Source organism: Streptomyces sp. NPDC047706 (assembly GCF_043204795.1).
GTDB lineage: Bacteria > Actinomycetota > Actinomycetes > Streptomycetales > Streptomycetaceae > Streptomyces.
The window spans coordinates 55,353-109,649 of record NZ_JBIDCW010000011.1 but is presented as its reverse complement, the minus strand read 5'-3'; the positions used below and the strand labels follow the sequence as shown (position 1 = coordinate 109,649).

Here is a 54,297-nt window from a genome sequence, read left to right as displayed (position 1 = left end):
AACCGGTGGAAGCTGACGGAGAACCCGGTGCTCTGGGCGTACGCCCGCGACCTGTTCCAGACACCGGGCTTCGGCGACACCGTCGACTTCGACCACATCAAGCGGCACTACTACCAGGTGCACACCGGCATCAATCCGACCGGGATCGTCCCGCTCGGCCCGGATCTCGCGGGCTGGCTGACGCAGCATCACCGGGAGGAACTCGGCGGGCGCCCGTTCGGGGACGGCACCCCGCCGGGGCCGGTGCGCCCGGGCGAGGAGGTCCCCGCGGCCGGCAGGCCCTGAACCGGGCGGACGCCGTTGCGCCGGCGCCCGCCCGGTGCGTACGGCGTCGGCAGTCCCTGTCCGTCCGGCATACGGCCCGTACCGGCATACAGCCCGTACCGGCATACAGCCCGTATCTCACGAACGAACCAAGGAGACCCAGGTGGCCAAGAAGACGAAGAAGCAGAAGCTCCCCGCCGCGTACCAGCCCGTCGGATGGGTGCTGGGGTGGGCCGGCGGCTGGCTGGCCGGGCTCGCCTTCCGCAAGACGTGGATGGCGATCCGGCACGAGGAGGACGCGCCGGACGCGCTGGACCCGGACCGCGGCTGGGGCGAGATCGTACTGGCCGCCGCGATCCAGGGCGCCATCTTCGCCGCCGTACGCAGCGCCGTGGACCGCGGGGGCGCCAAGGCCATCGAGCGCTCCACCGGTGTGTGGCCGGCGGCGAAGAAGGGCGGCCGGGACTGACGCGGTTCCCGTTCAGCCCTGCTTGGGCGCCGTCGGCAGAGACCGGCGCAGGGTGAAGGAATGGCCCGCCGGGTCGGAGTAGCAGCGTTCCTCGCACGGCCCGGCGGAGTCCTTCGTGTCCACGGGGCGCCCGCCCAGCGAAACGATCCGGCGCTCGGCCTCGTCCAGGTCCGTCACGACGAACTCCAGGTGTGCCTGCAGGGAGTTCTCGGGGCGCGGCCAGCTCGGCGGCGTGGCGTTGACGTCGCGCCGGAAGGCCAGGCGGGTGCCGCCCGGGCTGCGGATCTCCACACGGTTGGCCGTCGCGTCGGTCTCCTCGGCGTCCATCAGCTCCCTGTAGAACACGGCGAGTTTCTCGGGCTCGGCGCAGTCGAGCACCATCACGCCCGCGGTCACCACAGACATGTCTCCTCCGAAGGGGTCAGGGGCACGGGACGCGGCTGTCCCGCCGCCCTGTCCTTGCGGATATCCCGGCCCGCCCGATTCAGGCAGTCCCCTCGCGCCCGGGCCCGCCTCGCCCGGAGCCCCGAGACGTCCGGTCAGCGCGACGCCTGGAACGTGCGGCGGTACGCCTGCGGCGAGACGCCGATCGCGGCGTGCAGGTGCTGGCGCAGGGACGCGCCCGTGGCGAAGCCGACCTCCCCGGCGATGTTGTCGACGGGGAGGTCGCTGGACTCCAGGAGATGCCGGGCGCGCGCGACGCGCTGCTGGATCAGCCAGCGGCCGGGGCTGACGCCCACCTCGTCGTGGAAGCGGCGGGCGAAGGTGCGCAGGCTCATCCGGGCGTGGCCGGCGAGGTCGGACAGGGCGAGCGGTTCCCCGAGGCGCTCCAGGGCCCAGGCGCGGGTCGCGGCCGTGCTCGCGGCACCGGCGTCGGGCACCGGCTGCTCGATGTACTGGGCCTGCCCGCCGTCCCGGAACGGCGGCACGACACAGCATCGCGCGACGAAGTTGGCGAGCCGGCTGCCGTGGTCCTTGCGCACCAGGTGCAGGCAGACGTCGACGCCGGAGGCGGCGCCGGCGGAGGTCAGGATCGGGTCGTCGTCGACGAAGAGGACGTCCGGGTCGAGTTCGACCTGGGGGAACAACCGCCGGAACCGGTCGGCGAGGTGCCAGTGTGTGGTCGCCCTGCGGCCGTCGAGCAGGCCCGCGGCCGCGAGCACGAAGGCGCCGGTGCAGATCGAGACGATGCGGGTGCCGGGCCGGATCCGGGCGAGCGCGGCCCGCACCTCGTCCGGGACGGCGTCGGTGAGGAACTCCGGTGCGACGGGGGCGATCACCACGGTGTCGGCCGTGGCGAGTGCCTCGGGTCCGTGCTCGACGGTGATCGAGAAGTCGGCGTCGGTCCGCACCGGCCCGCCGTCCGCGCTGCACGTGCGGACCTCGTACCGGCCTTCGGCCGCGCCGAAGATCCGGCTGGGGATGCCCAGTTCGAAGGGGTAGACGCCGTCCAGGGCCAGCACCACGACCCGTTCCACATGCCGCATGGCACGATCCTATCGAAGGTTGGCATTCGCGCCATTTCCCGGGCGCGCGCGGCCGGGCAGGCTGGGTCGCCATGAGCAATGTGAACACCATGCGAGCCATCCGCCAGGACGTCCTCGGCGGCCCCGAGGTACTCAAGGTGACAGAGGTGCCGCGGCCGGTCCCGCGGCCGAACGAGGTGCTGGTCCGGGTGCGGGCCGCCGGCGTCAATCCGACCGACTGGAAGCACCGCGCGACCGGCGGATTCCTCGGCGAACCGCCCTTCACCCTCGGCTGGGACGTCTCCGGCGTCGTCGAGGAGACCGGCGTCGGCGTGGCCCTCCACCAGCCGGGCGACGAGGTCTTCGGCATGCTGCCCTATCCGTTCGGCCACGGCTCGCACGCCGAGTACGTGATCGCCCCGGCCCGGGCCCTGGTCCCGAAGCCCGCGGGCATCGACCACACGCAGGCGGGCGCGCTGCCGCTGGTCTCGCTGACCGCGTGGCAGGCGCTGGTCGAGCGGGCGGATCTGCGGCCGGGCGGGCGGGTGCTGATCCACGCCGCGGCGGGCGGCGTCGGGCACGTGGCCGTGCAGATCGCCAAGGCCCGGGGCGCGTACGTGATCGGCACGGCGAGCGCGGGCAAGCACGACTTCCTGCGCGAGATCGGCGTCGACGAGCCGGTCGACTACCGGACGACGGACTTCGAGGAGGCCGTGCACGACGTCGACATCGTGCTCGACACCATCGGCGGCGACCACTCCGTGCGCTCGCTGCGCGTCCTGCGCCCGGGCGGCGTCGTGGTGTCGATCCTGCCGGTCGGGTCGGACGACTTCTTCAAGGAGGCCGAGAGGCTCGGCGTACGGGCGGTGCGCATGCTGGTCGACGCCGACCAGCACGGCATGCGGGCCGTCGCGGAGCTGGTCGAGGACGGCCGGCTGCGGCCGGCGATCGCGGGGGCCTTCCCGCTGGCCGAGGCCGCGAAAGCGCATGAGATCGGTGACACCGGCAGGACGACGGGGAAGCTCGTGCTGCTGGGCGACTGACCCGGGCGCGCCGGCCGAGGGCCCGCCAGGCCCTCGGGAGGGCCTGGCGGGCCCTTTCATAACACTTCGTTCAAGTCACAAAGAAACTCGGTCGCATTTCGAAGACATATGTCAATCGAACATGCTCAAATGCTTTCCATCGAGGGTAACTTCCAGAGTGAGGCCCACAGTTGGGGCTCACCGGTGCCGGTGGGAGGTGATGTCGGGGTGGAGCGGAACACCGCGCCGCTCACCCGTCATCTGCGGGTCCACCAGGTGCGGGGCCACACGGTCATGGAGTTCCGCGGGGAGATCGACATCGCCGCGGCGGCGGAGATCCTCCCCCACCTGGACCACCTGACCGGGCGGCCCGGCGCCCGGATCGTGATCGACCTCGGCCCGGTCGAGTTCTTCGACTGCTCCGGGCTGCGGCTGCTGTCCCGGGCGCACAACCGGATGCTCGCACACAGGGAACGGCTGTCCTTGGTGTGTGCCGACCCCATGACGCTGCGGGTGCTGCGGGTCACCGGACTGCACCGGCTGCTGCCGCCGCTGCCCACGCTGGACGCTGCTCTGCGGCGGCCCGGGACGCCGACGCTCTGAGGCTCCTGCCGCGGACGGGCTCGCCCGTCTCCCCCACCGCCCCGCATCGGTCGTACATGGGTCAACCAGCCGGACTGGCGTGGAGTTTGGCGGGCATGGGGGAGAGCAGGAAGGAGGACCGCCGCCATGACGACTTCCACCAAGGGCCTCCCCAGGCGCATGCCCGGCTGGGCGAAGGCGCTGAGCGCCGTCGTGCTGGTGCTCGTCGTGCTGTTCGCCGGGCTCCGGCTGAGTGTGCTGCCGGGCCTGAAGGACCTGTTCGGCACGGAGACCCACGACCGCTCGGGGCCGGCTCTGCTCAAGTCGATCCAGGACATCAGCCGTTACGACGCCGCCTCCGGCAACTTCCAGGTCGTCGTGGACCTGGAGAAGGACACCAAGTACCTGCCCGACGCCATCCGCGGCACCCGCACCCTGTACGTCGGCGCGGGCACCGTCGACGCCTACGTCGACCTCGGCAAGGTCGGCGAGGACGACGTGACGGTCGACGAGGACCGTACGTCCGCCACGTTGCGGCTGCCGCACGCGGCGCTCGGGAAGCCGGCACTCGATCCCGACCGCTCCTACGCCGTCTCCAAGCAGCGCGGTCTGTTCGACCGGCTCGGCGACCTGTTCTCGGACAACCCCAACGGTGAACAGGCCGTGCAGCAGCTCGCGGTACGGCACATCCGCGACGCGGCCGAGGAGAGCGAGCTGACCCGGCGTGCCGAGAGCAACACCACCGGCATGCTCAAGGGACTGCTGGGCTCGCTCGGATTCAAGGAGGTCGAGGTCACCTACCGGACCTGATCATGTGCTGAGGACGCCGGGCAGGGCGAGGGCGCCGAACGCCGTGGCGCCCACCGGCAGCCGGGCACGGGGTCCCCGGCGTGCCCGGACTGCGGGCGCCGCAGCGGCCGCAGTCCGGTCCGGGGCGGCGAGCAGCTTCGGCCGGGTCACCGCGACCGCGGCCGGCCCGGCGGCCGGCGCCGTCGTGACCGGCCCCAGTGCGATGCCGGGCGGCGTCCGGCGCACGCGCACGACGGCGCCACCGGAGCCGGCCTCGTTCACCCGTGCGCCACCGCCTCGGGGAAGCCAGGGACCAACCCCGGCCGGCAGCAGCGCAGGAACGGCGGTCATCGTGGTCCGGCACCAAGCCGGGCCACCCCCGGGGCTCGGGTTCCTCGCCGGAGCCGGTCGTCTCGTGCTCCCCCGCCTCCGGCGGCGGGGCCGAGGCCCAGGAAGACCCCGCGCGGCGACCGGCAGGGCCGCGCCCGCCGTCACCGCCGAGACCACGACGTACAGCCCGGCCGGCGGGCCTCCCATGGCCTCCCATGGCCTCCCGGCGACCGACTTGCTCCTGGGGACCGGGGCGCTGCTGGTGGGCGGGAACGTCGTCGCCACCGCGCGCCGACCCGCGGCGTCCGGGGGGTGCGCGGTGGCCGACCCGGTCGTCGTCGTGGTGCCGTGGGTGGTGCCAAGCGGCCCCTGGCGTACTCCGCGTACTCGACGGTCGCCCACACCGGGCTGTTCCTGATCGGCGTCGGCGTCGCGTCCGCACCCATCGGCGCAGGCCGGACGCTGGTGGGCCTGGGACGGCGGAAGCATGCCCGGGCAGGCGACGGCGGTCGCGAAGTTCTGCGCCACCACGAGGTGGCCCAGCGGGCCGGTGGCCACGCACACAGGGTGGGCGTCGGTCCGCCACCTCGGGTGACGGCCGCCGCGAGCAGCCGGCCGTTCACCGTCCGGCCCGGCGCACGCCCCGGGCCGCGAACGCCGCCATGCCCGCGGCGTCCGCGCCGAACAGCGAACTCCAGGGTGCCGACCGCGTCTGACGAGAGCGAGCCACAGCCCGAGGAGCGCCACCCGCCCGGCAACCTGGGACGCCGGGAAGCCGGGCGGCCGCCTTTCGGGGCTCGTTGGGAAACCGCGCGTCATCAGAGCACCGGCCCAGGGGGTGGCGGGGCGGCGCGCGGAGCCTGGGCGCCGTGCCCCGGAGGGACAAAGGGAAACCGGCGCGGCATCTCTGCGGGGTCCGGGGGTAATCGCGTTTTCGACCCAGGGAAGTTCACGTCTGGAGGACCGAGTGGCCCGTGCAGCCTTGCTGTCCCGCGTCCTGACGCGCCCGCGACCCGCCAAGCGGCCTGCCGAGCCTGCCGCCGAACGGGCCGCCACATCATTCACCAACCCGTTCGCCAGGCGGACCGCGAAGCGGACCACCAAGCGGACGACCAAGCGGACCGCCGAACGATCCGCCGCGCCCTTCGCCAACCCGTTCGCCAGGCGGTCCACCAAGCGGTCCACCAAGCGGTCCGCCGAGCCGTCCGCCAGGACGGAGCCGAAGCAGCGGCGCTCGCTGCTCGCCCTGGTCGGCCGGGCACTGGCGGTGACCTGCGCCTTCGCGTTCATGGTCGCCTTCGCCGTGGTGCTGGCCAGGCTGACCCTGCAACCTTCCCCCGCGTCCGAGGCGCTGACGCACAGCAACCTGCGGCCGGGTGAATCCCTGCGGCTCTATCTGGACCAGCCGCAACTGCGTGACGCGGTGAAGCAGATCGGGGGCAACGTGCTGCTCGGGGTGCCCTTCGGGGTGCTGGTGCCGGTGCTGGCACCGCGGGCGCGCGGGGTTCTGCGGGTGTCCCTGCTCACCGCGGTCGTGATGCTGGCGGTGGAGCTGGCACAGGGGTCGATGGTCACGGGCCGCGCGTTCGACATCGACGACGTCATCCTCAACACCACGGGCGCGCTGGCCGGGTACCTGCTGGTGGGGCGCCGGCTCGGGCGGGCGGTGCACGCGCGGAGCTGAGGCCTCCAACTCCTGGTCCGGGCCGAGGCATTGACGCGCCCTTACCTCATCTCTTGAATCAAGGGGAATCCTTCACCCCCCGCCTCAGTCGGCGCCCCCGTACGCGGGGCGCCGCCGGAAGGGAAGGCCGTGGCTTCCCCAGGCCTGCTCCGCAGATGCCTGCTCGGCGCGCTGTCCGCCGTGCTGCTCGCCTCCGCCGCCGTCACCGCGCCCGACGCCCAGGCGGAGCCGGCCGGCGTGCGGGCGGTGACGTTCTTTGACACCTTCGACGGTCCCGCCGGTGCGGGGGTCAACCCCTCCAGGTGGCAGATCGAGACCGGCGACAACGTCAACAACCACGAGCGGCAGTACTACACCTCCGCCACCGACAACGCCGCGCTCGACGGCCAGGGCCACCTGGTGATCACCGCCAGGCGCGAGAACCCGGCGAACCACCAGTGCTGGTACGGCCGTTGCGAGTACACCTCGGCCCGGCTCAACACCGCGGGGAAGTTCACCGCACAGTACGGTCACGTCGAGGCGCGGATGAAGATCCCGCGCGGGCAGGGCATGTGGCCGGCGTTCTGGATGCTCGGCAACGATCTGGGCGACGTCGGCTGGCCGGCCTCGGGCGAGATCGACATCATGGAGAACGTCGGCTCCGAGCCCTCCACGGTGCACGGCACGATCCACGGCCCGGGGTACTCGGGCCCGGGCGGCATCGGCGCGGCCTACTCCCTGCCGAACGGGCAGGCCTTCGCGGACGGCTTCCACACCTTCGCCGTCGACTGGGCGCCCGACTCCCTCACCTGGTCCGTGGACGGCACCGTGTACCAGCGCCGCACCCCCGCCGACCTGGGCGGGCGGTCCTGGGTGTTCAGAAAGCCGTTCTTCCTCGTCCTCAACCTCGCGGTCGGCGGCTACTGGCCGGGTGACCCGGACGGCTCCACCGTCTTCCCGCAGCAGCTCGTGGTGGACCATGTGTCGGTGACTGCCGGCGACTCGCCGGCCGGAGGGGCGATCAGGGGCCTGGCGGGCAAGTGCGTGGACGTGGCCGGGGCGAGTTCCGCCAACGGCACCCCCGTCCAGCTCTACGACTGCAACGGCACCGGCGCCCAGCGGTGGACGGTGGGCGGTGACGGCACGATCCGCGCGCTCGGCAAGTGCCTGGACGCCGCGAGCGGCGGCACCGCGGACGGCACTGCCGTCCAGCTGTGGGACTGCAACGGCTCCGCCGCACAGAGGTGGGTCGTCACCCCGGCACGCGACATCGTCAACCCGCAGGCCGACAAGTGCCTGGACGTCAGCGGGAACAATGCGGCCAACGGCACCCGGCTGCAGATCTGGACCTGCACGGGCGGCGCCGACCAGAAGTGGACTGTCGGCTGAGGCGGGCGTGCCCTAGCGCGGGACCCAGGTGAACTTGTCGCCGCCGACCCAGCGGACCACGTCCGGGTCGTCCAGATCGTGGACCGTGATGCCGAAGGCGGCGGCAGTCTCCAGGACGTCGGTGACGGCCCGCGCCGCACCGACCACTTCACCGTCGATCTCCACGATGCGAAACGGCGGGCTGCCGGGCTGGACGCCGAGCACCATGATCCGCGGATGGGAGATGTAGGGGCTCGCGATTTCGGTCATGACATAGAGCGTAGAGCGGATCCGGCCATCGCGACCCTTCTACGGCGGCCGGGAACGGCGTCAGGGGACTCCCGGCGGCTCATGGGCGCCGCCAGTCGTCCGTGGCCGGATGGGAGCCCGCCTGCGCCCCCGTCCGCAGCATGCCGCCGTCGACGCTCCAGGAGGCGCCGGTGACACAGGAGGCGTCGGGGCCGGCGAGGAAGGCGATCACGGCGGCGACCTCGCGCGCGTCGCCCGGCCGCCCCAGCGGCACTCCCGGCCGCCGCTCGGAGCGGACGTCCGTGTCCTTTTGGCCGGTCATGGGCGTGGCGATCTCGCCGGGCGCGACGGCGTTGACGGTGATGCCGTGCTCGGCCAGTTCCAGAGCCATCACCTGGGTGAGCAGGCCGAGCCCGCCCTTGGCCGCGCAGTAGGGCGCGGCGCCCACCCGGGGCTGGTGTTCGTGCACGGACGTGACGTTGACGATACGGCCGCCGTCGCCCTGCCGGATCATGTGCCGCGCGGCCCGCTGCCCGCACGGGAAGGGGCCGACGAGGTCGACGTCGAGGACCTCGCGCACCGTGGCCGGCTCCAGGTCGAGGAAGGGGGTCGACGTTCCGGTTCCGGCGTTGTTGACCAGCACGTCCAGCCGGCCGAGCGTTTCGCACACTCGTCGACGACGTCCGCGGCCTCGGGCAGCCGGGAGAGATCCATCCGGACGACTGCCGCCCGCCGGCCCTTGGCCCGTACTTCCCCGGCGGTCTCCTCGTCACCGTGCCAGGTGATGCCGACGTCCAGGCCCGCCTCGGCCAGCCGGACGGCGGTGGCGCGCCCGATGCCCGAGTCGGCGCCGGTGATCAGGGCGGCCTTGGGGTGGGGTGCGGTCGGCGCGGTCATGGGGGCCTCCGGCTGGACGGCGCACAGGGCGGGGGATCGCGGTACCCCGCCGCGTACCGGGCGAACCGCCCCTCCGCTCCGCCCCGGTACCGCGCGGTCGGCAGGGCACGTGGTCCGCCGTGCGGCCCCGGTGGGGCTGGGGAACCCTGGAGGGTGACCCGGAGGAGGTGGCGATGGATCCCGTCGAGGCACTGGGCCGGATCGCCTTCCTGCTGGAGCGGTCGCTGGCTCCGGCGTACCGCGTCCGCGCCTTCCGCACCGCTGCCCGGGTGGTGGCCGAGCTGCCCGGGGACGAGCTTCGCGCGCGGGTGGCCGCGGGTTCGCTGGAGGCCCTCAGGGGCATCGGCCCGAAGACCGCGCAGGTGGTACGGGAGGCGCTGGCCGGGCAGGTGCCGGGCTATCTCGCGCAACTGGAGGAGGCGGCCGGGCGCGAGCGGCCGGTGCGCGGCGGCGAGGAGCTGCTCGCGCGGCTGCGCGGGGACTGCCATGTGCACTCCGACTGGTCGGACGGCGGCAGCCCGGTCGACGAGATGGGACGGGCCGCCGCGGCACTCGGCCACGAGTGGGCGGCGCTCACGGACCACTCCCCCAGGCTGACGGTGGCGCGCGGGCTGTCGGCCGGGCGGCTGCGCGAGCAGCTGGACGTGGTGGCCGCCCTCAACGAGACATGGGCGCCGTTCCGTCTGCTCACGGGGATCGAGTGCGACATCCTGGAGGACGGCTCGCTGGACCAGGAACCGGAGCTGCTCGCGCGGCTCGACGTCGTGGTGGTGTCCGTGCACTCCAAGCTGCGGATGGACGCACGGTCCATGACCCGCCGCATGGTGCGGGCCGTGCGCGATCCGCACGCCGACATCCTCGGGCACTGCACCGGGCGCCTGGTGACGGGGCGGGGGCGGCCGGAGTCGGAGTTCGACGCGGACGAGGTCTTCGCCGCGTGCGCCGCGTCGGGCACGGCAGTGGAGATCAACAGCCGCCCAGAGCGGCTCGACCCGCCCCGCCGGCTGCTGCGCCGGGCGCTGGCGGCGGGCGTGCTGTTCGCCGTCGACACCGACGCGCACGCGCCCGGGCAGCTCGACTGGCAGATCAACGGCTGCTCGCGGGCGCAGGAGTGCGGCGTCCCGGCGGAGCGCGTCGTGACCGCCTGGTCGGCCGGCGAACTGCTGGCCTGGACGCGGGAGGGACGGGTGCCGGCCGGGGTGGGCTGAGACCGCGCCGGTGCGTGCCGGGCCGCTGACGTGGTACTCGGGCCGCCGAACGAGGACCGGGTCGTGCCGGGGACGCCGGTGCGGCAGGGAGCGGAAGGACCACCATGGAGCGCGCCGCTGTGTTCGACGTCGACGGAACGCTCGTCGACACCAACCATCTGCATGTCGTGACCTGGTGGGAGGCGTTCCGGCAGGCGGGGCACCGGATCCCCATGCACGCCGTGCACCGGGCGGTGGGCCTGGGCTCCTCGGACCTGATCGCGCATCTGCTGGGTGACGACCGGGACAAGGAGCGCGACGACGAGCTGAGCATCGCGCACAAGGTCCTCTACGGGCAGTACTTCGACCGGCTGCCCGCACTGCGTGACGCCGGCCGGCTGCTGCGCCGGCTGCACCGGGACGGCTGGACGGTGGTGCTCGCGACCTCGGCGGGCGGCGCGGAACTGAGCGCGCTGCGCCGGGCGATCGACGCGGACGAGGCGATCACGGCGACCGCCGGCGCGGAGGACGTGCAGGAGGGCAAGCCCGCGCCCGAGCCGGTCGAGCGCGCGCTGGAACTGGCCGGTGTGCCGGCGGAGCGCGCGGTGTTCGTCGGCGACACCGTGTGGGACATGCGGGCCGGCAGCCGGGCCGGCGTGCGGTGCGTGGGCGTGCTGTGCGGCGGCATTCCGCGTGCCGACCTGGAGGAGGCCGGGGCGGACGCCGTATACGACGACCCCGCTCATCTGCTGGCGTCGCTTCCGGAGCTGAGCGGAGGGATGGCGCAGTGACGGAGGTCACCTGGTCGGGGAGGCCGTGGTGGAACACCGCAGGACGGTTGCCCGTTGAACAACACGTGGGTACGGATGGGACAGTGTCCCCGGGCCTCACCCTCTGCCCACAGGGACGGTCGTTCGGCTGAAGCCCTGTGGAGCCTTTCGCCGAGAGGCGACCGCCATCCGTGCCCACCCCGGTACCGCCCCGATCGGCCCCCCCCGTCCGGTCGGGGCTTTCCCGTGCGCGTGCGGGCGGCCGTCGCCGGGTACTCGGAGCGCTCCATCGCAGGGGTACGCCCGAGAGGAGTCGAACGTGAGCATCGAAGCGGGCAGCAGGATCGTGGTCACGGGCGCCACCGGCAACGTGGGTACCAGCGTCGTGCGTCTCCTGTCGGAGGATCCGCAGGTCGGGTCGGTACGGGGACTGGCGCGCCGGCTACCGGGGTGGTCACCGGCGAAGACGGACTGGGCGGCGCTCGACGTGGCGTCCGAACAGACCGACCTGGTCAAGGAGTTCCTCGGCGCGGACGCCGTGATCCATCTGGCCTGGGCCTTCCAGCCGACTCACGATCCGGCGACCACGTGGCGCACCAATGTGCTGGGCAGCATCCGGGTGTTCGACGCCGTCGCCTCCGCGGACGTGCCCACCCTCGTCCACGCCTCCTCGGTGGGCGCGTACTCGCCGGGACCCAAGGACCACACGGTGGACGAGTCCTGGCCGACGCACGGCTGGCCGGACGCCGCGTACTGCCGGGAGAAGGCCTATCTGGAACGCGCCCTGGACATCTTCGAGCGCGACCACCCCGGGGTACGGGTGGTGCGGATGCGGCCCGCGTTCCTGTTCAAGCGGGAGTCGGCGAGCGAACAGCGGCGGATCTTCGGCGGCAAGTTCCTGCCGGGGCCGCTGGCGCGTCCCGAGCTGCTGCCGTTCCTGCCCGACATCCCGGGTCTTCGGGTGCAGGCGCTGCACACCGACGACGCTGCGCGGGCCTACCGGCTGGCGGTGGGCTCCGACGTGCGGGGCGCCTTCAACCTCGCCGCCGATCCGCCGGTGGACGCCCAGCTGCTGGCCAACCTGCTCGGCAGCCGTCCCGTGCGGCTGCCCAGGACCGCGGCCCGCTCGGCGATCGCCGCCGCGTGGGGGCTGCACCTGCTGCCGGCGTCGCCGCACCTCTTCGACGCCGTGCTGCGGCTGCCGCTGATGGACTGCACGCGCGCGCACACCGAACTGGGCTGGCGGCCGACGCGCACGGCGCCCGAGGTGATCGAGGAGTTCCTCCACGGGCTCCAGCAGGGTGCCGGAGCGCGCACGGAGCCGATGCGCGGGCGCAAGGTGGGCTGAGCGGGCCGAGCCAAGGAGGCCCGGGACCCGTACGGGCCACGGTTCGGCGCGCCGGGCCGTGCTCCGTCAGTCCGGCGACTCCTCCGGCGCCGGGTGCTCGGGGTGGACCGTGGCGGACTGCGGGGCGCCCTGCCTGCCCGAGCCCGCCTCGTCCGGGTCGGGTACGTCGGTGGCGTCGTCCGCGCCGCCGTCCTCGGCGGCCCGCTCCTCGCCCTCGTCGGCGCGGCCCTTCTCGGGCGAGGACACCTCCAGGGGGTCCTCCCCGTCCGTCGTGGCCTGCTGGTCGGGCAGGTCGCGCGGCACGGGGTCGGGGCTGCGGCCCGGCTCCTCATGGCGATGGTCGGTCACGGCGTACTCCCTTCGTGGCGTGCGGGGCACACGCGAGTACCTCCGGGAACGGCGGCGAAACCGCACGCGGGGATCCTCACACCGTCAGTGCGGGGCCCGCTCCCGCAGTACCGCGCGCCAGGCCGGCGGCGGGCCCTCGGGTACGGGCTCGGGGCGTCGTCCGCCACGGGCGAAGAAGTCGGCCAGCGGCAGGATCGCCGCGCCGACGGTGACCGCGTCGGGCCCGAGCCGGCCCAGCTCGATGGTGACCTTCTCGGCCGGATGCCGCAGTGCGTACGCCGCCGCGTGCCGCCGTACGGCCGGCAGGAACCCGGAGCCCAGCTGGAGTCCCGCCCAGCCGCCGATGAGGATCCGCTCCGGCTGGAAGAGGTTGATCAGGTCGGACAGGCCGGCGCCCAGGTACTCGGCGGTCTCCTCCAGCACGGCAAGCGCCGACGGGTCGGCCGCGCCACCCCCGGGTGGGTAGGCGGCGGCCAGCATCGCGGTGAGCGCCGTCTCCTCGTCGGTGCCCTCGGGCGGGCGTCCGCCTTCCTCACGCCAGCGCTCGAGCAGCGACTCCGCGCCCGCGTACGCCTCCAGGCAGCCGAGCGCACCGCACCGGCAGCGGCGCCCCCTGACCCGCACCGTCAGGTGGCCCCACTCGACGGCCCGGCCGTGCTCCACCTCGGCGGTGACGAGGCAGGCGCCGACGCCGGAGCCGAACAGGACGACGACGGCGTTGTGGGCGCCCCGTCCGCCGCCGAACCACATCTCGGCCTGGCCCAGCGTCTTGGCGCCGTTGTCGATGAAGTACGCGGCGCTCTCGGGCAGACGTGAGGTCGAGCGGAGCAGCGCCTCCAGCGGGACGGCTTCCCAGCCGATCGTCTGGCCGTGCACGACGGCGCCCCGGTCCGGGGTGCGTTCGACGATGCCGGGGACGCCGATGCCCACGCCGAGCAACTGCCCGGGGGCCACGTCGGCGGCGGCGAGCACCTCGGTGATGCCGTCGCGGATGTGGCCGACGATCACCTCGACGTCGTAGCGCTGGTGCTCCAGCGGCCGTTCGGCCCGGGCGAGTTCCGTGAGGGTGAGGTCGAACAGCTCGATGCGCACCCGTGTCTCGCCGACATCGACGCCGATCATGTGACCGCTGCCGGGCGCCACCCGCAGCAGCGTGCGCGGGCGGCCGCCGTCGGAGTCGACGCTGCCCGCTTCCTCGACCAGGCCGTCGGCGACCAGGTCGGCGACGACGTTGCTGACCGAGCCCGAGCTCAGGCCGGTCGCCGGGCCCAGCTCGAAGCGGCTGAGGGGTCCGTCGAAGTACAGCCGTTGCAGCACGGCCGTCCGGTTGGCCCGCCTGAGGTCACGCACCGTGCGCCCGTTCCGCCCCGCCATGTGGCTCCTTCCGAACCCTGCCCGACCGGCGACACCAACGGCCGGGCCGCCCAGGGGATATTACTCCACCCCTTAATTCAGGGTATGAGCTAAGCGTCGGGCAGCTCGGTCGCCGAGCACGGCCGGTCGGCCGGCTGCCGGCGTACACATCCTCGACGTGACGCCCGTCCGCGACCAGCGCGTCGAGCCACCGGCAGGCTGCTCCGGCAGTGGCGCCGGGGGTGCGCGCCCGGTACAGCGTACGGAACGCCACGCACACGCCGGGAGCCACAGGCGTGCTCGCGCCGGGCGGGTGGCCACCGGCGCCGGCAAGCCGGCCGCCTGAGGCGGGCGTCGCGCCACTCCCCGGCGCCCGTCGGCCGGGCCCGGCCGGACTCCACGAGCCGCTCCCCCACGAGCCGGTCGATACTGGCGATACGTTCGATGCCGCAGGTGACGGGGAACAGGCCAAGGGATGCGAGTGGAACGAGACCAGTCGGCGTACCGCACGCGCCTGAGGAAGTGGCGACGGGACCCCGTGGTGGTCCAGACCCTGCGGTCGACGTTCGCGGCGACCCTTGCCTACGTGATCGCGCTGCGCCTGAGCCCCGAGGCCGCCCCGCTCACCGCGCCGCTGACGGCCCTGCTGGTCGTTCAGGTCACCCTCTTCGCCACGCTCACCAACGGCATCCGCCGGGTGAACTCCGTGGTGGCCGGCGTCCTCGTCGCGATCGCCTTCAGCCTGCTGGTCGGCCTGACCTGGTGGAGCCTCGCCCTGGTGATCCTGGCCGCGCTGGCCGTCGGGCACCTCGTACGGGTCAACGAATACGTACCCGAGGTGGCGATCAGCGCGATGCTCGTGCTCGGTGTCACCACCGTCGGCGACACCGCCTGGGCGCGGATCGTGGAGACCCTGATCGGCGCGGTCGTCGGCCTCACCTGCAACCTGCTGCTGGCGCCGCCGGTGTGGGTGGGCGAGGCCGGCGCGTCGATCGAGGGGCTGGCCCGCAGGATGCGGCAGTTGATGCTGCGGGTCGGCGAGGAGGCCGGCGGCCGCACCCCCGTCGAGTACGCGGCCGAGCGCCTGCACGAGGCACGCCGGCTCGATCACGACATCGTGCAGGTGGACGCGGCGCTGCGGCAGGCCGAGGACAGTCTGCGGCTCAATCCACGGGTGCGGGAGGGGCTGCTGAACCGGGTGGTGCTGCGCACGGGTCTCGACACGCTGGAGATCTGCACCGTGGTGCTGCGGGTCCTGGCACGCACCCTCACGGACCTGGCGAAGGCGCGTGACCCGGAGCCGCTGTTCGAAGGTGAGACCGGGTCCGTCGTGGAGCAGTTGCTGTCCGAGATCGGCGACGCGGTGGTGAGCTTCGCGGTGCTGGTCACCACCAGCGTCAGCGTGAACGCCGAGTCGGCCGAAGGCCGGCTGGCTGCCGAGCTGCACACGGCCGCGGCGACCCGCGACAAGCTCGCCCAGCTGCTGCTGGAGGAGGTCCGGCGGGACGCGCGCGAGTGGCAGCTGCACGGCGCCGTCCTCACCGAGGTCAACCGCATCCTCGACGAACTCGACACCGAGCACCGCTCGCGCCGGCTCCTGGAGGAGCTGGACCGCCACACCCGTGAGCAGCGCGAGCGCATGCCCCGGCTCACCCGGCTGCGCGAGCGTCTGGGCGTCCAGGAGCAGCTGTGGCAGAGCCGGACGGGGGCGGGCGGGCGCTCCTTGTGAGGCAGCGACGGAAGGGGATGTCACGCAACCGGGGAGTGCAGGGAGGGGCCACTGCCCGCCCGCCGGCATCCGTTGCGCTCCACGCAACGACCGTTGCCGTTCTTGCTCTTGGCGGGTGATCCGCGCCAAGGTGGCTGTCACGCCGGGGACCATCGACGCGTCCCGGGGCGGGCGACGAGCTGAGGTGCAGCAGATGAGTGGTGAGACGCGGGCGGGCGGCGGATGGGGCAGGCGGCGCTTCCTCGGGGCCGTCGCGGGGGCGGCCGTCCCGGCGTCGGCCGCGTGCGGCACCCGGCCGGCCGCGACGGCGCCCGAGGCGCCCGCCAGGCGCGCTGCACCGACCGCCACCGGCGGGCCGTCGGGCCCCCGCCCGCTCTACATCGGCACCTACACCTCCGTCGAGGGCGGCGGCACGGGCATCGGCCTTGCGACCTACGATCCGGCGACCGGCCGCATCGCCGGGACCGGCACGCTCACCGGCGTGGCGGACCCGTCGTATCTGGCGGTGCACCCCGACGGCCGCACGCTGTACGCGGTCAACGAGCGGGCGGAGGGTACCGTGACCGCCGTACGGCTCGCCGACCGCAAGGTCCTCGGCAGCCGGAGCACGGGAGGCGCGGCCCCCTGTCATCTGACCGTGCATCCGGGCGGACGCTGGCTGCTCAGCGCGAACTACACCTCCGGCAGCGTGGCCGTGCACCAGATCGAGGCCTCGGGCGCGCTCGGCGAGCGCACCGACCTGGTCACGCACCCCACTCCGCCGCCGGGGCCCGGACAGGACGGCCCGCACGCCCACCAGTGCGTCACCAGCCCGGACGGCCGCCACGTCCTCGCCGTCGATCTCGGCACGGACACCGTCCGCACCTACCGCCTGGACCAGCGCAAGGGCACGCTCCGCGAGGTCGCGCGGGCGCACACCCGGCCCGGCGCCGGTCCTCGCCACCTGACCTTCCACCCCGGCGGCCGGCACGCCTACCTGGCCAACGAGGTCGACAACACGGTCGCCGTCTGCGCCTACGACCCGGCGACCGGGCGCCTGACCATCGGCGAGCCCCGGTCCACCGGTACGGGCCCCGGCACCCACTACCCGGCACAGATCCTGGTGACCGCCGACGGCGCGTACGCCTACCTCGCCAACCGGGGTCACGACAGCCTGGCGCGCTACGCGGTGGAGGGCGACGGCGCCGAGCTGCGACTGCTGGGCACGGTCGCGGTCGCGGGCGACTTCCCCCGGCAGATCGCCCTCTCACCCGACGGGCGGCTGCTGTTCGCGGCGAACCAGCGGTCCGGCAGCGTCAGCGTCTTCCACGTGGACGGCGCGAGCGGCGAACTGCGCCTCGCCGGCGAGCCGTTCGCCTCACCCGTCGCCGTCTGCGCGCTGCCGCTGTAGCGTGCGGGGGCAGGAGGCGGAGCTCGCCTGCGCGAGCAGCACATGCATGCGTTCGGTGAGCTGCGCGACCCCGTCGGCGGGCATGTGGAAGGGCAGCCGTACGTCGCCGTGGGCGCGGCGGCGTTCGATGCGCAGGGTCAGTCCGTGCCGGTCGACGGCGAGCGGCTGGACGCGCACCACGCCGTGCAGGCTGCCCGGTTCGACGAGGCGGGTGAGCCGCTCGACCGCGTCGGGGTGGGCCTCGGCCAGGTGGGTCAGCAGCCGGGCCTCGGCGCCGGCCAGCGGGTCGGGCGCGGCGGCGGCGAACTCGTCGAGGTCGACCACCACCGCGCCGGACGGCCGGCGCAGCACCACCCGGGTGGCCTCGAAGGCGAGGCGGCCTTCCTCGACGGCGAACCAGCCGGCCAGCCAGAGCCGGGCGCGGATGCGGTTGCGCATCGGGACGGGTGCGACGTCGGCGAACTCCAGGACGGCGGACGGCTCACCCCGGGGGGCGCAGATGGTGGCCGCGAGCAGGGCGCTGTCCTCCGGCACGCGCAGGACGACCCGGCCGTCCTCCTCCACGGTGTGCGCGCCGACGAGCTCCTCGCGCACGCCCTCCGCGGTCACCGCGCACGACCACGAGCCGGCGAGCACCGACCGGGCCCGTTCCGCCGCGGCGGGCGCGGCCGTCCAGGCTTGGCTGTCACCCATCCCAGTTCCTCCTTATTAGGTAAGGCTCACCTAACTTACCTAAGATCGAGGCGCACGCCAACCTCGGGGTGCCCACGGGATTTCCTGTGCGTCAGTGAAGCTGCGTCCAGTGCGCCGGCCGAGGCACGGACCGGCGACCGGGGCAGCCTGGTGCCGGCCGTGCCCCGGGCCGCGTCGACCTGAGGCTGGGTCAGGAAGAACGCCCCGGTCAGATCGGCGTCCCCGAGACCGGCGTCGCGCACGTCCGCGCCGATCATGTCGGCGCCGCGCAGATCCGCGCCGGTCAGGTCGGCGGCGATGAGACAGGCGCCGCGCAGGTTCGCGCCGCGCAGATCGGCGCCTTGGAGCCGGGCTCCCATCAGGTCGGCGCCCCGGCGGTCCTTGCCGCGCCCCCGCGTGCCGGCCCGGGCCGGCTCGCTGGTCCTCAGGAGCAGGACGTCGACCTGCCGGCGGTGGGCGCCGACGTCCAGCGCGGCGAGCTCCGGCGCGGTCAGCCCCGCCAGCCGGTCGGTCTCCTCCAGGGCGCTGCGCAGCTCGGCGCGGATCGGACGGGTGGCGGGCAGGGCGAGCGCCTCGGTGAGGTACCGCAGCAGCTCGTGCAGGTGCCGGACGACGCCAAACGCGTCGAACATCAGGCGGGCGCGCTCCCGGGAGGCGGCGCGCCAGTCCTGCCCGGCGAAGGTGACCTGCGAGACCCGTTGGCCGGCGCCGAAGCAGTCGTAGACCGTGCAGCCCGCCGAAGCCCTTCTGCCGCAACGCGGAGTGGATGCCACAGCGGTGGTCCCCCCGCAGGTTGGGGCAGGGCTTTCCGGCGTCCTTGTCGAGCGCGAAGTCGGCCGACGCGGCGAAGGGCAGCGCCACACAGCAGAGGCCGAGGCAGTTGGCGCAGTCTCCGCGCAGGTCGGCGAGGTCGCCGGGGTGATCGTGCATACCATCAGCCCAATGACCGGTTCCGCAGGTGTTTTCCTGCCGAACCGGGCAGGGCCGCAGGTGCCGGGGCCCGGGCGTGGACACCTGCCGGCGAACGCGCCCCCACCCGGCTACCGTGTGAACAACTCGAACGCCACTGCCGGCCGCCCCCCGAACCGCTCCCCCGTCCTCTCGGCGTACCCGGTCAGGAAGTCCCGGACGTACGCCTCCGGCTCCTCGTCCGTCAACGCCTCGATGTACGTGCGGTGTTCGAGCAGGGACCGGACCGCGCGCTCCATGCCGCGGGTGGCCTCCACGGCGTGGGTCGGGGTGCTGGAGCCGGCCACCGCGACCCAGCGGACGCCGTTCCACGGCTGCAGGCCCTGTGCGACGAGCAGTTCCGGGAAGATCCAGCGGTTGCCCGCGTCGCCCGCCGCGTCCAGCGTGGCCCGGCCCACGGCCACGTGGTCCGGGGTGTTCCAGGCGACGCCGCCCCAGGTGTCCCGGTGGTTCAGCGTGATCACCAGCTCGGGCCGGTGCCGGCGGACGGCGGCGGCGATGTCCCGGCGCAGGGCGGTGCCGTACTCGATGACTCCGTCCCGGTGGTCGAGGAACTCCACCTCGGTCACCCCGACGACCGCCGCGCTCGCCCGCTGCTCCCGTTCCCGCAGCGGGCCGCACTCTTCGGGCTCCAGTGTGTCGATGCCCGCCTCGCCACGGGTGGCCAGGACGTACGTCACCTCGCGGCCGGCGTCGGTCCAGGCGGCGATCGCCGCCGAACAGCCGTACTCGAGGTCGTCCGGGTGGGCCACGACGGCGAGGGCGCGCTGCCAGTCGTCGGGCATGGGCTGGAGCTGAGGGAGCGTCGGCTCGGTCATGCCCGCAGACTAGTTGGTGGTCGGATCCGCCCGGGATCAGACCTCGTCCCGTGCCAGCGCCAGCAGCCGGTCCAGGACCCGGGGTCCGCCGGCCCGCACGCCGTCGTGCTCGAACTCGTCGGTGACCCAGGTGCGCAGGCCACGGACGGCGCGTGCGGTCTCCAGCGCGTGGGCCGTGTCGACGTACATGTCGTCGTGGTAGACGGCGGCCGCGACCGGCACCTCGTTGACGGCTAGGCGCGCGGGGTCGTACAGGGGCCGCCAGCCGGTGTGGGCGGCGAGGAGCTCGGCGGTCTCGCGCAGCGGGCGCAGCGCCGGGTCGCACTCGAACATCCAGGGGTGGATCGTTTCTCCGGTGAACAGCAGCGGGCCGTCACCCGCGAGCGCCTTGGCGGCGTCGAACTGCGGGAACTCCGCGCGGATCCGTTCGGCCGACCAGGAGGTGGGGCGGTGGTCCTGGCCGTAGCAGGCCTCGTGGACGAGCGCGTACAGCGGGTGCCCGGCGTACGACAGCAGGCCCTGGACCTCCTCCTGGAACGCGTCGGACAGAGCCGTGCCCCGCGGGGTGCGCACGAAGGCGTGCTCCAGGAGGTAGTGCAGCCGGTGGCTGCCCTCGCTGCCGCCGAGGAGGATGCCGAGGGACTGGAATGCCTCGACGGTGAACCGGTAGCCGCCGGGCAGGACCACGTCGTGGGTGAGCAGGTGGTCGGCGATCCGGCGGGCCCGCTCGACGTCCTGCGGGTAGCGGGCGTAGTGGGCGGCGACCTTGCGCTCGACGCGCGGGTAGGCGGCCCGGTAGACGTCGTCGGCGTGCGCGTCCAGGGAGGGCAGGCCGCCGGTGACGAGGGCGGTGGCGAGTCCTTCGGGGGCGGCCGACAGGTAGTGCACGGTGCAGAAGCCGCCGAAGCTCTGGCCGAGCACCGTCCAGGGCGCGCCGCCGGTGACCTCGCGCCGGACGGCCTCGCAGTCGCGGACGATCGCGTCGGCACGGAAGTGCGTGAGGTACGCGGCCTGTTCGGCGGGACCGCCGCGCAGCGGGAGCGTCTGCCGGCCGGCCGGCGTGGAGTGGCCCGTGCCGCGCTGGTCGAGGAGGAGGACGCGGTACTCCTTCAGGGCCCGGCCGAGCCAGGCCTGCCTCCCGACGAAACGATTCGCCCCGAAGCCGGGGCCGCCCTGGAGGTACAGCAGCCACGGCAGGTCCTGCCCCGCCTTGTCGCTCGCGACGACCTCACGGGCGTAGAGCTCGATGGTCTCCCCGGCCGGGTCCTCGTGGTCGAGGGGCACGGTGAAGTGGCGGTCGGTGAGGACGACGCCGGGCTGGCGGTAGCTGACGCTCAACGGGGCTCCCGGGGCTGACGACGGTGCGGGCCGCGTCCCAGTTCAGCACATCACCGGATCGCCGCCACCTCCGGGGATCATGAACGTCCACTGAACGACGGTTCAGTGGCCGGATACCGTCCGGCGCCGCACGCCGGGTCAGTGCGGCCGTTCAGCGGCCCGTGAGGCTGGAGCGGCGGACCACCAGCTACGGCTGGAGCACGACCCGGCGCCTGACCGGAGGTGCCGGCGGCTGCCGGACCGTACGCCGCCGCTCGCCCGCCACGCACCGCGCGGCGGCACGGAGCCCTGGCGGGTGGCCGGGACCCGGCTCGCCGGAGGGTGAGCGGGGTCTGGGCCGGGCCGGGCCGCCGCACTACCCTGCACTCGTCGGATGATCGACCCAAGGAGCCGCGATGCGTGTCGCCCTGTTCCTGACCTGCGTCAACGACACTCTGTATCCGGACACCGGGCGCGCCGTCGTGGAACTGCTGACCAGACTGGGCGTCGAGGTCGACTTCCCGATGGCACAGACCTGCTGCGGGCAGGCCCACTACAACACGGGCTACCGGCGCGACGCGGAGCCGCTCGCACGGCACTTCTCCGATGTCTTCGGCGAGTACGAGGCGATCGTGACGCCGTCCGGGTCGTGCGCGGCGATGGTGCGGGAGCTGTATCCGCGGCTGGGCGCGCGGGCACGGGCCGAGGGCCGCGGCGGCACGCTGGCGACCGCGCTGGCGCCGGTGGTGCCGAAGACGTACGAACTCACCGAGTTCCTGGTGGACGTGCTGGGGGTGACGGACGTGGGCGCCTCCTACCCGCACCGGGTGACCTATCACCCCACCTGCCACGGGCTGCGCGGACTGCGCCTCGGGGACCGTCCTCGCAGGCTGCTTCAGGCGGTGAAGGGGCTGGAGCTGGTCGAACTGCCGGGTGCGGACGAGTGCTGCGGGTTCGGCGGCACGTTCGCACTGAAGAACGCCGACGTGTCGGCCGCGATGGGTGCCGACAAGGTGCGCAACGCCGAGTCGACGGGCGCCGAGGTGCTGTGCGCGGCGGACAACTCGTGCCTGATGCACATCGGCGGCACCATGACCCGGCTGCGCAGCGGGATGCGGCCGGTCCACATCGCGGAGATCCTGGCGAGCACCGAGGAGGAGCCGGCGCCCTGAGCGGAACGTTCGTCGGAATGCCGGCGTTTCCGGCTGCCGCGCACGAGGCGGTGCGCGATCCCACCCTGCGCGGCAATCTGCGGCACGCCACGCACACCATCCGCGCCAAGCGGGAGAAGGCGGTCGCCGAGGTCGAGGACTGGGCGCGACTGCGGGAGGCGGGGCGGCGCATCAAGGATCACACGCTCCGCCATCTCGACCGCTACCTCGTGCAGTTGGAGGAGTCGGTGACGGCGGCGGGCGGCACCGTCCACTGGGCTGCCGACGCCGAGGAGGCCAACCGGATCGTCGCCGGCCTGGTCAGGGAGACCGGCGAGTTGGAGGTCGTCAAGGTCAAGTCGATGGCCACGCAGGAGATCGAGCTGAACGAGGCCCTACTCGAACAGGGCATCCGGGCTTACGAGACCGATCTCGCCGAGCTGATCGTGCAGTTGGGCAAGGACCGGCCCTCGCACATCCTGGTCCCGGCGATCCACCGCAACCGCGGTGAGATCCGGGAGATCTTCACCCGCGAGATGGGCGAGTGGGGCCGCCCGGCCCCCGTCGGCCTCACCGACACGCCCGCCGAACTGGCCGAGGCCGCACGGCTGCACCTGCGCGAGAAGTTCCTGCGCGCCAAGGTCGCCGTCTCCGGCGCCAACTTCATGGTCGCCGAGACGGGCACGCTGGTGGTCGTGGAGTCCGAGGGCAACGGGCGGATGTGCCTCACCCTCCCCGAGACGCTGATCTCGGTCGTCGGCATCGAGAAGCTCGTGCCGACCTGGCGGGACCTGGAGGTGTTCCTGCAGACACTCCCCCGCTCCTCGACCGCCGAGCGCATGAACCCGTACACGTCGATGTGGACAGGCACCACCGACGGAGACGGTCCGCGCACCTTCCACCTGGTGCTGCTCGACAACGGCCGTAGCGACACGCTCGCCGACGAGGTCGGCCGGCAGGCCCTGCGCTGCATCCGCTGCTCGGCGTGTCTCAACGTGTGCCCCGTGTACGAGCGCGCGGGTGGTCACGCGTACGGCTCGGTCTACCCGGGCCCGATCGGCGCCATCCTCAGCCCCCAGCTGCGGGGCACCGCGAGCGAGATCGACGCCTCCCTGCCGTACGCCTCGTCGCTGTGCGGGGCCTGCTACGACGTGTGCCCGGTGGCCATCGACATCCCCGAGGTGCTGGTGCATCTGCGGGAGCGGGTCGTGCAGGGCGGCCCGGCGGTCCGCGGCGGCAACAAGGTCGTGCTGAGGCCGGCCAAGGGACATGCCGCCGAGCGGACGGCGATGCGGGCGGCCCGCTGGGCGTTCGCCCACCCCGGTGCCCTGCGGGCCGGTCAGCGGCTCGCCTCGCGCAGCCGGCGCTTCCATCCGCGCACCCTTCCGGGTCCCGGCCGGGCGTGGAGCGGCAGCCGGGATCTGCCGCCGGTGCCTTCCGAGCCGTTCCGGGACTGGTGGCAGCGCACGCACGGCGGCAGCGGGAAGGACGGGACGAAGTGAGCAGCCGGGAGCGGATCCTCGGCCGGGTGCGGCGCGCGCTGGCGGACGTGCCCAGGGACGACACGCCGTACGAGCAGGCGGTGGTCCGGGACTATCTGCGCGAGCACGGGGAGCGGAGCGCCGCGGAGACGGTGGCGCTGCTCGCCGAGAACCTGGCGGACTACCGGGCGATCGTGCACCGCTGCACGGCCGGCGACCTGGCGGCGGCACTCGCCGCGATACTGGCCGCGCGAGGCGCCGGGAGGGTGCTCGTGCCGCCGGGGCTGGAGCCGTCGTGGCTAGCGGCCGCCGGCGTCCAACAGGTCCCGGACCGAGGGGAGGACACCCCGGCCGAGCTGGACCGGATCGACAGCGTGGTCACCGGCTGCGCCCTCGCCGTCGCCGAGACCGGCACCATCGTCCTGGACGGCGGTCCGGACCAGGGCCGCCGCCGTATCACGCTCGTCCCGGACCATCACATCTGTGTCGTACGGGTGCCGGACCAGGTCGTCTCCTCCGTGCCCCGGGCCCTGGAACTCCTCGACCCGGCCCGCCCGCTGACGTGGATCTCCGGCCCGTCGGCGACCAGCGACATCGAGCTGGACCGGGTCGAGGGGGTGCACGGCCCGCGCACCCTGGAGGTGGTGCTGGTGGAGGATCAGGCAAGGGCCGAGGCCGGCTCGTAGCGCCCGGCGGGCGCGACAGAGCCGCCCGGTACAGGCGTTGACGCAGGCCTGGATCGAAACAGAGGCCTGGATCGAAACCGTGCAGCAACGGAGTCAACCGTTCGGCAGGTGCCGGGGCCGCACGAAGGGGCACGCTGCCGGTGCCCCGGCTAGCGTGAGGTCATGATCCGGTTCGAGCAGGTCACCAAGCGGTATCCCGACGGTACGACCGCGGTGGACGGGCTCACCTTCGAGGTGGCCGAGGGCGAACTCGTCACGCTCGTGGGACCGTCGGGCTGCGGCAAGACGACGACCATGATGATGGTCAACCGGCTGATCGAGCCGAGCTCGGGCCGGATCCTGGTGGACGGCGAGGACATCGCCTCGGTCGATCCGGTGCGGCTGCGGCGGCGTATCGGTTACGTCATCCAGCAGGTCGGCCTCTTCCCGCACCGCACGATCCTCGACAACACGGCGACCGTGCCGTCACTGGTCGGCTGGAAGCGGACGAAGGCCCGGGCGCGGGCTGCGGAGCTGCTCGAAATGGTGGGGCTGGACCCGGCGACGTACGGACCGCGCTATCCGCACCAGCTGTCCGGCGGACAGCGGCAGCGGGTCGGGGTGGCGCGTGCGCTCGCGGCGGACCCGCCGGTGCTGCTGATGGACGAGCCGTTCGGGGCCGTCGACCCGGTGGTGCGGGAGCAGTTGCAGGACGAGTTCCTGCGGATGCAGGACACGGTGCGCAAGACGGTCCTGATGATCACGCACGACATCGAGGAGGCGGTACGGCTCGGCGACCGGATCGCCGTGTACGGCCAGGGACGGATCGAGCAGTTCGACACGCCCGGGGCGGTGCTGGGCACGCCGGCGACGCCGTACGTCGCCGAGTTCGTCGGTGCCGACCGGGGGCTGAAGCGGCTGTCGGTGACCACGATCGAGCCCGGTGATCTGGAACAGCCGCCGATCGCCCGCCTGGAGGAGCCGTCCGGCCTGGCGGCACAGCGGCTGCGCGCCCAGGGCGCCCGGTGGGCGGTGGTCCTGGACGGGCACGGCGACCTGCACGGCTGGGTCGGCATCGACGAACTCGGCCCGAGCGCCTCCGTCGGCGACCTCACGCACCGCATGAACGCGTGGGTACCGGTGGGCGCGCCACTCAAACAGGCTTTCGGCGTCATGCTCCAGCACGACGCCGGCTGGGTCGCGGTCCTTCAGGGCTCCCGCTTCCTCGGCGTGCTGACCCCCGCCAAACTCCACGAGGCCCTGCGCCGCTCGGTGGACGCGGACGCCCAGGGCGTGCCCCGGAGAGAGGTGGACTTCGACTCGGTGGCGGACGCGTGAGGCCGGTGGCGGACGCGTGAGGCCGGTGGCGGACGCGTGAGGCCGGTGGCGGGGCGTGTGAGGCCGGTGGCGGGGGTGCGTCATTGTCACGAGGAGACGATCGGGCGCCCATATCTCAGCGCGTGTTCCGCGGCGCGTAGGTACAGCGCGACGTAGAACGTGCTGTCCAGGTCCGCGCTCCAGGGTCCCGGCCCGGCGGCGGCTGCCCGCCGCGCGGGGCCGTCGAGGAACCACGCCGTCAGTTCGAGGTTGCGGCCGGTCGCCGGTATCCCGTCGGGCAGTCCGACCGCCGCCGCCAGCCGCCGCGCCAGGGCGAGCACCTGGGGCGCGCCCGCGACGGTCGTCTCGACGTCGTGCGCGGAGGCGACGGGCAGCACGATCTCCCTGTCGAGGGAGACCGGCAGCAGCACCGACCAGCCGCAGAGGGTCCAGGTCCGCGCCTGAGGCAGATGCGCCCGGCACAGCGCCAGGAAGCCGTCCATGGGAGGAACGAGCTTCTCCTCGAACGCCGGACCGGCGCCGGCAGCCGGGCCCGTCCCGAAGGCCGGGGGCTCGAAGGGCGGCAGGCCGCGTCTGCTCAGTTCCGCGTTCAGGGCCGTGGCGACAGCGCCCAACCGCCCGTCGTCCGGGTCCCCGTCCTCGTACCTCTCCTGACCGAACCACTCCCGCGCACCGACGTCGACCAGATAGACACCCATGACCGGAACGTACCGGTCGCCACCGACAACCTCACGTGAGCAGCCCTTCGTCCCGCAGATACGTCCGCGCGACGTCCGAGGCCAGGCGGCGCCAGCTGTCCACCTGCTGGTTCATGGAGGCGAGGTCGGCGGTGGTGAGGACGGCGTTCAGCCTGTCGAGGGCCTTGGTCACGCCAGGGGCGCCGGCGCGGGCCCGGTTGACGACCGGGACGACGTGGTCGGCGTTCTGGAGGTGCTTGTCGTCGGCGAGGATCACCAGGCCGAACTCACCGAGCGTGGCGTCGGTCGTGGTGGTGAGGACCATCTGGTCGTGACCGCTCTGCACCGCCCGTTTGGCCTGGGTGGTGCCGACCCCCTTGGGATCGACGGCGACGATGTCGATGCCGTACACCTTGCGCAGTCCGGGGGCGCAGTAGGGGCGCTGCACACATTCGTCGCCCGCCGCGAGCCGTACCTTCAGGCCGGACCTGCCGAGGTCGCTGAGGGTCCTGAGGCCGTGCCGGCGCGCGTACGAGGCGCTCACCGCGAAGGCGTTCTGGTCGACGGCCCGGCCGGGTTCGAGGACGGTCAGGCCGCGGGGCGTCGCGAGGCGGCGCAGGGCCCGCATGGTGGTGTCCAGGTCGGGCGAGCCGGCGGGCGGTGCGCCGGGGCCGTCGGTCTTGGCGTTCAGCCAGTCGGCGAAGGTGGCCGCGTACTCCGGGACCACGTCGATCTGGCCGGATTCCAGGGCGGGTTCGTACAGTTCGCGGTTGGCGACGGTGATGACGGACGTCTGGTAGCCCGCCTGGTCCAGCAGCAGCGCGTACATCTGGGCGAGCAGGTCGCTCTCGGTGAACCCCGCGGAGCCGACGGTCAGATGGCGGCTGTCACCGGGCGGGGCGGTGACCTCGCCCTGGCTCTCCAGGGAGGGCCCGGTGGAGCAGGCCGCCGTCAGGAGCGTCAGGAGCAGAAGGACTGCCGCCGCAGGCGTACGGCGGTTCATGGCGTGCCCCTCGCCCACGCCGGTGCCAGGCGCTCGGCGATCTCGAAGAGGCACTCGACGATCAGGGCGAACACGGCGACCAGCACCGCGCCGGCCACCACCGTCGGCGTGCTGGCCAGGTTGAAGCCGGCCGTGATGATCCGGCCCAGCCCTCCCCCGCCCGCGAGGGCGGCGATGGTGGCGGTCGCGACGAGCTGGACGGCGGCGATCCGCATCCCGTTCAGGATCATCGGGGCGGCGAGGGGCAGTTCCACCCGCGACATCACCTGGCGGCCCGTCATCCCCATCCCCCGCGCCGCCCGCACCGTGCTGCGGTCGACCTCGCGCATGCCGACGTACGCGTTCGTCAGCAGGGGCGGTACGGCGAACAGCACCAGGGCGACCACGGTGGGCCCCTCGCCCCACGCGCCGACGGGGGTCAGCAGCAGCAGGACCAGCACCGCGAACGTGGGGACCGCGCGGCCGGCGTTGGAGATGTTGACCGCGAGCGCACCCCCCTTGCCCAGGTGCCCGAGCACCACCGCGACCGGCAGGGCGATCAGGCAGCTGACGATCAGGCAGACCACCGTGAGCACGAGATGCTGGAGCAGCCGCTGCCAGATGCCGTCGGCTCCCGACCAGTTCGCGGGGTCGGTGAGCCAGTCCCAGGTGCCAAAGAGCGTGTTCATGTACGGGCCCTCGTCCAGGGCGTGATCAGCCGCTGGACGCCCAGCAGGAGCAGATCGGCCGCCACCGCGATCACCACGCACAGCACGGACGCCGTCAGCACCTGCGCCTTGAAGAACGTGTTCATGCCCGCGTAGATCAGGTTGCCGAGGCCGCCGAAGCCGACGATCGCGCCGACCGTCACCAGCGAGACCGCGGACACCGTGGCGATCCGCAGCCCGGCCATCGCGGCCGGCAGCGCGAGTGGCAGCTCGACGGTGAGCAGCAGGCGGACCGGTCCGTAGCCCATGCCGCGGGCCGCCTGCCGGGTCTCCTCGGGGACGGCCCGCAGCCCGGCGAGGATGTTGCGCACCAGCAGGGTCAGCGAGTACAGGACCAGCCCGGCGACCACGAGCGTCGCCGACAGCCCGTACACGGGGAGCAGCAGCGAGAACATCGCCAGCGAAGGGATCGTGTAGAGGATGGTCGTCACGCCGAGGACGGGACCGGCCGCCCAGCCCCAGCGGCGGGCCGGCACCGCGAGCGGCAGGGCGAGGGCGAGGGCGACGAGCACCGAGACGGACGTCAGCTGGAGGTGCTGGCCCACGGCGTCGAGGAGGATCTCGCGGCGGGTGTTCAGATAGTCGCCGCAGATCCATTCGTTGCGCGCGAGGCAGTCGTCCGGGGGCGCGGTCACCTGTCCATTGCATCGGGCCGGCCGGTGGGCCGGCTCGTTGTGCTGACCCGTCCGGGGCGTCGCCGAGGACATTTCGTGACGGGGGTTCATGCGCTTTCCGGCGTCGGCCTCGGACAACTGCTCGACCAGCCGGTGTCCGACGGGGGGCGGGTGCGGCGCCCGGACCGCGCCGCCCGTTCACCGGGCCCCGGAAGTCGGGCAGCAGCGCCTCGCGGGGCGACGCCGGGGCGGGTGGCGGGCGCGGGCGGCGCCGAGGGGCCGCCGAGGGGGGCCGCCCACCTGTCGTACGCCGCCCCCGCGCGGGCCCTTCGCCGCCGGCGCCGAGCTGCGCTACTTCACGCCCGCCGCGTCCAGCAGCGCCACCGCGGTCGCCGTCGCGAGGCCGTCGTCGAGTACCTCCACGCGTGCCCCGGCCCTGGCGCTCGCGCCGTCGAAGACCAGCAGCAGCTGCCGGGCGAGCAGCTCGGGGTCCCGGGCGCCGCCGCGTTCGGCCTGGGTGCGGAAGATGCTCTTCAGCCGCTCCTTGCCGGCGCGGGCGACGACGCTCGCCGGGTGCTCGGGGTCCTTCAGCTCGACCAGCGCCGCGAGATAGCGGCACCCGTGGTAGTCGGCCGCCACCGAGACCTTCTCCAGCCGTTCGAAGACGTGGAGGATCCGCTCGCGGGGCGATCCTGCGTCCTCGGGCCCGGGCGCGAGCTGTGCCTCGTAGCGCGGGAGCTGCCGTTCCAGGCTTGCCGCGAGCATCTCGTCCTTGCTCTCGAAGAGCTGGTACATCGACCGCTTGGACACCCCGGCGGCCCGGCACAGCGCCTCCACACCGATGGAGACGCCGTCGCGGTAGAAGAGCTGGGCGGCGGCGTCGAGCAGCCGGTCGCGGGGGGAGGCGTCGTCCGTCATGGCCATACCGCGAGGTTACCGCGCGAGGACGACAAAGGAAACCGATCGGTATACAACCCCCGGCCTCCCGGAGAACGGGTGACAGGAGAGCTGAACAAGCGCTTAGATAGGAGCCGGTTCCGTCACGCCCCGACCGCCGGAGGCCCGGTTGTTCACTTCCGTCGACGATGTCTCCGCTCGCCTCGCCGAGACCGGCTACCTGGCGTCGCCCGCGGTCGCCACGACCGTCTTCCTCGCCGACCGCCTGGGCAAGCCGCTCCTGGTGGAGGGCCCGGCGGGCGTCGGGAAGACCGAACTCGCCAAGGCCGTCGCCCAGGTCGCCGGGGCCCGGCTGGTACGGCTCCAGTGCTACGAGGGCGTCGACGAGTCCCGGGCGCTGTACGAGTGGAACCACGCGAAGCAGCTGCTGCGCATCAGCGCGGGACGCGACGAGACGTGGGACGAGACGCGTACCGACATCTTCAGCGAGGAGTTCCTGCTCGCGCGGCCCCTGCTGACCGCCATCCGCGGCGACGACCCCAAGGTGCTGCTGATCGACGAGACCGACAAGGCCGACGTCGAGGTGGAGGGACTGCTGCTGGAGGTGCTCAGCGACTTCCAGGTGTCCGTGCCGGAACTGGGCACGGTCGCCGCCACGCGCCACCCCTTCGTGGTGCTCACCTCGAACGCGACCCGCGAGCTGTCCGAGGCGCTGCGCCGCCGCTGCCTGTTCCTCCACATCGGCTTCCCCGAGGAGGAGCTGGAGCGGCGGATCGTCCGGCTGAGGGTGCCCGGCATGGACGCGGCGCTGGCCGAGTCGGTGGTCCGGGTGGTGGGCGCCCTGCGCGCGATGGACCTGCGCAAGGCGCCCTCGGTCGCGGAGACCGTCGACTGGGCCCGCACCCTGCTGGCGCTCGGCGCGGACACCCTCGACGAGGACGTGGTGCGCGACACGCTGGGCGTGCTGCTGAAGCACCAGGACGACGTGCTGAAGGCCGCGGCCAAGCTGGACCTGGACGCCGTATGACGTCCGACGTCGCCTCCCGGCTCACGGGTTTCGTGGCCGCGCTGCGTGCGCACGGCGTCCGCGTCGGCACCGGCGAGACCGTGGACGCGGCGCGGGCGGTTCAGGTGCTGGGACTGGCCGACCGCGAGCTGCTGCGTGAGGGGCTCGCCGCGACGCTGGTGCACACCGCGGGCCAGCGGCCGGTGTTCGACCCGGTCTTCGACCTGTACTTCCCGCGCGCTGTGGGCGGGCCGGACGGCGAGGCGGCGGACCGGGACGACCTGCGCGACCGGCTCGCGGCGGCGCTGGCCGACGACGACGGCACGCTGCTCGGCCGGCTGGCGATCGAGGCCGTCGACGGCTTCGGCGGGTACGGGAGTTCACCGGGGACGGACGGCTGGTCGGCGTACCAGACGCTGGACCGGATCCGCCCGCAGACACTGCTCGCCCGGGTCCGCGCCGACGTGCGGGGCCGGCCGGGCGGCGGGGGGTTCGCGGACCGGCTGCTGGACGACGAGATCCGGCGGCGCATCGAGGCCTTTCGCGCCCTGGTGGCGGCGGAGGCCCGGCGCCGGGTGGCCGAGCGGCGCGGCCGGGAGGTGCTGGCGCGGCGCGCCGTGGCACCCACCGCCGACCGGGTCGACTTCCTCTACGCCGGGAAGGACCGGCTGGCGGAGCTGCGCCGGGCCGTGCAGCCGCTCGCCCGCAAGCTCGCCACCCGGCTGGCCGCCCGGCGGCGCCGGGCCGCGCGGGGCAGCATCGACCTGCGCCGCACCTTGCGCGGCTCGCTGTCGACCGGCGGGGTGCCGATGCGGCCGGTGCTGCGCCGGCGGCGGCCGGTCCGGCCCGAGCTGGTCCTGCTGTGCGACGTGTCGGGTTCGGTTTCCGGCTTCTCGGACTTCACGATGCTGCTGGTGCAGGCGCTGCACGACCAGTTCAGCAAGCTGCGCGTGTTCGCGTTCGTCAACCGGATCGACGAGGTGACCGGGCTGCTGGTGCACGGCGCCGCCGACTCCGAGGGTCTGAGCGCGCGCATCCGCGCCGAGGCGACCCTCACCGGCTGGCACGGCAGCAGTGACTACGGCGTCGCGCTGGGCGAGTTCGCCGAGCGGTACGGCGACGCGGTCGGCCCGCGGACGACGGTGTTCGTCCTCGGCGACGCCCGGACGAACATGAGCGACCCGAACCTGGCGGCCCTGCGGCGGATCGGCGGGCGGGCGCGCCGGGTGTACTGGCTGAACCCCGAGCCGCGTTCCCAGTGGGGCACCGGCGACTCCGCCGCCCCCGCCTACGCCGAGCTGGCCGAGATGCACGAGTGCCGCAACGCCCGTCAGCTCAGCGGACTGATCGCCCGCCTGCTGCCGGTCTGATCAGGCGGCGAGCTGCGGGTAGAGCGCCGCGAGGTCGGCCGACAGGCCCGCCTTGACCTGCCGCGAGAGGTCGTCGGCCAGCACCTCGAAGGCGCCGGAGGCGATGCCGTCGAGGGCCTGCGCCGCGACGCTCTCGGGCGTGGTCTTCGGCGCGTCCACCTTCGCGGCCATTTCGGTGTCGACCCAGCCGACGTGCAGGCCGGTGACCTCGATTCCGCGCGGCCTGAGGTCCAGGCGCAGGGAGTTGGTCTGGGACCAGAAGGCTGCCTTGGAGGCGCTGTAGGAACCGGCCAGGCCGAGCCAGGACAGCACCGAGTGGACGTTGAGGATGTGCCCCCCGCCGTTGCGCTCCAGGACCGGGACGAAGGCCCGGGTCACGAGGAGGGGTCCGAAGAAGTTGGTCTCGAACTCGCGGCGCACGTCCTCCACCGGCGAGTCGAGGAAGTTGGCGCTCACCGCGGCGCCCGCGTTGTTGATCAGGACGGTGACGTCCTGGGCCTGCGCGGCGGCGGCCGCGACGGACGCAGGGTCGCTGACCTCCAGCGCGAGCGGCACGGCATCGGGGTGCGTGACCGTGCGGGGGTCGCGGGCAGTGGCGTACACCTTCTTCGCGCCGCGCTCGTACAGCGCCGACACCAGCGCCTTTCCGATGCCCCGGCTGCCGCCGGTGACGAGGGCGACGGAGCCTTCGAGGGTCGTCATGGGATTGTCCTTACTGTCTCGGCGCCAGGGATGAGCCGGCGGAGCGATCGGCTCGCACCGACCGGGAAACCGATCGGTTTCGCAGCTCATGACGAGAGTAAACCGATCGGTTTCCGGGGGCAAGCCATGGCTGTCCCCGAGGCGATGTCGGGGTCCGGCCCCGATGTCCGTGCCGCCGGTTCTTCCCTACGCTCGCCGCAACGGAGGGGGGACCCATGAGGGCAGTGGTTCAGGACCGGTACGGCGGATGGGACACGCTTCAGTTGCGGGAGGTCGACCGGCCGGTGCCGGCGGCGGGCGAGGTGCTGGTGCGGGTGCGCGCGGCCTCGGTCAACGCCTACGACTGGCACTACATGCACGGCGATCCGAAGATCGCGCGAGCGGCGTTCGGGCTCCGCAGACCGAAGGCGGCCGTCCGGGGCCGGGACTTCGCCGGGATCGTGGAGGAGGTCGGCGCCGCGGTGCAGGGGCTGGCGCCGGGCGACGAGGTGTACGGCGAGGCCGACGGGGCGTTCGCGGAGTTCGTGTGTGTCTCCGACGGCGCGGTGGACCGCAAACCGGCCCGCCTCACCTTCGCGCAGGCGGCGGCCATGCCCCTGGCCGCGAACACGGCGCTCATCGGCCTGCGTGACGTGGCCCGGGTGGAGCCGGGCCGGACGGTCCTGGTCAACGGCGCGTCGGGCGGGGTGGGCACGTTCGCCGTGCAGATCGCCAAGGCGTACGGCGCGGAGGTCACCGGCGTGTGCAGCACGCGGAACGTGGAACTGGTCCGCTCGCTCGGGGCGGACCACGTCGTCGACTACACACGGGAGGACTTCACCCGCGCCGGCCACCGCCACGAGGTGGTACTGGACCTGGTGGGCAACCGGACCCTGGCCGACCTCCGGCGTTCCCTCACCCCCGGCGGAACACTCGTCCTGTCCGGGGGAGGCTTCTACGACGGCGGCAGCCTGATCGGCCCGATGGGGCTGTTCCTCAGGCGGCGCCTGCTGGCGCCCTTCGTCGGCCAGCGGCTGCTCGAACTCCCGGCGAAGGCGAGCAAGGAGAACCTCGCGGAGCTACGGGACCTGGCGGAGTCGGGGAAGGTATCCCCGGTCGTGGAGCGCACCTATCCGCTGAGCGAGGCACCGCAGGCGATACGGCACCTGGAGCAGGAGCACGCCCGCGCGAAGATCGTCGTCGTCGTGTGAGGCTCCCGCGAGCGGGCGCGGCGCGGCGCCCGCTCGCGTCCGTACTCCCCTCGCGCTACTCGTCCTTGGCGTACTCCCTCGCCATGGAGCCGGCGAAGTCGTAGAGGACGACCTGCTCGTCACCTACGACCCAGGCGTCGTGCCCGGGCGTGCAGACGAAGACGTCGCCGGGGCCGATCTCCTGCTCGGCGCCGTCGTCCATGCGCAGGCGCATCCTGCCCTGGAGGACATAGCCGTTGTGGTGGATCTCGCAGAGCTCGGTGCCCGCGAGGGGGGCGATGGACTCCGTCCAGCGCCAGCCCGGCTCGAAGGTCGCCACCGCGAAGTCGAGCCCCGAGAGGTGGACGGCCTCCAGGTGGCCGCGCGGGAAGTCGCGCCGCTCGTCCGGTTTGTCGAGCGTCTTCACCTCTATCATGACCGCTCCTCCTTTCCGGCCGGGTGCCGGTCCCCGTCGCACGCTCCGGGAGGACGTGAGCGGTATCGGCGAGGGCCGGGCCCGCCCTTTCATCGTCCGCCCGCGCGGCCCCGGCCCGCCACCCAGCGCTCAGCCGGCGCTCGCGCAGAGACGGGCGAAGCGGTCGGCGTCGATGTTGCCGCCGGAGATGATCACGCCGACCCGACGCGGCAGTTGCGCAACGCGACCGGAGAGCAGGGCGGCCAGCGGGGTCGCGCCGCTGGGTTCGACGACGATCTTCAGCCGCTCGAAGGCGAACCGCATCGCGGCCCGGATCTCGTCGTCGGTGACCAGCGTGATGCCGTCGACGAGCCGACGGTTCAGGGAGAAGGTCAGCTCGCCGGGCGTGTGCAGGGCCTGCCCGTCGGCGATGGTGTGCGGCACCGGCACGCTGACCCGGTGGCCGGCCTCCAGCGACCGCTTCGTGTCGTCGCCGGTCTCCGGCTCGACGCCGATCACCCGGGCACCTGGGCGCAGCGCCTTGACCACGGTGGCGCTGCCGGCGATCAGCCCGCCCCCGCCGACCGGCGTGATCAGCGCGTCCAGTTCCCCCACCTCCTCTACGAGTTCGAGCGCGGCGGTGCCCTGCCCGGCGATCACATGTGGATGCTCGTACGGCGGGATGACGGTGAGGCCGCGCTCCGCCGCCAGGGACTCGGCGAGCGTGACCCGGTCGCCGGTGTAGCGGTCGTAGGTGACGATCTCGGCGCCGTATCCGGCGGTGGCGTCCCGCTTGGAGGCGGGGGCGTCCTCCGGCATCACGATCACCGCGGTGGTGCCCAGTTCGCGGGCGGCGAGGGCGACGGCCTGGGCGTGGTTGCCCGATGAGTACGTGGCGATGCCCCGGGCCAGTTGCCCGGGCGTGAGCCGCGAGGCGGTGTGGTAGGCGCCGCGGAACTTGAAGGCGCCGACCCGCTGGAAGTTCTCGCACTTCAGGAGCACTTCGGCGCCGGCCAGAGCGTCGAGGGTGCGGGAGCGCAGGACGGGGGTGCGGTGCACCACGCCCTTCAGCCGTGCGGCGGCGTCCCGCACGTCGTCGAGGGTGACAGGCGGGGTGGAGGTCGTCACGGGCGGGCTCCTTCGCAAGCGGGGCCGGTCGCGGCACGGGCCTGGGAGAGGTAGTTGTAGGCGGAAGCCCGGGAGATCCCGAGGCGGGCGGCGACCTGCTCGATCGCGCGGCGGACCGCGAACACGCCGTGCTCGTCGAGGCTGCGGAAGAGTTCGACGCGCCCTGCCCGGTCGAGGCCGGCCCAGCTCTGGTGCCGGCGCAGCCGGTGGGCATCGAGGATGGCGTCGACGACCGAGTCGATGTCGTTGCCGAAGGTGGTGACCGGCGCCTGCACCGTCTCGCCCGTCCCGGCGAGCGCGCCGAGCAGTGCGTGGGCCTGCTGGACCGCGCCGGCGTCCACGTTGACGCACAGAGCGCCGAACACCGTGCCCGTCGAGTCACGCAGCACCATCGTGGACGACTTCAGCAACCGCCCGTCGCCGGTGCGGGTGAGGTAGTTCAGCTCGTCCCGGGCCTCGTCGCCGCGGGCGAGCACGCGCATGCCGATCTCGCTCATCGCGCCGCCCACGGCCCGCCCGGTCACCGACCCGGCGACGGCGACCACCGACTTCTCCGGCCGCCGGTAGTCGTGCACCACCACCTCGCACACCGCACCGAACGTCGCGGCGATGCCCTCGGCGACCGGTACCAGCGCGGCGAGGATCGCGTCCCGTTGGGCATCCAGGTCGGGCATCGGCCACCTCATTGGACCAGCAATCCAGTACTTGGACTGAGAGTCTAAGACACCGCAACCCGTGGCGGCCAGAGGGCAGGGCGAACTCCCCCCTTCAGCGAGCCCGTTCCCCCGGCTCGCGCGCGCCGTCGACGCCACGCCGCCGCGCACGGCCCTGACGCCGCCGATGGGGGCGCACGCCCTGAGCCGGCTGCTGTCGCGCACCCCGGCGCAACCGCCGGCAACCGAACTCGTGGCCCGGTTTCAGCGCCGGTAGAGGCCCACCAGCGTGCCGTCGGCGACCTCCCGCCGCTCGACCGTCTCGTGCACCTGCGCGGCGTTCGGCGCGTCGGGAAGCACGCACGGTTCCGACAGCGCGTAGAGCCGGAAGAAGTAGTGGTGGGCGTCGTCGCCCGGCGGGGGATGCGGGCCGCCCCACCCGCGCTCTCCGTAGCCGTTGACGAGTTCGGTCCCGCCGGGCGGGACCTGCCCGGCGTCGACGCCCTGACTGTGGGGATCGATGCCGACCACGATCCAGTGCGCGAACGTGCCCGACGGGGCGTCCGGGTCCTCGCACAGGAGCACCAGCTCCGTCGCGTCGTGCGGGACGCCGCTCCACGCCAGCGGGGGCGAGACGTTCTCCCCCTCGTAGGCGTAGCGGCGCGCGATGAAGGAATGGTCGTCGAATGCGCTACTGCTGATGTCGATGTCAGTCATGTGGCCCGAGTAACCGCGCCGGCGCGGATTCACCGCACCAGCGTGAGGGTCCCGTCCGGCGCCGGATCGACGTGCACGCCCGCACTGATCCGGTCGAGGATGCCGCACAGCCATCGGCGGTCCCGGACGGACGCGGGCTCCAGCCGCATCCGCCGGGCCTGCAACGGCACCATGCGCAGGCCCGTCAGGCGCCCGGTGTCCGCCTCCAGCGTGACGAGGTGGGCGAGGCGGAGGTCGTCGCGGTACTCCTCGTGACCGGGGATGCCCTCGTAGTCGTCGACGAAGTCGCCGCAGCCGTGGAGGATCAGCCGGTCCCGGTGGACCTCCAGCGGGCGGGGGTGGTGCGAGGAGTGGCCGTGGACGAGGTCGACGCCGCCGTCCACGAGGGCGTGCGCGAAGCGGACCTGGTCACGGGGGACGAGATAGCCCCAGTTCGAACCCCAGTGCACGGAGACGACCACGAGGTCACCGGGCCGCTTGACCCGTCGGACGCGCTGGACGACGGCGTCCGCCGCGCCGGACGAGAGGCCCGGGACGTACGCGACGCCGGAGGCCGCGTCACCGCTCGCCGCCCACTCCGGCGGGATGCCGCTGGAACGGGTACCGAGGGCGAAGACCAGGATCCGTCCGCCGGTACGGAGCGGCACCACGGCGGGCGCGTACGCACCGGCGGCGTCGTGTCCCGCGCCTGCGGTCCGCAGGCCGGCCGCGTCCAGCGCGTCCAGGGTCTGACGCAGACCGGGGCGTCCGAAGTCCAGGACGTGGTTGTTGGCGAGCACGCAGACGTCCGGACGGGCCACGGCCAGGGCGGGCAGGTTGGCCGGGTGCATGCGGTAGTGCACCTCCTTGCCGGGCGCGAAGGAGCCGCAACTCGTCACGGCGGTCTCCAGGTTCACGATCCTGACGTCCGGCGCGGCCTCGTCCAGCACCCGCAACGCCTCGCCCCACGGCCACGCGGGGCCGACCGGCGCCGGGATCGGACCGCTGACCGCCTCGGCCAGCGCGACGTAGTCGCGGGCGTCCGTGACGTAGCCCTCCCGCAGCCCCGGATCGGCGGGGTGCGCGAGGATCTGGTCGACGCCGCGCCCGAGCATCACGTCCCCGCACAGGAACAGCGTCACGACACCGCCGCCCACGCCTCCACCCTAGGCCTGAACGACGCGTGGGCCGGGCCACGGTCCCCGCTGGGTTGTGCCGCATGAGCAACCTTGACCGCGCGCCCCTGCCCGGCGTGTGCGGCGGACGCGGCTTCGTCGTCGCCGAACCCGTCCGCGAATTGCTGAGCCCCCGGCACGTACGGCTCGGGAAGAGGACGGAGGTGCGCCGGCTGCTGCCCAGCCTCGGCCGGCGCATGTTCGGCGCGTGGGCCTTCGTCGACCACTACGGTCCCGACGACATCGCCGACGAGCCCGGCATGCAGGTGCCGCCGCATCCGCACATGGGACTGCAGACGGTCAGCTGGCTGCACCAGGGCGAGGTGCTGCACCGGGACTCGACGGGCAGCCTGCAGACCATCGGGCCGAAGGAGCCCGGGCTGATGACCTCGGGCCGGGCGATCAGCCACTCCGAGGAGAGCCCGGGATCGCACGCCCGGTTCCTGCACGGCGCGCAGCTCCGGGTCGGCCCTGCCCGACGCGCACCGTCACGCCGACCCTGCGTTCGAGCACCACGCCGAGCTGCCCACGGTCACGGCGCCCGGCCTCACGGCGACCGTGATCCTCGGTGACGTCGACGGCGCGGCATCCCCCGGCACCACGTACACCCCCCCCTCGTGGGCGCCGACCTCGCGCTCGCCCGGGGTGCGGACGTGCGGCTGCCGCTCGTGCCCGACTTCGAGTACGGGGTGCTGTCGATGTCCGGAGAGGTGCACGTCGACGGCGTGCCGGTGCTGCCGGGTTCGATGCTGTACCTCGGCTGCGGACGGGACGAACTGCCGCTGCGCGCCGAGTCGGACGCGGGCGTGATGCTGCTCGGCGGCGAGCCGTTCGCGGAGGAGCTGATCATGGAACTTCGTCGGGCGTACGCACGCGGAGATCGCGCAGGCGCGTGCCGACTGGACGGCGGGCGAGAGGTTCGGCGAGGTGAAGGGGTACGACGGGGCGCCGCTCGCCGCCCCCGAGACGCCGGCGACGCCCCTCAGGCCGCGCGACCGCGCGAGGTAGTGGAACATTCAACTACCCGTGCCGGTTGACCGCACCGAAGGAGGTCACGAGTGGACACGACGTACTACGACCACGGAACGGCGGCCGAGCGGTGGGACCGCGCGCGGAAGTTCTTCGACGCCAAGGACTACACGGCCGCGGCGCGCGTCCTCGGCGCACTGGTCGAGGAGGTGCCGGAGCAGACGGGGCCGCGGCTGCTGCTGGCCCGCGCCTACTACCACTCGGCCCAGCTGCGGCGCGCGGAGGAGGAGTTGCGCGTCATCGTGGAGCGCGACCCCGTCGAGCAGTACGCCCGGCTGATGCTCGGCCGCACGCTCGAGCGCCAGGGCCGGCAGGAGGAGGCGGAGCCGCATCTGCGGATCGCCTCCGCGCTCGCCGGTGACTTCGGCGAGCGCGACTGAGGCACGCCCCCGGCGGCCACGGTCGCGGCCCGGCCTCCCCAGGGGGGCCGGGCCGGCCCTCATCCGGCGGCCGTCCCGCCGGCGGTCCCTCCCCCGGTGCCGTACGTCCGCCGCCCCCGGCGGTGCGCGATCTCGCCCAGGATCACGTCCACCACGACGAACGCGGCCAGCGGTATGCCGAGCAGCGGGACGAAGTAGCCGACCACGGCGACCACCGCCATCAGCGGGACCAGGATGTGCGGCGGCACCTGCGCCCACGCGCCGCGCGGGATCGGGCGGCCGAAGGCGGACCCCCGGCCGCGCTGCCACCACATGCGGTAGCCGAGCACGATCAGCACGATCAGGGACAGCGCGAGCAGCATCAGGGCGATCTGGTTCACCAGCCCGAACAGCAGGCCGGTGTGCAGGTCGATGCCCCATCGGGTCAGCTTCGCGAGCAGCGGATGGTCGGCGAACCGCAGCACGTCGACGACCTCGCCGGTGCCCGGGTCGACCGCGACCGCGTCGGCCTTCCCGGGCCACTCGCGCTGCACCTGCTTCACCACGTAGGCCGAGCCCGCCTCGGCCGGCGGGACGATCTCGACCGGGTCGCCGAGCCCCTCGGAGCGGGCGGAGGCCAGCACCTTGTCGAGGCCGACACCGTGCTCACCGGTACCGCCGGGCGCCGCCGCGGCGCCGTGCCCGCCGTGGTCGCCGCCCACCGAGGCAGACACGGAGGGTGTGGAGTGGCCGAGGGAGGTGCGCAGTTCGTCGATGTTCGCGCCGGCGTACGTCGACCAGGTCAGGCCGGTCGCCGACAGGAAGAAGAAGCCGATGCCGGCCCAGACGCCGATCGTGCCGTGCAGGCCGAGGGTGCGGCGCCGTCCGCCGGTGCCGCGCACCCTGCGCAGAGCGCGACGGCGGGAGAACCACAGCACGAGGCCACCCCCGGCGATCACCCACAGCCAGCTCGCGGCCAGTTCGCTGTAGAGACGGCCCGTGTCCCCGAGGTGCAGATCCCGGTGGAACTCGTCGATCCAGGTGCGCAGCGGCAGCGCCCCGCTGGAGCCGTACTGCTCCAGGGCGCCGCGCACCTTCCCGGTGTACGGGTCGACGAACACGGCGAGTGTGTGGTCCTCGTCGATGCCGGGCACGCCGGACAACATGACGCGCGTGGTGGCGTCGTCCTGCGGGGCGGGCCGCACGGCCGAAACCGATCCCTGGGGATGGGCCTCCCGGGCGGCGGCCACCTGCTGGGATATGGGCAGCTCGGCGTCCCCGACCTCGGGGACGGTCAGCTGCTCGGCGTACACGATCTTCTCGGCCTGGAACGAACCGGCGTACAGAAGACCGGTGGTGGCCGCGACCAGCAGGAACGGGGCGACGAGCAGCCCGGCGTAGAAGTGCAGGCGCAGGACGAGCGGGCGCAGGGGCGCCCACCGGCCGGAGCGCGGCGGCGGCGCGGCGGGCTGCGCTGACGCGTCCGTGCCGGTCGGGGGAGCTGTGGTCATGGGCGGTTCTCCGGGGAGGGGGCGATTTTCGGCCGTAGTGGTGCAGTAGTCGGGCCGGGTGCGCAGGAAGTTCCCGGAGTTTTCAGTGGCCTGCGTCACATGACAGAGGGTCATGGCATCCTGGCCCCATGTCCGCACCCCGTGACCGTGTGCCGCTCGCCGCGCGTGTCGAGCAACTCCTCGCCGCGGACGGCCCGTTGCCGATCGTCGCGGCCGGCGACCCCGTGCTGCGTCAGCCCGCGGAGCCGTTCGACGGCCAGCTGGACGCGGGGCTGCTGGCCCGGTTCGTCGAGGCGCTGCGCGTCACCATGCACGCGGCCCCGGGAGTGGGTCTGGCGGCCCCGCAGGTCGGCGTGGGGCTGCGGATCGCCGTGATCGAGGACCCGGCGCCGGTGCCCCAGGAGGTGCGGCAGGCGCGCGGGCGGGTGCCGCTGCCGTTCCGGGTGCTGGTCAATCCGTCGTACGAGCCGGTGGGAGCCGCGCGTGCCGGGTTCTTCGAGGGCTGCCTGAGCCTGCCGGGCTGGCAGGCGGTGGTGGCCCGGCCCACCCGGGTGCGGCTGACCGGCTCGGACGAGTACGGCCGAGCCGTGGACGAGCTGTTCAGCGGGTGGCCCGCCCGTATCGTGCAGCACGAGACGGACCACCTGGACGGCGTGCTCTACGTCGACCGCGCCGAGCTGCGCTCCCTGTCCGCGAACGGGGCGGTGGCGCAGCGGTGGGCGCAGCCGACGCCGGAGGCAGCGGCACGGGAGCTGGGCTTCGCGCTGCCTCAGTGAGCGAGCAGGCTCAGTTGTCCCGGTAGCCCTCCAGCAGCCGCAGCCACACCTCACTGATCGTGGGGTACGACGGCACGGCGTGCCACAGCCTGCTGAGCGGTACCTCACCGGCGATGGCGATGCTCGCCGAGTGGATCAGCTCCGCCACGCCCGGGCCCACGAAGGTCACCCCGCGCAGGATCTCGCGCTCCACGTCGACGACCATCCGGGCGCGTCCCCGGTAGCCCTCGACGTACAGGCCCGCTCCGGCGACCGAGGAGAACTCGACGTCGACGGCGCGGACGCGGTGACCGGCCTGCTCGGCCTCCGCCAGTGAGAGCCCGGCGGCCGCCGCCTCCGGGTCGGCGAAGACGACCTGCGGTACGGCCGAGTGATCGGCGGTGGCGGCGTGCGCTCCCCACGCACCGGTGTCGAGGAGCGGTTCGCCGCAGGCGCGGGCGGCGATGGCGGCACCCGCGACACGGGCCTGGTACTTGCCCTGGTGGGTCAGCAGCGCACGGTGGTTGACATCGCCGACCGCGTACAGCCAGTCGGTTCCGGTCACCTGGAGGCTGTCGTCGACCGGCAGCCAGCTGCCCGGCTCCAGGCCGACACTGTCGAGGCCTATGTCGTCGGTGCGCGGGGCGCGTCCGGTGGCGAAGAGGATCTCGTCGGCCTCCACGCGTTCCCCGTGGCCGGTGACGGCGACGACCGTGCCGTCCTGCCGGGTCACCGACTCGACCGAGGTGCCGGTTCGGATGTCCGCCCCGGCCTCGTTGAGCGACTCGGCGACCAGTTCTCCGGCGAACGGCTCCATGCGGCTCAGCAGGCCCTTGCCCCGCACCAGGACGGTCACCCGGGAGCCGAGGGCCTGCCAGACGGCGGCCATCTCGGTGGCCACCACGCCACCGCCCACGACGATGAGCCGGCCCGGCACCTCCTGGGCGCTGGTCGCCTCCCGGCTGGTCCAGGGCCGGACGTCGGCGAGTCCGGGCAGGCCGGGCAGCCGGGCGCGGCTGCCGGTGCAGACGGCGACGGCGTGCCGGGCGGTGAGGGTGGTCCGTTCGCCGTCCGGGCCGGTGACGACGACCGTGCGCGGTCCGGCGAGGCGGCCGTGGCCCCGGTGGAGATCGGCCCCGATCCCGTCGAGCCAGGCGACCTGGCCGTCGTCCTTCCAGTGGGAGGTGAAGTAGTCGCGGTGGGCGAGCACCGCGGTCACGTCGAGGTCCCCCTGCACCAGCCCGCGCAGGCCCGGCACCCGGCGGGCGTCGGCGCGGGCGGTCACCGGGCGCAGCAGTGCCTTGCTGGGCATGCAGGCCCAGTAGGAACACTCGCCGCCGACCAGTTCACTCTCGACGACCGCGGTGGTGAGGCCGGCCGCGCGGGTACGGTCGGCGACGTTCTCCCCCACGGGTCCGGCACCGAGCACAACGACGTCGTAGGCGATGGATTGCGATTCCGTCATGGGGGTCAGTCTGGTGGGTGGTGTGGCGCGTGGCCACATGGGTACGCGCGCCGTTGCATGATCGGCAGGGCGCCCGGAATACCCGGCGCTCCGGCCGTGTTTCCGCCGACGGCTTCGCCCCCACACCAGGAAGTAGGGATCACGCCATGAGCCAGACAGTTGAGCTCACCAAGGAGAACTTCGACCAGACGGTCACGGACAACGACTTCGTCCTGATCGACTTCTGGGCATCCTGGTGCGGGCCGTGCCGGCAGTTCGCCCCGGTGTACGAGAAGGCCGCGGAGGAGAATCCGGACCTGGTGTTCGGCAAGGTGGACACCGAGGCGCAGCCGGAGCTGGCCGCCGCGTTCGGTATCCAGTCCATCCCCACGCTGATGATCGTGCGCGACCGGGTCGCCGTCTTCGCCCAGCCCGGCGCCCTGCCCGAGGCCGCCCTCGCCGACGTGATCGGCCAGGCCCGCGGGCTCGACATGGACGAGGTCCGCAAGGCCGTCGCCGAGCAGCAGGCGCAGGAGGGTCAGGCCCAGTAGGGCACGGTCCCGGCGGAAGCCGGCCCCAGGGGGTATGCCGCCACGTCGCGCGTTCCGGTCGTCCGGTACGCGTCGGTGAACGCCGTCGGGCCCGCGTCACCGCCGCGGTGGACGCGGGAGCGGGACGTGGCGGCCCCGCCCGCGGCCCGCCCCGGGCGCCCGGGGCCGGGCGGGGGCCCGGGGGGGGGCCGGGCGGGGAGGCCCGGCGGGCCGGCCGCCCCCCCCCGGCGCGGCCCCCACCCCCCGGCGGGGGCCCCCCCCGGGCCCGGCGGGTGCGCCGTCCCGGCCCGGCGTCAGCTGGAGTCGCGGTGCACGACCGCGGCGCCCAGCACCTCGTGCCGCTCGGGCGCGGCGCCCGGATCGCGTACCGCGCGGTCGACCAGCTCCGCGAGTTCCCGGCCGGACGGCAGCTCGATGTGAACGGTGCTCAGACGGGGCCGCAGCAGCCGGCCAAGCACCAGGTCGTCCGCGCCGATCACCGCGGTGTCCTCCGGAATCCGCACCCCTTCGTCCTGCAGGGCGCGCATCAGCAGCATCGCGTACTCGTCGTTGTACGCGAAGACCGCGTCGAGACCGAGCCCGCGCCAGCGTGCGGCGAGGCGGGCGGCGGCCTCCTCCTCGTAGGCGAGGGGCAGTTCGGTGACGGCGGCGGCCGTGCCGTGCAGGGCCTGCCGTACGCCGTCCAGACGGGGCCGGGAGTAGACCTCCAGGCCGGGTTCCACGGGCACCACGACGCCGATCCGGCGACGGCCGCGTTCGCGCAGATGACGACCCGCCGCCCGGCCGACGGTCGCGTGGTCCATGAGCAGGGCGTGCGCGCCCTCGACGCTCGCGGGGCCGAGGGTCACCACCGCGCGGGCACCCGAGCGCTTGAGCACGGCCACGCCCTGGGGACCGAGTCCCTGGCCCGGCACGAGCACGGCGACCGGCCGCAACTCCGCCCAGGCGCGGGCGGCTTCGTCGCCGTGCAGCCCGAGCGTGCCGTACTGGACGACCGTGTAGTCGAGCCGGCTCAGGGCCCACTGGAGTTCGTTGATGAACTGGCTGTAGAGAGGGCCGGCGGGGATGACCGGTGACGGCATCAGGACCATCCGGCTGTGCCCGGCACGCAGACTGCGGGCGGCCGCGTGCGGGACGTAGCCCAGTTCCTTCGCGGCCTCGTGGACCCGGCGGCGGGTGGGTTCGCTGATCCGTACGGCGCTGGTGTTGTTGAGAACGTACGAGACGGTCGCGCGCGAGACGCCGGCCAGTCGCGCCACATCGGCGCTCGTGGGCACGGAGCGCTGAGCCGGCGGCGCGGACGCGGGCGTGTTCGGTATCTGCACCATGACGTACCGCATCCTGGCAGAGGCGGCGAGCCCGGTGACGGGCGGGGGAACGTGCTCCTTCCTTCAACGAACGCACATACGCGGCCGTGGCGAGAAGTGGCCCCGCAGCTGCGGCCGGAAACGGGCGGCCCGCGGCTCAGCAGGAAGGCTCGGCACCGGGGGACCGCCCGGTCGGTACGCCGGCGGCCGGGCGCTCGGTCCGGGTCACCCGCGCCACGAGGTCGATCCACGCCGCCTCCAGCCGGTCCAGCGGCATTGCGCACCGCTTGGTCAGGTGGTGGACCACGGCGGGGTCGAGCGAGCTCATCAGCGTGTGCGCCAGCAGATCACAGTCCGCGTCGGGGACCGCCTGCCGCAGCAGCAGGACCAGGTGGCGGTGGAGCAGCTGCCAGGGAGGCGCGGTGTAGCGGCGGTCGGGGCTCCGCTCGGCGGCGAGCTGGAGGTCCAGCTCCTCGACCGACCGGCGCAGTGACGCGCAGCCGACCGCCCGCAGCCGCTCCACCGGCGGTGCGCCCGGCCCCAGCGGCGGCGGCCCGCCGAGGTACGCGGCCTGGAACTTCTTCTCGGAGTGGTCGAGCAGTGCCGCCAGCAGGCCGACCCGGTCCCCGAAGCGACGGAAGACCGTTCCCTTGCCCACCGACGCCGCCGCGGCCACCGCCTCCATGGTCAGCGCCGCCGCACCGTGCTCCGCGACCAGCCGCCCGGCGGCCTCCAGCAGCCGCGCACGGTTGCGCGCGGCGTCCGCGCGCAGGCACTGCTCCTCGACGGACGGGCCCAGTTCCAGCAACTCGGGTGCGCCCAGAGGCTCGCGGGACTCCGGGAGGGGAGGCAGGGAGGCGGACATGAGGACAGCGTAAAGCACCGGGAAGAAACTGGACCACGGTCCGGTTAGGGTGGTAGAAAATTAAGCGGACCCCGGTCCGGATCACCCATCCCGCATGGCACATCCCAGGGAGTCGACATGTCCGTACGCATCCTCGCCCTCGTCGGCAGCCTCCGCGCCGGCTCGCACAACCGCCAGCTCGCCGAGGCCGCCGTCAAGCTCGCTCCCGAGGGCGTCGACGTCCAGCTGTACGAGGGTCTTGCCGAGATCCCCTTCTACAACGAGGACATCGACGTCGAGGGCACGGTCCCGGCCGCCGCGACCCGGCTCCGCGACGCCGCCCTCGCGGCGGATGCCCTGCTGCTGTTCACGCCCGAGTACAACGGCACCATTCCGGCCGTGCTGAAGAACGCCATCGACTGGCTGTCCCGCCCCTACGGCGCCGGCGCCCTCGGCGGCAAGCCGGTCGCCGTGGTGGGCACCGCCTTCGGCCAGTACGGCGGCGTCTGGGCGCAGGACGAGGCCCGCAAGGCGCTCGGGATCGCCGGCGCCACCGTGCTGGAGGACATCAAGCTCTCCATCCCCGGCTCCGTGACCCGCTTCGCCGAGACCCACCCGGCCGACGACGCCGAGGTCGCCGCGCAGCTCACGGAGGTCGTGGCGCGCGTGCACGGCCAGACGGCCCCGCAGGCCGCCTGACCGGCGGCCCCGGATCCGGCCGGCTCCGACCCGAATGAGCGGGGGTCGGAGCCGGCCGTTCTTGTTGCGACACCCCTCTCCCCCACCGACCCGCACCCCTGAGTGCCCCCGCCGGCCCCCGGTGTGCGACCGTCGACCCAACTCCCTTTCCTCATCTCTTACTTCATGCCTTGACCATACTGGTCCATACCTTTAATTTCACTGGGCGATACCTCTGTCGTCCGCGCACTCGACCGGCCGCAGGCTGAACCGCCCTGCGGGCGCCGCCATCTGACGCACCCTCCGCAGAGCCGTCGGGCGCGCGACGACGCGAACCCCCACCCGAGGAGCGTCGTCCAGCATGCCCATCTCCCCTCTCAGACGGCCCGGTACCCGAGGCCTCATCGGCCGGTTCGCGGCCGTAGCCGCGCTCAGCGCGGTCGTCGCCGCGCTGTTCACCGCGTCCCCCGCCCAGGCCGCCGACGGCACCATCACCGGGCTCGCCGGAAAGTGTGCCGACGTGGCGGGCGCGAACAGCGCCAACGGCACCGCCGTACAGCTCTACGACTGCAACGGGACCGGCGCCCAGATCTGGTCCAATCCGGGTGACGGCACCCTGCGTGCGCTCGGCAAGTGCCTGGACGTGGTCGAGCGCGGCACCGCCGACGGCGCGGCGGTCCAGCTGTGGGACTGCTCAGGGGGCGCCAACCAGCAGTGGGTGGTCACCGCGGCGCGCGACATCGTCAACCCGGCCGCCGACAAGTGCCTCGACGTCCGGGGCAACAACAGCGCCAACGGCACCCGGCTGCAGATCTGGAGCTGCACCGGCGGGGCGAACCAGAAGTGGACCGCGCCCGCGAGCGGCGGTAACGGCACCCCGTCCGGATTCGTGGTCTCCGAGGCCCAGTTCAACCAGATGTTCCCGGGCCGGAACTCCTTCTACACCTACGGCGGACTGACCGCGGCCCTCAGCGCCTACCCCGGCTTCGCGAAGACCGGCAGCGACACCGTGCGCAAGCAGGAGGCGGCCGCCTTCCTGGCCAACGTCAGCCACGAGACCGGCGGTCTGGTCCACATCGTCGAGCAGAACCAGGCCAATTACCCGCACTACTGCGACTGGGGCCGGTGGTACGGCTGTCCGGCAGGCCAGGCGGCCTACTACGGTCGCGGTCCCATCCAGCTGAGCTGGAACTTCAACTACAAGGCCGCGGGCGACGCGCTCGGCATCGACCTGCTCGGCAACCCCTGGCTGGTGCAGAACGACTCGGCCGTGGCCTGGAGGACCGGCCTGTGGTACTGGAACACCCAGTCCGGCCCCGGCACTACGACCCCGCACAACGCCATGGTCGGCGGCGCCGGATTCGGCCAGACGATCCGCAGCATCAACGGCTCCCTGGAGTGCGACGGCAGGAACCCGGCGCAGGTGCAGAGCCGCGTGGACGCCTACCACCGGTTCACCTCGATCCTCGGGGTCCCGCCGGGCGGCAACCTCTACTGCTGAACAGCCGCGCACAGGCCGGCCGGCGCCCGCGCACCACCGCGAGGGCGCCGGCCGTCCACGTCCACTCGCGCACGACGGCGGCAACGCCCTTTCCCCGCCATGCCGTTCCCCCGCGGCCCTGCTGACGTTACCGTTCGGTAGACCACACGTTCCGGAGGTGTCCCGCATGACGCTCGCCCCTTCCGCCGGCCTGGCGGAGACCGCCCGTGCGCTCGCCGGCGGCGAGGCGACCTCACGTGCCCTCGTCGAGGCGGCCCTGGCCCGGATCGAGGCGACGCAGGGCACACTCAACGCCTTCCGGATCGTCCGGGCCGAGGCGGCGCTCGCCGAGGCCGAGGCCGCCGACCGCGAACTGGCCGCCGGGATGCGCCGTCCGCTGCTCGGCGTGCCCGTCGCCGTCAAGGACGACATGGACGTGGCCGGCGAACCCACCGCCTTCGGCTGCCCGGGGACGTTCGCCCCGGCCGCCGAGGACTGCGAGGCGGTACGGCGGCTGCGCGCGGCCGGCGCCGTGATCGTCGGCAAGACCAACACGTGCGAGCTCGGCCAGTGGCCGTTCACCGAGGGCCCCGCGTTCGGCGCGACCCGCAACCCGTGGAACACCCAGCACACGCCGGGCGGTTCGTCGGGCGGCTCCGCGGCCGCGGTCGCGGCCGGTCTGGTACCGGGCGCGCTCGGCTCCGACGGGGCGGGTTCGGTGCGCATCCCGGCGTCGTGGACACATCTGATCGGCATCAAGCCGCAGCGCGGGCGCATCTCGACCTGGCCGCGCGGCGAGGCGTTCCACGGCATCACGGTCAACGGCACCCTGGCCCGTACGGTCGGGGACGCGGCCCTGCTGCTGGACTCGGCCTGCGGCAACCACGAACTGGACCCGCACCGCCCACCCGCGCTCGACGTGTCCGGGGCGGTCGGCCGGGACCCCGGACGGCTGCGCGTCGCCCTCGCGCTGAAGCCGCCGTTCACCGCTGTGCCGGCCCGGCTGCACCCGGAGATCCGCGCCCGGGCCGTCGAACTCGCCGAGAGGCTGGCCGCCTTGGGCCACACGGTCGAGGAGGCCGACCCGCCCTACGGCCAGATCGGGCTGACCTTCGTGCCGCGCGCCACGGCCGGTGTCGCCGAGTGGGTCCGTGAGGCCCCCGACCCCGCACTGCTCGACCCGCGCACCCGGGACGCGGCGCGGCTGGGCCGGCTGCTCGGCGGGGCGCCGCTGCGCGCCGCCCGGCGTTCCGAGGCGGCGCTGCACCGCCGTATCGGCGCGTTCTTCTCGTCGTACGACGTGGTCCTCGCGCCGACCACGGCCGCTCCCCCGCTCCGGATCGGCGCGATGCTGCGGCTCGGCGGGCTGGCCACCGACCGCGCGATGATCGCCGCCTGCCCCTACGCCTGGCCGTGGAACGTGCTGGGCTGGCCCGGCGTGAACGTCCCGGCCGGCTTCGTCACCGGCGGCCTGCCGGTCGGCGCCCAGTTGCTGGGCCCCGCGCACAGCGAGCCGCTGCTCGTCTCGCTCGCCGCGCAGCTGGAGGCCGACCTGCGCTGGCACGAGCTGCGCCCGCCGGAGCCGGTCACCTCGGAGTACCCCGCGGCCTGATCCAGACGTCAGGCCCGTGTTCGCCGGCCCGTCGGCCAGGGCTGCACGGCCTCCGGTTACCTTGACCCGGTGACCGCCTTCACGGACGAGAACGTCCCCGGCCGCTTCGGCCCCACCGCCACCGTCCAGGCCGACCCGCGCGAGGTGAACCGGGTGCGCACCGAGTACTCGCCCGCGCACGACGGCAACCCCGACCCCGGGGAGGTCGTGTGGACTTGGGTGCCCTACGAGGAGAACGACGGGCGGGGCAAGGACCGCCCGGTGCTGGTGGTGGCACGGGAGGCGGCGGGCACGTTCCTCGCCGTGCAGCTGTCCAGCAAGCGGCACGACCACGACCGTGAGTGGGTGCCGATCGGGAACGGGCCGTGGGACCGGTCGGGGCGGGACTCCTGGGTGGACGTGGACCGGGTGCTGCGGCTGCACGAGGCCGGCATGCGCCGGGAGGCGTGCGCCCTGGACCGTATGCGCTTCAACCTGGTCAGGCACCGGCTGCGCGAGCGCTACGGCTGGAGCTGACCCCTCAGGAACGCACGTTCGAACGCACTCCGGGTGACCGCCCCCGGCGTGCGGTCCAGCACGCCGAAGACCACGTGCTCGAACCGGCACGCGAATCGCCCGCCGCGACCCAGCAGGTCCCGGAAGGCGCCCGCGACCTGTGCCGGATCGTTCCGGAACACCCCGCAGCCCCAGGCACCCAGCACCAGCCGCCGGTATCCGTGGTGGGCCGCGACCTCCAGGACGCGCTCGGCGCGGGCGGCGAGCGCGCGCGGCACCTCGGCCACCCGCTCCGGCGCCGTCCGGCGCACCACTGCGGCGTTGGGGGCGGCGGCGGTCACGAAGCCCGCCGCGTACGGCTCGTCCAGCAGGCGGCCGCGGTCGTCACGGAAGACCGGGACGGCCGGTGAGTGGATCACACGATCGGTGCAGAACGGGTCGCGGAGGGCGCGGCGGTGGTCGTAGAACTCCGGGACCCGGCGCAGGCAGGCGTACAGCGCGGAGGCGCGGCACAGGGCCTCCTCCTGGGCCTGGGCGCCGTTCAGATGACCGCCGCCGGGGTTGCGCGCGGAGGCGAAGTTCAGCACCGCCGCCTCGCGGATCCGGCGGGCCGCCTCCAGGCTGCTCTCGCCCGTGACCTCGACGAGGGTGTCCACCTCCGGGGCGGGGGCCCAGGGCACCGGCCCGGGGTCGTGCATCCGGGTCCCGTCCCGCGCGGCCGCCACCGCCGGGGCGATCGAAACCGTACGTCCGTTCGATGCCGGAGACGCGCCCGCGGCGACGATTCCCTCGGTCTCCCGCGCGAGGCCTCGCAGGCGCGCGCTCATGGCACCACCCCCGTGGGCGCCACGACCGCGCGGCCCGCGATCCCCCCCCCCCGTTGTGCTCATGAGCGAATCGTGAGCGATGCTGGTCCTGCGGTGCAACAGAGTTTCCCCCGGCCCCAGGGCATGGGCATCCGGTCCGGGAAGTCCGGATGTGCACCCTTGTGCGAAGCGACGCGAGGGGCTTGGGTGGGACGAGTGATGCTGGTCCGACTTGCCCTTTGACGGACCGGCGGCATGGTGGAATCTCAGGAGGATCCGGACATGTCCGACCCAGTCAGCGGCTGTACGGAACCACGTACCGCCGTCACCGAACCCGAGGTGGAGGCCCTGGTACGCGGCATCTGCTTCAAGACCGGACCGCCGCGCACCGTCGGCGTCGAAGTGGAATGGCTCGTCCATGAGCTGCGCGGTCCGCAGCTCCCCGTGACACCCGAACGACTCGAAGCGGCCTACGCCGCACTGCGCACCGTCCCTCTGAGGTCGGCGCTGACCGTCGAACCCGGCGGCCAGCTGGAGCTGAGCTCTCCGCCCGCCGCCTCCCTGATGGAGTGCGTGGACACCGTCTCCGCCGACCTGGACGCCGTCCGCGCGAAACTGCGCGAGCACGACCTCGGCCTCCTCGGCATCGGTCACGACCCGTGGCACGCCCCCCGCCGCTTCCTGCGGGAGCCGCGCTACGAGGCGATGGAGACCTGCCTCGACCGCACCGGCCCGGCCGGCCGCGCCATGATGTGCGCCTCGGCATCGGTGCAGGTGTGCCTGGACGCCGGCCACGAGGAACCCGGCCCGCTCGGCCACGTCCGCCGCTGGTGGCTGGCGCACCAGTTGGGCGCGGTCCTGCTGGCGGCGTTCGCCAACTCCCCGCTGGCCGGCCACGAACCCACCGGCTGGCTGTCCACCCGTCAACTGCGCTGGGTGCAGATCGGCGCGGGCCGGGCGGGCGCGCCCGCCCTGGACGCCGACCCGCGGGGCGCCTGGGCCCGGCACGTGCTGGACGCCCCGGTGATGTGCGTACGGCGGGACGGCGGCCCCTGGCACGTTCCGCACGGGCTGACCTTCCGGGACTGGACCAGATCGGGGGCGCCCGGAGCACCGACCCGGGACGACCTCGACTACCACATCAGCACCCTGTTCCCGCCGGTCCGGCCGCGCGGCCATCTCGAACTGCGCATGCTGGACGCGCAGCCCGGCGAGGACGGGTGGATCGTGCCGCTCGCGGTGACGACGGCCCTGTTCGACGACCCGGAGGCCGCGGAGACGGCGTACCGCACGGTCAAACCGCTGGCCGAACGCGCCGGGGCGGTGCCCGCGCCGCACAACCCGCTGTGGCTCGACGCCGCCCGGTACGGGCTCGCCGACCCGGAGATGCACGAGGTGGCCGTCGCCTGCTTCGCGGCGGCGCTGCGGGCGCTGCCCCGCATCGGCGCGTCCTGCGCCGTCACGGACGCCGTCGCGGCGTACCGGGACCGCTATGTCATCCGGGGCCGCTGCCCCGCCGACGACCTGCTCGACAGGCAGCGCGGCAACGGCCGCCGCCCGCACGGGAAGGACCCGCGCACATGACCGACCCCGCCATCGGCACCGAGACGGACAGCGAGATCGACAGCGATGCCTTCCGGGAACGCGCCCTCGCGTCGCTCGTCACCGCGCGGGACCGCACCACGCTGCTCACCAGCTGCGTCGAGGAACCCGACCTGACCGCCCAGCACTCGCCGTTGATGTCCCCGCTGGTGTGGGACCTCGCGCACATCGGCAACCAGGAGGAACTCTGGCTGCTGCGCGCGGTCGCCGGCCAGGAGGCGATACGGCCGGAGATCGACAGCCTGTACGACGCCTTCGAGCACCCGCGCGCGGAGCGGCCCACGCTGCCGCTGCTGGCGCCCGGCGAGGCCCGCCGGTACGCGGCCGAGGTGCGCGGACGGGCCCTGGACGTGCTGGCCGGCACCGCGTTCCACGGCACGCGGCTCACGGAGGCGGGCTTCGCCTTCGGGATGATCGCCCAGCACGAACAGCAGCACGACGAGACCATGCTGATCACGCATCAGCTCCGCAAGGGCCCGCAGGCGCTGCACGCCCCCGACCCGGATCCCGTGCCGCTGTTCACGGGCCCGGCCGAAGTCCTGGTGCCCGGCGGCCCGTTCACCATGGGCACCTCCACCGAGCCCTGGGCGCTGGACAACGAACGGCCCGCGCACCGGCGCGAGGTGGCGCCCTTCCGGATCGACACCACGCCGGTGACCAACGGCGCCTACCAGGCGTTCATCGAGGACGGCGGCTACGACGACCCGCGCTGGTGGACGGCGGAGGGCTGGGCGCACGTGCGCCGCACGGCCATCAAGGCGCCGCTGTTCTGGCACCGGGACGGCGGGCAGTGGCTGCGGCGCCGGTTCGGCGTGACCGAGGTGGTGCCGCCCGACGAGCCGGTGCTCCACGTGTGCTGGTACGAGGCGGACGCGTACGCCCGCTGGGCCGGGCGCCGGCTGCCCACCGAGGCCGAGTGGGAGAAGGCCGCCCGGTTCGACCCGGCGACCGGCCGCTCGACGCGCTACCCGTGGGGCGACACCGACCCGGGCCCCGAGCACGCCAACCTCGGCCAGCGCCATCTGCGCCCGGCACCGGCGGGCAGCTACCCCGAGGGGGAGTCGCCCCTGGGCGTACGGCAGTTGATCGGTGACGTGTGGGAGTGGACGGCCAGCGATTTCCAGCCGTACCCGGGCTTCAGGGCGTTCCCGTACAAGGAGTACTCGGAGGTGTTCTTCGGGTCCGAGCACAAGGTGCTGCGCGGCGGCTCGTTCGCCGTGGACCAGGTGGCCTGCCGGGGCACGTTCCGCAACTGGGACTATCCGATCCGGCGGCAGATCTTCTCCGGGTTCCGCACGGCCCGCTCGGAGGACGTCTGATGTGCCGTCACCTGGCCTACACCGGGCCCGAGGAGGCGCTCGGCAGGCTGCTGGTGGAGCCCCCGTCCGGGCTGTACCGGCAGTCCTGGGCGCCAAGGCGGCAGCGGTACGGAACAGTCAACGCCGACGGCTTCGGGGTGGGCTGGTACGCGCAGGGTGATCCCCTGCCGGCCCGCTACCGGCGGGCCGGACCCATCTGGGCGGACCTGTCCTTCGCCGATCTGGCCCGGGTCGTCCGCACCCGGACGCTGCTCGCCGCCGTGCGCGACGCGACCCTGGCAGGCGCCGACGCGGAGGCCGCGGCGGCGCCGTTCGCCGCGGGATCCTGGCTCTTCAGCCACAACGGCGCGGTCCTGGGCTGGCCCCACTCACTGGCCGAGGTGGCCCGGAGCCTGCCCTCCGTGGACCTGCTGTCCCTGGAGGCCCGCAACGACTCCGCGCTCGTGTGGGCGCTCGTCCTCGCCCGGCTGCGCGCCGGCGACGACCCGGGCCGGGCGCTGGCGGACACGGTCCCCGAGGTCGCGGCGGCGGCCCCGGGCTCCCGGCTGAACCTGCTGCTGACCGACGGCGCGTCCATCGCCGCGACCACCTGGGGCGACACCCTGTGGTATCTCCGCAGGCCCGACGGCGGCACGGT

General features: G+C 73.6%; 54 protein-coding genes and 3 pseudogenes (2 of these 57 running past the window's edge). 30 read left to right on the top strand and 27 right to left on the bottom strand.

Features of this window, described 5'->3' with window-relative positions:
- Both ACGF8A_RS15610 and ACGF8A_RS15605 read left to right on the top strand, forming a co-directional pair.
- Positions 1–285: the end of a glutathione S-transferase family protein gene (locus ACGF8A_RS15610; protein WP_393108297.1), read on the top strand. 747 nt of this gene lie to the left of the window's left edge; 285 of the gene's 1,032 nt are visible here — the last part of the coding sequence; the start codon falls outside the window, past its left edge; its stop codon occupies positions 283–285.
- Positions 286–427: 142 nt separating this feature from the next.
- Positions 428–733 (top strand): DUF4235 domain-containing protein, encoded by a 306-nt coding sequence (locus ACGF8A_RS15605; RefSeq protein ID WP_393108295.1) that lies wholly within the window; start codon positions 428–430, stop codon positions 731–733.
- A gap of 12 nt (positions 734–745) precedes the next feature.
- Here the strand turns inward: ACGF8A_RS15605 and ACGF8A_RS15600 are convergent, their stop codons facing one another.
- On the bottom strand, positions 746–1,138 hold the full coding sequence (locus ACGF8A_RS15600) for a VOC family protein (RefSeq protein ID WP_393108293.1): 393 nt from the start codon (positions 1,136–1,138) through the stop codon (positions 746–748).
- A 134-nt stretch (positions 1,139–1,272) separates the two neighbouring features.
- Positions 1,273–2,220, bottom strand: a complete 948-nt coding sequence (locus ACGF8A_RS15595) for a GlxA family transcriptional regulator (RefSeq protein ID WP_393108291.1) — start codon at positions 2,218–2,220, stop codon at positions 1,273–1,275.
- A gap of 71 nt (positions 2,221–2,291) precedes the next feature.
- Between ACGF8A_RS15595 and ACGF8A_RS15590 the strand changes: the two genes are divergently transcribed.
- The 3 genes from ACGF8A_RS15590 (at position 2,292) to ACGF8A_RS15580 (ending at position 4,613) form a co-directional block, all read left to right on the top strand.
- Positions 2,292–3,242, top strand: coding sequence for an NADP-dependent oxidoreductase (locus ACGF8A_RS15590; RefSeq protein ID WP_393108289.1), 951 nt, complete (start codon positions 2,292–2,294; stop codon positions 3,240–3,242).
- A gap of 129 nt (positions 3,243–3,371) precedes the next feature.
- Positions 3,372–3,824, top strand: a complete 453-nt coding sequence (locus ACGF8A_RS15585; protein ID WP_393108287.1) for an anti-sigma factor antagonist — start codon at positions 3,372–3,374, stop codon at positions 3,822–3,824.
- A 126-nt stretch (positions 3,825–3,950) separates the two neighbouring features.
- Entirely contained in the window at positions 3,951–4,613 is a 663-nt protein-coding gene (locus ACGF8A_RS15580) for a DUF4230 domain-containing protein (protein WP_393108285.1), read from the top strand.
- Here ACGF8A_RS15580 and ACGF8A_RS15575 read toward each other — a convergent pair whose 3' ends face one another.
- Positions 4,614–4,943, bottom strand: a complete 330-nt coding sequence (locus ACGF8A_RS15575) for a hypothetical protein (protein ID WP_393108283.1) — start codon at positions 4,941–4,943, stop codon at positions 4,614–4,616. It lies immediately after the preceding gene.
- Positions 4,944–6,159: 1,216 nt separating this feature from the next.
- Between ACGF8A_RS15575 and ACGF8A_RS15570 the strand changes: the two genes are divergently transcribed.
- Positions 6,160–6,606 (top strand): VanZ family protein, encoded by a 447-nt coding sequence (locus ACGF8A_RS15570; RefSeq protein WP_393108516.1) that lies wholly within the window; start codon positions 6,160–6,162, stop codon positions 6,604–6,606.
- A gap of 129 nt (positions 6,607–6,735) precedes the next feature.
- Positions 6,736–7,974 (top strand): ricin-type beta-trefoil lectin domain protein, encoded by a 1,239-nt coding sequence (locus ACGF8A_RS15565; protein WP_393108281.1) that lies wholly within the window; start codon positions 6,736–6,738, stop codon positions 7,972–7,974.
- A 12-nt stretch (positions 7,975–7,986) separates the two neighbouring features.
- Here ACGF8A_RS15565 and ACGF8A_RS15560 read toward each other — a convergent pair whose 3' ends face one another.
- Entirely contained in the window at positions 7,987–8,223 is a 237-nt protein-coding gene (locus ACGF8A_RS15560) for a hypothetical protein (RefSeq protein WP_393108279.1), read from the bottom strand.
- Positions 8,224–8,302: 79 nt separating this feature from the next.
- A pseudogene (locus tag ACGF8A_RS15555) lies at positions 8,303–9,099 on the bottom strand (SDR family oxidoreductase).
- 173 nt (positions 9,100–9,272) lie between these two features.
- Between ACGF8A_RS15555 and ACGF8A_RS15550 the strand changes: the two are divergent.
- The 3 genes from ACGF8A_RS15550 to ACGF8A_RS15540 all read left to right on the top strand — a co-directional run bounded on the left by ACGF8A_RS15550 (position 9,273) and on the right by ACGF8A_RS15540 (position 12,404).
- Positions 9,273–10,307, top strand: a complete 1,035-nt coding sequence (locus tag ACGF8A_RS15550) for a PHP domain-containing protein (protein WP_393108277.1) — start codon at positions 9,273–9,275, stop codon at positions 10,305–10,307.
- A 104-nt stretch (positions 10,308–10,411) separates the two neighbouring features.
- Complete coding sequence (locus ACGF8A_RS15545) at positions 10,412–11,077, top strand: HAD family hydrolase (RefSeq protein ID WP_393108275.1); 666 nt, start codon at positions 10,412–10,414, stop codon at positions 11,075–11,077.
- Between the two features lie 298 nt (positions 11,078–11,375).
- Positions 11,376–12,404, top strand: a complete 1,029-nt coding sequence (locus ACGF8A_RS15540; RefSeq protein WP_393108273.1) for an SDR family oxidoreductase — start codon at positions 11,376–11,378, stop codon at positions 12,402–12,404.
- 66 nt (positions 12,405–12,470) lie between these two features.
- Here the strand turns inward: ACGF8A_RS15540 and ACGF8A_RS15535 are convergent, their stop codons facing one another.
- Positions 12,471–12,752, bottom strand: coding sequence for a hypothetical protein (locus ACGF8A_RS15535; protein ID WP_393108271.1), 282 nt, complete (start codon positions 12,750–12,752; stop codon positions 12,471–12,473).
- 84 nt (positions 12,753–12,836) lie between these two features.
- The gene (locus ACGF8A_RS15530) at positions 12,837–14,126 is read right to left on the bottom strand and encodes an ROK family protein (RefSeq protein ID WP_393108269.1); all 1,290 of its coding nucleotides are present in this window, start codon (positions 14,124–14,126) and stop codon (positions 12,837–12,839) included.
- A 454-nt stretch (positions 14,127–14,580) separates the two neighbouring features.
- Here ACGF8A_RS15530 and ACGF8A_RS15525 point away from each other — a divergent pair, with 454 nt between their 5' ends.
- Both ACGF8A_RS15525 and ACGF8A_RS15520 read left to right on the top strand, forming a co-directional pair.
- Complete coding sequence (locus ACGF8A_RS15525; protein ID WP_393108267.1) at positions 14,581–15,834, top strand: aromatic acid exporter family protein; 1,254 nt, start codon at positions 14,581–14,583, stop codon at positions 15,832–15,834.
- A 193-nt stretch (positions 15,835–16,027) separates the two neighbouring features.
- Entirely contained in the window at positions 16,028–17,224 is a 1,197-nt protein-coding gene (locus ACGF8A_RS15520) for a lactonase family protein (RefSeq protein ID WP_393108265.1), read from the top strand.
- On the opposite strand, the gene ACGF8A_RS15515 is transcribed toward ACGF8A_RS15520, so the two are convergent.
- The 4 genes and pseudogenes from ACGF8A_RS15515 to ACGF8A_RS15500 form a co-directional block, all read right to left on the bottom strand.
- Entirely contained in the window at positions 17,192–17,917 is a 726-nt protein-coding gene (locus tag ACGF8A_RS15515; RefSeq protein ID WP_393108263.1) for a DUF2470 domain-containing protein, read from the bottom strand. The genes ACGF8A_RS15520 and ACGF8A_RS15515 overlap by 33 nt on opposite strands.
- Positions 17,918–18,008: 91 nt before the next feature.
- Positions 18,009–18,847, bottom strand: a pseudogene (locus ACGF8A_RS15510) (pentapeptide repeat-containing protein).
- A gap of 110 nt (positions 18,848–18,957) precedes the next feature.
- Positions 18,958–19,704: a PIG-L deacetylase family protein gene (locus ACGF8A_RS15505; protein ID WP_393108261.1), complete on the bottom strand. Its 747-nt coding sequence runs from the start codon at positions 19,702–19,704 to the stop codon at positions 18,958–18,960.
- A 36-nt stretch (positions 19,705–19,740) separates the two neighbouring features.
- Positions 19,741–21,042, bottom strand: coding sequence for an alpha/beta fold hydrolase (locus ACGF8A_RS15500; protein WP_393108259.1), 1,302 nt, complete (start codon positions 21,040–21,042; stop codon positions 19,741–19,743).
- Between the two features lie 395 nt (positions 21,043–21,437).
- Here ACGF8A_RS15500 and ACGF8A_RS15495 point away from each other — a divergent pair, with 395 nt between their 5' ends.
- The 4 genes from ACGF8A_RS15495 to ACGF8A_RS15480 all read left to right on the top strand — a co-directional run bounded on the left by ACGF8A_RS15495 (position 21,438) and on the right by ACGF8A_RS15480 (position 25,656).
- Complete coding sequence (locus tag ACGF8A_RS15495) at positions 21,438–22,193, top strand: (Fe-S)-binding protein (RefSeq protein WP_393108257.1); 756 nt, start codon at positions 21,438–21,440, stop codon at positions 22,191–22,193.
- Positions 22,190–23,674 carry a lactate utilization protein B gene (locus ACGF8A_RS15490; RefSeq protein WP_393108514.1) on the top strand — a complete coding sequence of 495 codons (1,485 nt, stop codon included), beginning with the start codon at positions 22,190–22,192 and terminating at the stop codon, positions 23,672–23,674. Before ACGF8A_RS15495 ends, ACGF8A_RS15490 begins: the two co-directional genes overlap by 4 nt.
- The gene (locus tag ACGF8A_RS15485; RefSeq protein ID WP_393108255.1) at positions 23,671–24,339 is read left to right on the top strand and encodes a lactate utilization protein C; all 669 of its coding nucleotides are present in this window, start codon (positions 23,671–23,673) and stop codon (positions 24,337–24,339) included. The genes ACGF8A_RS15490 and ACGF8A_RS15485 overlap by 4 nt, the downstream gene beginning before the upstream one ends.
- A gap of 162 nt (positions 24,340–24,501) precedes the next feature.
- Positions 24,502–25,656, top strand: a complete 1,155-nt coding sequence (locus ACGF8A_RS15480; protein WP_393108253.1) for an ABC transporter ATP-binding protein — start codon at positions 24,502–24,504, stop codon at positions 25,654–25,656.
- Between the two features lie 86 nt (positions 25,657–25,742).
- On the opposite strand, the gene ACGF8A_RS15475 is transcribed toward ACGF8A_RS15480, so the two are convergent.
- From ACGF8A_RS15475 to ACGF8A_RS15455, 5 genes are all read right to left on the bottom strand, one after another.
- The gene (locus ACGF8A_RS15475) at positions 25,743–26,354 is read right to left on the bottom strand and encodes a hypothetical protein (RefSeq protein ID WP_393108251.1); all 612 of its coding nucleotides are present in this window, start codon (positions 26,352–26,354) and stop codon (positions 25,743–25,745) included.
- Positions 26,355–26,385: 31 nt separating this feature from the next.
- Positions 26,386–27,336 carry an ABC transporter substrate-binding protein gene (locus tag ACGF8A_RS15470; protein ID WP_393108249.1) on the bottom strand — a complete coding sequence of 317 codons (951 nt, stop codon included), beginning with the start codon at positions 27,334–27,336 and terminating at the stop codon, positions 26,386–26,388.
- The gene (locus tag ACGF8A_RS15465; protein WP_393108247.1) at positions 27,333–28,004 is read right to left on the bottom strand and encodes an ABC transporter permease; all 672 of its coding nucleotides are present in this window, start codon (positions 28,002–28,004) and stop codon (positions 27,333–27,335) included. The genes ACGF8A_RS15470 and ACGF8A_RS15465 overlap by 4 nt, the downstream gene beginning before the upstream one ends.
- Positions 28,001–28,678 (bottom strand): ABC transporter permease, encoded by a 678-nt coding sequence (locus ACGF8A_RS15460; protein ID WP_393108245.1) that lies wholly within the window; start codon positions 28,676–28,678, stop codon positions 28,001–28,003. The genes ACGF8A_RS15465 and ACGF8A_RS15460 overlap by 4 nt, the downstream gene beginning before the upstream one ends.
- A gap of 330 nt (positions 28,679–29,008) precedes the next feature.
- Positions 29,009–29,581, bottom strand: a complete 573-nt coding sequence (locus tag ACGF8A_RS15455; protein ID WP_393108243.1) for a TetR/AcrR family transcriptional regulator — start codon at positions 29,579–29,581, stop codon at positions 29,009–29,011.
- Positions 29,582–29,723: 142 nt separating this feature from the next.
- On the opposite strand from ACGF8A_RS15455, the gene ACGF8A_RS15450 reads away from it, so the two are divergent.
- Entirely contained in the window at positions 29,724–30,581 is an 858-nt protein-coding gene (locus tag ACGF8A_RS15450) for an AAA family ATPase (RefSeq protein ID WP_393108241.1), read from the top strand.
- A complete protein-coding gene (locus tag ACGF8A_RS15445; RefSeq protein WP_393108239.1) occupies positions 30,578–31,930 on the top strand; it encodes a VWA domain-containing protein in 1,353 nt (450 codons plus the stop codon). The genes ACGF8A_RS15450 and ACGF8A_RS15445 overlap by 4 nt, the downstream gene beginning before the upstream one ends.
- Here ACGF8A_RS15445 and ACGF8A_RS15440 read toward each other — a convergent pair whose 3' ends face one another.
- Positions 31,931–32,632 (bottom strand): SDR family oxidoreductase, encoded by a 702-nt coding sequence (locus ACGF8A_RS15440; protein ID WP_393108237.1) that lies wholly within the window; start codon positions 32,630–32,632, stop codon positions 31,931–31,933.
- A gap of 215 nt (positions 32,633–32,847) precedes the next feature.
- Here ACGF8A_RS15440 and ACGF8A_RS15435 point away from each other — a divergent pair, with 215 nt between their 5' ends.
- A complete protein-coding gene (locus ACGF8A_RS15435) occupies positions 32,848–33,822 on the top strand; it encodes an NAD(P)-dependent alcohol dehydrogenase (protein WP_393108235.1) in 975 nt (324 codons plus the stop codon).
- A 55-nt stretch (positions 33,823–33,877) separates the two neighbouring features.
- On the opposite strand, the gene ACGF8A_RS15430 is transcribed toward ACGF8A_RS15435, so the two are convergent.
- The 5 genes from ACGF8A_RS15430 to ACGF8A_RS15410 form a co-directional block, all read right to left on the bottom strand.
- Entirely contained in the window at positions 33,878–34,237 is a 360-nt protein-coding gene (locus tag ACGF8A_RS15430; RefSeq protein ID WP_393108233.1) for a cupin domain-containing protein, read from the bottom strand.
- A 129-nt stretch (positions 34,238–34,366) separates the two neighbouring features.
- Complete coding sequence (locus ACGF8A_RS15425; RefSeq protein WP_393108231.1) at positions 34,367–35,344, bottom strand: pyridoxal-phosphate dependent enzyme; 978 nt, start codon at positions 35,342–35,344, stop codon at positions 34,367–34,369.
- Positions 35,341–36,018 (bottom strand): transcriptional regulator, encoded by a 678-nt coding sequence (locus tag ACGF8A_RS15420; protein ID WP_393108229.1) that lies wholly within the window; start codon positions 36,016–36,018, stop codon positions 35,341–35,343. The genes ACGF8A_RS15425 and ACGF8A_RS15420 overlap by 4 nt, the downstream gene beginning before the upstream one ends.
- 243 nt (positions 36,019–36,261) lie before the next feature.
- On the bottom strand, positions 36,262–36,714 hold the full coding sequence (locus tag ACGF8A_RS15415) for a YbhB/YbcL family Raf kinase inhibitor-like protein (protein WP_393108227.1): 453 nt from the start codon (positions 36,712–36,714) through the stop codon (positions 36,262–36,264).
- A gap of 29 nt (positions 36,715–36,743) precedes the next feature.
- A complete protein-coding gene (locus ACGF8A_RS15410) occupies positions 36,744–37,850 on the bottom strand; it encodes a CapA family protein (protein ID WP_393108225.1) in 1,107 nt (368 codons plus the stop codon).
- A gap of 62 nt (positions 37,851–37,912) precedes the next feature.
- Between ACGF8A_RS15410 and ACGF8A_RS15405 the strand changes: the two are divergent.
- Positions 37,913–38,876, top strand: a pseudogene (locus ACGF8A_RS15405) (pirin family protein).
- Between the two features lie 50 nt (positions 38,877–38,926).
- Positions 38,927–39,277 carry a tetratricopeptide repeat protein gene (locus ACGF8A_RS15400; RefSeq protein ID WP_393108223.1) on the top strand — a complete coding sequence of 117 codons (351 nt, stop codon included), beginning with the start codon at positions 38,927–38,929 and terminating at the stop codon, positions 39,275–39,277.
- 59 nt (positions 39,278–39,336) lie between these two features.
- Here ACGF8A_RS15400 and ACGF8A_RS15395 read toward each other — a convergent pair whose 3' ends face one another.
- The gene (locus ACGF8A_RS15395; protein ID WP_393108221.1) at positions 39,337–40,767 is read right to left on the bottom strand and encodes a PepSY-associated TM helix domain-containing protein; all 1,431 of its coding nucleotides are present in this window, start codon (positions 40,765–40,767) and stop codon (positions 39,337–39,339) included.
- A gap of 128 nt (positions 40,768–40,895) precedes the next feature.
- Between ACGF8A_RS15395 and ACGF8A_RS15390 the strand changes: the two genes are divergently transcribed.
- Positions 40,896–41,543, top strand: coding sequence for a peptide deformylase (locus ACGF8A_RS15390; RefSeq protein WP_393108219.1), 648 nt, complete (start codon positions 40,896–40,898; stop codon positions 41,541–41,543).
- A 10-nt stretch (positions 41,544–41,553) separates the two neighbouring features.
- Here the strand turns inward: ACGF8A_RS15390 and ACGF8A_RS15385 are convergent, their stop codons facing one another.
- Positions 41,554–42,987 carry a dihydrolipoyl dehydrogenase family protein gene (locus ACGF8A_RS15385; protein WP_393108217.1) on the bottom strand — a complete coding sequence of 478 codons (1,434 nt, stop codon included), beginning with the start codon at positions 42,985–42,987 and terminating at the stop codon, positions 41,554–41,556.
- 146 nt (positions 42,988–43,133) lie between these two features.
- On the opposite strand from ACGF8A_RS15385, the gene trxA reads away from it, so the two are divergent.
- Complete coding sequence (trxA, locus tag ACGF8A_RS15380) at positions 43,134–43,517, top strand: thioredoxin (RefSeq protein ID WP_393108215.1); 384 nt, start codon at positions 43,134–43,136, stop codon at positions 43,515–43,517.
- Positions 43,518–43,810: 293 nt separating this feature from the next.
- Here trxA and ACGF8A_RS15375 read toward each other — a convergent pair whose 3' ends face one another.
- Both ACGF8A_RS15375 and ACGF8A_RS15370 read right to left on the bottom strand, forming a co-directional pair.
- Positions 43,811–44,845: a LacI family DNA-binding transcriptional regulator gene (locus ACGF8A_RS15375; protein ID WP_393108213.1), complete on the bottom strand. Its 1,035-nt coding sequence runs from the start codon at positions 44,843–44,845 to the stop codon at positions 43,811–43,813.
- A gap of 136 nt (positions 44,846–44,981) precedes the next feature.
- Positions 44,982–45,689, bottom strand: coding sequence for a TetR/AcrR family transcriptional regulator (locus tag ACGF8A_RS15370; protein ID WP_393108211.1), 708 nt, complete (start codon positions 45,687–45,689; stop codon positions 44,982–44,984).
- A 117-nt stretch (positions 45,690–45,806) separates the two neighbouring features.
- Here ACGF8A_RS15370 and ACGF8A_RS15365 point away from each other — a divergent pair, with 117 nt between their 5' ends.
- The 4 genes from ACGF8A_RS15365 to ACGF8A_RS15350 all read left to right on the top strand — a co-directional run bounded on the left by ACGF8A_RS15365 (position 45,807) and on the right by ACGF8A_RS15350 (position 49,954).
- A complete protein-coding gene (locus ACGF8A_RS15365) occupies positions 45,807–46,367 on the top strand; it encodes an NAD(P)H-dependent oxidoreductase (RefSeq protein WP_393108209.1) in 561 nt (186 codons plus the stop codon).
- A gap of 340 nt (positions 46,368–46,707) precedes the next feature.
- Positions 46,708–47,847, top strand: a complete 1,140-nt coding sequence (locus tag ACGF8A_RS15360) for a glycoside hydrolase family 19 protein (RefSeq protein WP_393108207.1) — start codon at positions 46,708–46,710, stop codon at positions 47,845–47,847.
- 166 nt (positions 47,848–48,013) lie between these two features.
- Positions 48,014–49,438: an amidase gene (locus ACGF8A_RS15355; protein ID WP_393108205.1), complete on the top strand. Its 1,425-nt coding sequence runs from the start codon at positions 48,014–48,016 to the stop codon at positions 49,436–49,438.
- Positions 49,439–49,507: 69 nt separating this feature from the next.
- The gene (locus tag ACGF8A_RS15350) at positions 49,508–49,954 is read left to right on the top strand and encodes a type II toxin-antitoxin system PemK/MazF family toxin (protein ID WP_393108203.1); all 447 of its coding nucleotides are present in this window, start codon (positions 49,508–49,510) and stop codon (positions 49,952–49,954) included.
- Here the strand turns inward: ACGF8A_RS15350 and ACGF8A_RS15345 are convergent.
- Positions 49,939–50,760, bottom strand: a complete 822-nt coding sequence (locus ACGF8A_RS15345) for a TIGR02452 family protein (protein WP_393108201.1) — start codon at positions 50,758–50,760, stop codon at positions 49,939–49,941. The genes ACGF8A_RS15350 and ACGF8A_RS15345 overlap by 16 nt on opposite strands.
- Positions 50,761–51,021: 261 nt before the next feature.
- On the opposite strand from ACGF8A_RS15345, the gene egtA reads away from it, so the two are divergent.
- The 3 genes in view from egtA to egtC are tightly spaced (each overlapping or abutting the next) and all read left to right on the top strand, a layout consistent with a single transcriptional unit that may run on beyond the window.
- Positions 51,022–52,323 (top strand): ergothioneine biosynthesis glutamate--cysteine ligase EgtA, encoded by a 1,302-nt coding sequence (gene egtA / locus ACGF8A_RS15340; protein WP_393108199.1) that lies wholly within the window; start codon positions 51,022–51,024, stop codon positions 52,321–52,323.
- The gene (gene egtB, locus ACGF8A_RS15335) at positions 52,320–53,660 is read left to right on the top strand and encodes an ergothioneine biosynthesis protein EgtB (RefSeq protein WP_393108197.1); all 1,341 of its coding nucleotides are present in this window, start codon (positions 52,320–52,322) and stop codon (positions 53,658–53,660) included. Before egtA ends, egtB begins: the two co-directional genes overlap by 4 nt.
- Positions 53,660–54,297, top strand: partial view of an ergothioneine biosynthesis protein EgtC gene (egtC, locus tag ACGF8A_RS15330; RefSeq protein ID WP_393108195.1) — the 5' portion only. 154 nt of this gene lie beyond the right edge of the window; the window shows 638 of its 792 coding nt (coding positions 1–638); the start codon lies at positions 53,660–53,662; the stop codon falls past the right edge of the window. Before egtB ends, egtC begins: the two co-directional genes overlap by 1 nt.

What these genes read in the sequence shown, in the direction of transcription:
- ACGF8A_RS15600 (WP_393108293.1), bottom strand. Translation starts at nt 1,138, where the DNA reads ATGTCTGTGGTGACCGCGGGCGTGATGGTGCTCGACTGCGCCGAGCCC.
- ACGF8A_RS15595 (WP_393108291.1), bottom strand. Translation starts at nt 2,220, where the DNA reads ATGCGGCATGTGGAACGGGTCGTGGTGCTGGCCCTGGACGGCGTCTAC.
- ACGF8A_RS15590 (WP_393108289.1), top strand. Translation starts at nt 2,292, where the DNA reads ATGAGCAATGTGAACACCATGCGAGCCATCCGCCAGGACGTCCTCGGC.
- ACGF8A_RS15585 (WP_393108287.1), top strand. Translation starts at nt 3,372, where the DNA reads ATGCTTTCCATCGAGGGTAACTTCCAGAGTGAGGCCCACAGTTGGGGC.
- ACGF8A_RS15580 (WP_393108285.1), top strand. Translation starts at nt 3,951, where the DNA reads ATGACGACTTCCACCAAGGGCCTCCCCAGGCGCATGCCCGGCTGGGCG.
- ACGF8A_RS15575 (WP_393108283.1), bottom strand. Translation starts at nt 4,943, where the DNA reads ATGACCGCCGTTCCTGCGCTGCTGCCGGCCGGGGTTGGTCCCTGGCTT.
- ACGF8A_RS15560 (WP_393108279.1), bottom strand. Translation starts at nt 8,223, where the DNA reads ATGACCGAAATCGCGAGCCCCTACATCTCCCATCCGCGGATCATGGTG.
- ACGF8A_RS15550 (WP_393108277.1), top strand. Translation starts at nt 9,273, where the DNA reads ATGGATCCCGTCGAGGCACTGGGCCGGATCGCCTTCCTGCTGGAGCGG.
- ACGF8A_RS15545 (WP_393108275.1), top strand. Translation starts at nt 10,412, where the DNA reads ATGGAGCGCGCCGCTGTGTTCGACGTCGACGGAACGCTCGTCGACACC.
- ACGF8A_RS15530 (WP_393108269.1), bottom strand. Translation starts at nt 14,126, where the DNA reads ATGGCGGGGCGGAACGGGCGCACGGTGCGTGACCTCAGGCGGGCCAAC.
- ACGF8A_RS15525 (WP_393108267.1), top strand. Translation starts at nt 14,581, where the DNA reads ATGCGAGTGGAACGAGACCAGTCGGCGTACCGCACGCGCCTGAGGAAG.
- ACGF8A_RS15520 (WP_393108265.1), top strand. Translation starts at nt 16,028, where the DNA reads ATGAGTGGTGAGACGCGGGCGGGCGGCGGATGGGGCAGGCGGCGCTTC.
- ACGF8A_RS15515 (WP_393108263.1), bottom strand. Translation starts at nt 17,917, where the DNA reads ATGGGTGACAGCCAAGCCTGGACGGCCGCGCCCGCCGCGGCGGAACGG.
- ACGF8A_RS15505 (WP_393108261.1), bottom strand. Translation starts at nt 19,704, where the DNA reads ATGACCGAGCCGACGCTCCCTCAGCTCCAGCCCATGCCCGACGACTGG.
- ACGF8A_RS15495 (WP_393108257.1), top strand. Translation starts at nt 21,438, where the DNA reads ATGCGTGTCGCCCTGTTCCTGACCTGCGTCAACGACACTCTGTATCCG.
- ACGF8A_RS15480 (WP_393108253.1), top strand. Translation starts at nt 24,502, where the DNA reads ATGATCCGGTTCGAGCAGGTCACCAAGCGGTATCCCGACGGTACGACC.
- ACGF8A_RS15475 (WP_393108251.1), bottom strand. Translation starts at nt 26,354, where the DNA reads ATGGGTGTCTATCTGGTCGACGTCGGTGCGCGGGAGTGGTTCGGTCAG.
- ACGF8A_RS15470 (WP_393108249.1), bottom strand. Translation starts at nt 27,336, where the DNA reads ATGAACCGCCGTACGCCTGCGGCGGCAGTCCTTCTGCTCCTGACGCTC.
- ACGF8A_RS15465 (WP_393108247.1), bottom strand. Translation starts at nt 28,004, where the DNA reads ATGAACACGCTCTTTGGCACCTGGGACTGGCTCACCGACCCCGCGAAC.
- ACGF8A_RS15455 (WP_393108243.1), bottom strand. Translation starts at nt 29,581, where the DNA reads ATGGCCATGACGGACGACGCCTCCCCCCGCGACCGGCTGCTCGACGCC.
- ACGF8A_RS15445 (WP_393108239.1), top strand. Translation starts at nt 30,578, where the DNA reads ATGACGTCCGACGTCGCCTCCCGGCTCACGGGTTTCGTGGCCGCGCTG.
- ACGF8A_RS15440 (WP_393108237.1), bottom strand. Translation starts at nt 32,632, where the DNA reads ATGACGACCCTCGAAGGCTCCGTCGCCCTCGTCACCGGCGGCAGCCGG.
- ACGF8A_RS15435 (WP_393108235.1), top strand. Translation starts at nt 32,848, where the DNA reads ATGAGGGCAGTGGTTCAGGACCGGTACGGCGGATGGGACACGCTTCAG.
- ACGF8A_RS15430 (WP_393108233.1), bottom strand. Translation starts at nt 34,237, where the DNA reads ATGATAGAGGTGAAGACGCTCGACAAACCGGACGAGCGGCGCGACTTC.
- ACGF8A_RS15420 (WP_393108229.1), bottom strand. Translation starts at nt 36,018, where the DNA reads ATGCCCGACCTGGATGCCCAACGGGACGCGATCCTCGCCGCGCTGGTA.
- ACGF8A_RS15415 (WP_393108227.1), bottom strand. Translation starts at nt 36,714, where the DNA reads ATGACTGACATCGACATCAGCAGTAGCGCATTCGACGACCATTCCTTC.
- ACGF8A_RS15395 (WP_393108221.1), bottom strand. Translation starts at nt 40,767, where the DNA reads ATGACCACAGCTCCCCCGACCGGCACGGACGCGTCAGCGCAGCCCGCC.
- ACGF8A_RS15390 (WP_393108219.1), top strand. Translation starts at nt 40,896, where the DNA reads ATGTCCGCACCCCGTGACCGTGTGCCGCTCGCCGCGCGTGTCGAGCAA.
- ACGF8A_RS15385 (WP_393108217.1), bottom strand. Translation starts at nt 42,987, where the DNA reads ATGACGGAATCGCAATCCATCGCCTACGACGTCGTTGTGCTCGGTGCC.
- trxA (WP_393108215.1), top strand. Translation starts at nt 43,134, where the DNA reads ATGAGCCAGACAGTTGAGCTCACCAAGGAGAACTTCGACCAGACGGTC.
- ACGF8A_RS15375 (WP_393108213.1), bottom strand. Translation starts at nt 44,845, where the DNA reads ATGGTGCAGATACCGAACACGCCCGCGTCCGCGCCGCCGGCTCAGCGC.
- ACGF8A_RS15370 (WP_393108211.1), bottom strand. Translation starts at nt 45,689, where the DNA reads ATGTCCGCCTCCCTGCCTCCCCTCCCGGAGTCCCGCGAGCCTCTGGGC.
- ACGF8A_RS15365 (WP_393108209.1), top strand. Translation starts at nt 45,807, where the DNA reads ATGTCCGTACGCATCCTCGCCCTCGTCGGCAGCCTCCGCGCCGGCTCG.
- ACGF8A_RS15360 (WP_393108207.1), top strand. Translation starts at nt 46,708, where the DNA reads ATGCCCATCTCCCCTCTCAGACGGCCCGGTACCCGAGGCCTCATCGGC.
- ACGF8A_RS15355 (WP_393108205.1), top strand. Translation starts at nt 48,014, where the DNA reads ATGACGCTCGCCCCTTCCGCCGGCCTGGCGGAGACCGCCCGTGCGCTC.
- ACGF8A_RS15345 (WP_393108201.1), bottom strand. Translation starts at nt 50,760, where the DNA reads ATGAGCGCGCGCCTGCGAGGCCTCGCGCGGGAGACCGAGGGAATCGTC.
- egtA (WP_393108199.1), top strand. Translation starts at nt 51,022, where the DNA reads ATGTCCGACCCAGTCAGCGGCTGTACGGAACCACGTACCGCCGTCACC.
- egtB (WP_393108197.1), top strand. Translation starts at nt 52,320, where the DNA reads ATGACCGACCCCGCCATCGGCACCGAGACGGACAGCGAGATCGACAGC.